Annotated in this window: 37 protein-coding genes (1 of these 37 only partly in view); 17 read left to right on the top strand and 20 right to left on the bottom strand. The window is 44.2% G+C overall.

Features of this window, described 5'->3' with window-relative positions:
- From DN53_RS12025 to DN53_RS12015, 3 genes are all read right to left on the bottom strand, one after another.
- On the bottom strand, positions 1 to 3,416 hold a 3,416-nt coding region (locus DN53_RS12025), incomplete at its 3' end, for an Ig-like domain-containing protein (protein WP_165357407.1).
- 11 nt (positions 3,417 to 3,427) lie between these two features.
- On the bottom strand, positions 3,428 to 3,976 hold the full coding sequence (locus tag DN53_RS12020; RefSeq protein WP_129654520.1) for a DUF4347 domain-containing protein: 549 nt from the start codon (positions 3,974 to 3,976) through the stop codon (positions 3,428 to 3,430).
- Positions 3,977 to 4,445: 469 nt separating this feature from the next.
- Positions 4,446 to 5,042 (bottom strand): Crp/Fnr family transcriptional regulator, encoded by a 597-nt coding sequence (locus tag DN53_RS12015; RefSeq protein ID WP_129654519.1) that lies wholly within the window; start codon positions 5,040 to 5,042, stop codon positions 4,446 to 4,448.
- A gap of 333 nt (positions 5,043 to 5,375) precedes the next feature.
- On the opposite strand from DN53_RS12015, the gene DN53_RS12010 reads away from it, so the two are divergent.
- From DN53_RS12010 to agaR, 7 genes are all read left to right on the top strand, one after another.
- Positions 5,376 to 6,512 (top strand): SIS domain-containing protein, encoded by a 1,137-nt coding sequence (locus tag DN53_RS12010; RefSeq protein WP_242502129.1) that lies wholly within the window; start codon positions 5,376 to 5,378, stop codon positions 6,510 to 6,512.
- A gap of 1 nt (position 6,513) precedes the next feature.
- The gene (locus DN53_RS12005) at positions 6,514 to 7,437 is read left to right on the top strand and encodes a 1-phosphofructokinase family hexose kinase (RefSeq protein WP_129654518.1); all 924 of its coding nucleotides are present in this window, start codon (positions 6,514 to 6,516) and stop codon (positions 7,435 to 7,437) included.
- The gene (locus DN53_RS12000; protein ID WP_129654517.1) at positions 7,430 to 8,380 is read left to right on the top strand and encodes a carbohydrate kinase family protein; all 951 of its coding nucleotides are present in this window, start codon (positions 7,430 to 7,432) and stop codon (positions 8,378 to 8,380) included. Before DN53_RS12005 ends, DN53_RS12000 begins: the two co-directional genes overlap by 8 nt.
- A gap of 1 nt (position 8,381) precedes the next feature.
- Positions 8,382 to 9,224: a class II fructose-bisphosphate aldolase gene (locus DN53_RS11995; RefSeq protein ID WP_129654516.1), complete on the top strand. Its 843-nt coding sequence runs from the start codon at positions 8,382 to 8,384 to the stop codon at positions 9,222 to 9,224.
- Positions 9,205 to 10,200: an amidohydrolase family protein gene (locus DN53_RS11990; RefSeq protein ID WP_129654515.1), complete on the top strand. Its 996-nt coding sequence runs from the start codon at positions 9,205 to 9,207 to the stop codon at positions 10,198 to 10,200. Before DN53_RS11995 ends, DN53_RS11990 begins: the two co-directional genes overlap by 20 nt.
- Positions 10,201 to 10,219: 19 nt before the next feature.
- Positions 10,220 to 11,665 carry a Gfo/Idh/MocA family protein gene (locus DN53_RS11985; RefSeq protein ID WP_129654514.1) on the top strand — a complete coding sequence of 482 codons (1,446 nt, stop codon included), beginning with the start codon at positions 10,220 to 10,222 and terminating at the stop codon, positions 11,663 to 11,665.
- Positions 11,666 to 11,760: 95 nt separating this feature from the next.
- Complete coding sequence (agaR, locus tag DN53_RS11980; RefSeq protein ID WP_129654513.1) at positions 11,761 to 12,519, top strand: transcriptional repressor AgaR; 759 nt, start codon at positions 11,761 to 11,763, stop codon at positions 12,517 to 12,519.
- A gap of 69 nt (positions 12,520 to 12,588) precedes the next feature.
- On the opposite strand, the gene DN53_RS11975 is transcribed toward agaR, so the two are convergent.
- The 5 genes from DN53_RS11975 to DN53_RS11955 all read right to left on the bottom strand — a co-directional run bounded on the left by DN53_RS11975 (position 12,589) and on the right by DN53_RS11955 (position 19,113).
- Positions 12,589 to 13,668 (bottom strand): serine hydrolase domain-containing protein, encoded by a 1,080-nt coding sequence (locus DN53_RS11975; protein ID WP_129654512.1) that lies wholly within the window; start codon positions 13,666 to 13,668, stop codon positions 12,589 to 12,591.
- Between the two features lie 6 nt (positions 13,669 to 13,674).
- Positions 13,675 to 15,309, bottom strand: coding sequence for a serine hydrolase domain-containing protein (locus DN53_RS11970; RefSeq protein WP_129654511.1), 1,635 nt, complete (start codon positions 15,307 to 15,309; stop codon positions 13,675 to 13,677).
- 4 nt (positions 15,310 to 15,313) lie between these two features.
- Entirely contained in the window at positions 15,314 to 16,612 is a 1,299-nt protein-coding gene (locus DN53_RS11965) for a M20/M25/M40 family metallo-hydrolase (RefSeq protein ID WP_129654510.1), read from the bottom strand.
- A 9-nt stretch (positions 16,613 to 16,621) separates the two neighbouring features.
- On the bottom strand, positions 16,622 to 18,172 hold the full coding sequence (locus tag DN53_RS11960) for an N-acyl-D-amino-acid deacylase family protein (protein ID WP_129654509.1): 1,551 nt from the start codon (positions 18,170 to 18,172) through the stop codon (positions 16,622 to 16,624).
- Between the two features lie 62 nt (positions 18,173 to 18,234).
- Positions 18,235 to 19,113: an aminotransferase class IV gene (locus DN53_RS11955; protein WP_129654508.1), complete on the bottom strand. Its 879-nt coding sequence runs from the start codon at positions 19,111 to 19,113 to the stop codon at positions 18,235 to 18,237.
- Positions 19,114 to 19,278: 165 nt separating this feature from the next.
- On the opposite strand from DN53_RS11955, the gene DN53_RS11950 reads away from it, so the two are divergent.
- Positions 19,279 to 20,415 carry a formylglycine-generating enzyme family protein gene (locus DN53_RS11950; RefSeq protein ID WP_242502128.1) on the top strand — a complete coding sequence of 379 codons (1,137 nt, stop codon included), beginning with the start codon at positions 19,279 to 19,281 and terminating at the stop codon, positions 20,413 to 20,415.
- Positions 20,416 to 20,440: 25 nt separating this feature from the next.
- On the opposite strand, the gene DN53_RS18180 is transcribed toward DN53_RS11950, so the two are convergent.
- The 4 genes from DN53_RS18180 to DN53_RS11930 all read right to left on the bottom strand — a co-directional run bounded on the left by DN53_RS18180 (position 20,441) and on the right by DN53_RS11930 (position 26,815).
- Entirely contained in the window at positions 20,441 to 22,387 is a 1,947-nt protein-coding gene (locus DN53_RS18180; protein WP_129654507.1) for an OmpA family protein, read from the bottom strand.
- An 11-nt stretch (positions 22,388 to 22,398) separates the two neighbouring features.
- Positions 22,399 to 23,322, bottom strand: a complete 924-nt coding sequence (locus tag DN53_RS11940) for a PorP/SprF family type IX secretion system membrane protein (protein ID WP_129654506.1) — start codon at positions 23,320 to 23,322, stop codon at positions 22,399 to 22,401.
- A gap of 33 nt (positions 23,323 to 23,355) precedes the next feature.
- The gene (locus DN53_RS11935) at positions 23,356 to 26,136 is read right to left on the bottom strand and encodes a T9SS type B sorting domain-containing protein (protein WP_129654505.1); all 2,781 of its coding nucleotides are present in this window, start codon (positions 26,134 to 26,136) and stop codon (positions 23,356 to 23,358) included.
- Between the two features lie 205 nt (positions 26,137 to 26,341).
- Entirely contained in the window at positions 26,342 to 26,815 is a 474-nt protein-coding gene (locus tag DN53_RS11930; protein WP_242502130.1) for a CAP domain-containing protein, read from the bottom strand.
- Positions 26,816 to 27,185: 370 nt separating this feature from the next.
- Here DN53_RS11930 and DN53_RS11925 point away from each other — a divergent pair, with 370 nt between their 5' ends.
- Genes DN53_RS11925 through DN53_RS11910 form a run of 4 tightly spaced genes read left to right on the top strand, consistent with a single transcriptional unit; the run spans position 27,186 to position 30,117 of the window.
- Entirely contained in the window at positions 27,186 to 27,707 is a 522-nt protein-coding gene (locus DN53_RS11925; protein WP_129654503.1) for a 5' nucleotidase, NT5C type, read from the top strand.
- Between the two features lie 8 nt (positions 27,708 to 27,715).
- On the top strand, positions 27,716 to 28,444 hold the full coding sequence (locus DN53_RS11920) for a carboxylesterase family protein (protein ID WP_129654502.1): 729 nt from the start codon (positions 27,716 to 27,718) through the stop codon (positions 28,442 to 28,444).
- Between the two features lie 5 nt (positions 28,445 to 28,449).
- On the top strand, positions 28,450 to 29,169 hold the full coding sequence (locus DN53_RS11915) for a M15 family metallopeptidase (RefSeq protein WP_129654501.1): 720 nt from the start codon (positions 28,450 to 28,452) through the stop codon (positions 29,167 to 29,169).
- Positions 29,170 to 29,184: 15 nt separating this feature from the next.
- Complete coding sequence (locus DN53_RS11910) at positions 29,185 to 30,117, top strand: alpha/beta hydrolase (protein WP_242502127.1); 933 nt, start codon at positions 29,185 to 29,187, stop codon at positions 30,115 to 30,117.
- Here the strand turns inward: DN53_RS11910 and DN53_RS11905 are convergent.
- The 3 genes from DN53_RS11905 to DN53_RS11895 all read right to left on the bottom strand — a co-directional run bounded on the left by DN53_RS11905 (position 30,114) and on the right by DN53_RS11895 (position 33,060).
- Positions 30,114 to 31,181, bottom strand: coding sequence for a THUMP-like domain-containing protein (locus DN53_RS11905; RefSeq protein WP_313790140.1), 1,068 nt, complete (start codon positions 31,179 to 31,181; stop codon positions 30,114 to 30,116). The two genes, DN53_RS11910 and DN53_RS11905, sit on opposite strands and share 4 nt — an antisense overlap.
- Positions 31,182 to 31,305: 124 nt before the next feature.
- A complete protein-coding gene (locus DN53_RS11900; protein WP_129654499.1) occupies positions 31,306 to 32,406 on the bottom strand; it encodes an AI-2E family transporter in 1,101 nt (366 codons plus the stop codon).
- Between the two features lie 3 nt (positions 32,407 to 32,409).
- Entirely contained in the window at positions 32,410 to 33,060 is a 651-nt protein-coding gene (locus tag DN53_RS11895) for a DUF4159 domain-containing protein (protein ID WP_129654498.1), read from the bottom strand.
- 39 nt (positions 33,061 to 33,099) lie between these two features.
- Here DN53_RS11895 and DN53_RS11890 point away from each other — a divergent pair, with 39 nt between their 5' ends.
- A complete protein-coding gene (locus DN53_RS11890) occupies positions 33,100 to 33,879 on the top strand; it encodes a DUF1223 domain-containing protein (protein WP_129654497.1) in 780 nt (259 codons plus the stop codon).
- Here the strand turns inward: DN53_RS11890 and DN53_RS11885 are convergent.
- The 3 genes from DN53_RS11885 to tsaD are packed head-to-tail and all read right to left on the bottom strand — an operon-like array spanning position 33,876 to position 35,995.
- On the bottom strand, positions 33,876 to 34,580 hold the full coding sequence (locus tag DN53_RS11885) for a 16S rRNA (uracil(1498)-N(3))-methyltransferase (RefSeq protein WP_129654496.1): 705 nt from the start codon (positions 34,578 to 34,580) through the stop codon (positions 33,876 to 33,878). The genes DN53_RS11890 and DN53_RS11885 overlap by 4 nt on opposite strands.
- Before the next feature lie 3 nt (positions 34,581 to 34,583).
- A complete protein-coding gene (locus DN53_RS11880) occupies positions 34,584 to 34,910 on the bottom strand; it encodes a TfoX/Sxy family protein (RefSeq protein ID WP_129654495.1) in 327 nt (108 codons plus the stop codon).
- A 56-nt stretch (positions 34,911 to 34,966) separates the two neighbouring features.
- A complete protein-coding gene (gene tsaD / locus DN53_RS11875; RefSeq protein WP_129654494.1) occupies positions 34,967 to 35,995 on the bottom strand; it encodes a tRNA (adenosine(37)-N6)-threonylcarbamoyltransferase complex transferase subunit TsaD in 1,029 nt (342 codons plus the stop codon).
- Positions 35,996 to 36,123: 128 nt separating this feature from the next.
- Here tsaD and DN53_RS11870 point away from each other — a divergent pair, with 128 nt between their 5' ends.
- The 4 genes from DN53_RS11870 to DN53_RS11855 all read left to right on the top strand — a co-directional run bounded on the left by DN53_RS11870 (position 36,124) and on the right by DN53_RS11855 (position 43,588).
- The gene (locus tag DN53_RS11870) at positions 36,124 to 40,518 is read left to right on the top strand and encodes a translocation/assembly module TamB domain-containing protein (RefSeq protein ID WP_165357411.1); all 4,395 of its coding nucleotides are present in this window, start codon (positions 36,124 to 36,126) and stop codon (positions 40,516 to 40,518) included.
- A gap of 131 nt (positions 40,519 to 40,649) precedes the next feature.
- Positions 40,650 to 41,636, top strand: coding sequence for a 6-phosphofructokinase (gene pfkA / locus DN53_RS11865; protein ID WP_129654492.1), 987 nt, complete (start codon positions 40,650 to 40,652; stop codon positions 41,634 to 41,636).
- Positions 41,637 to 41,659: 23 nt separating this feature from the next.
- Positions 41,660 to 42,661: a type I glyceraldehyde-3-phosphate dehydrogenase gene (gene gap / locus DN53_RS11860; protein ID WP_129654491.1), complete on the top strand. Its 1,002-nt coding sequence runs from the start codon at positions 41,660 to 41,662 to the stop codon at positions 42,659 to 42,661.
- Positions 42,662 to 42,736: 75 nt separating this feature from the next.
- Entirely contained in the window at positions 42,737 to 43,588 is an 852-nt protein-coding gene (locus DN53_RS11855) for an N-acetylglucosamine kinase (protein ID WP_129654490.1), read from the top strand.
- On the opposite strand, the gene DN53_RS11850 is transcribed toward DN53_RS11855, so the two are convergent.
- Positions 43,581 to 43,961 (bottom strand): RidA family protein, encoded by a 381-nt coding sequence (locus DN53_RS11850; protein WP_129654489.1) that lies wholly within the window; start codon positions 43,959 to 43,961, stop codon positions 43,581 to 43,583. The genes DN53_RS11855 and DN53_RS11850 overlap by 8 nt on opposite strands.
- Positions 43,962 to 44,004: 43 nt before the next feature.
- Positions 44,005 to 45,161, bottom strand: the 3' end of a protein-coding gene (locus DN53_RS11845; protein WP_129654488.1) for a putative LPS assembly protein LptD. The gene runs 1,546 nt beyond the window's last position; the window shows 1,157 of its 2,703 coding nt (coding positions 1,547–2,703); its start codon lies beyond the right edge, outside the window; its stop codon occupies positions 44,005 to 44,007.

The following is a 45,161-nucleotide window of genomic DNA, read 5'->3' as shown; positions in this document are numbered from 1 at the left end:
GTATCCTCGGTCGGGTCTTTCGGGAAATCGTCATTGATGTCCAAGGTACCATCACCGTCATCATCGTCATCGGTATCATCCGGGATTCCATCACCATCGGTATCTTGGGCGGCAGTTATGCTTGCACTATACGTTGTGGTGCTCACGGCATCATCCCCATCTTTCACCTTAAAGGAAAATGAAGCATAGTTTGCACCATATCCCCCATTTTCGGTGGTATATGTTAATAAGGTAATGTCATTGATCATGTCGTTGAGGGAGACCGGGTTTCCATTATATTCCAAAGTTCCATTGGCTGGAAGGGAAATGATTTGAATCCCATTGAAAGCATCACTTGGGTCATCATCCGTAAAAGTGAAATCGCTCACAGCAAAAGTATAGGCAATATCTTGAATCACATCCAAGGTAATATTGCCTCCCTCTGGAAGGTCATTCACATTGGTGATATTGAAGGTAACCGTTACAGTTGAAGAGAAAGAAACAGCATCTTCAAAATTGTAGGTAAAACTATCTGTGCCAGACTCATCACCATCATGTTCATAGGAGAAAGTACCATCGGCATTAAAAGTAAAGGAAGCTGCATGCGATGGACCTGAAATCAAATGGTACACCAAGTCATCGCCATCAACTTCCACATCGTTGGTGGAAACATCCTCGTTCAAGGTGGCGTTTTCATCCAAATTGAAGCTATCCGCATTTGCCACGGGTAAGTCGTCTTTCGGCAAAATGGAGAGTGTAATTTTGGCCGTTGCTTTCTGACCTTGATCATCCAATTCATAGGTAACGGTATCCGTACCATTTTCGTTGGCATTTGGGGTATAGACCACCTGATTGCTTCCGTTGACCACAGCTGTACCTTTGGTACCTTGTGTGGTAATGGTCACTGTTGGGGTTACACCTGTATCATATACGTCATTGTAGAGTATATCAATAGGGTCTGATGGGCTATCCTCGTCCAAAATGGCCAAGTCGTCATCCGCGCTTACTACAAGTGTGATATCGTAAGGACCAAAAGATGCAGTGCCTTCGTTGCCCGCATTATCTTTTACCTCAGCATGGATGTACCACCCAGAACCCCCACTGTTGAAGGAAGTCGTTTTTGACTGGCTGTTGCTCCAAGAAGTCCATGCAGCATTGTCCGTGGCTGGAGGGGTGGCACTTTGCACTTTGGCAAAACGTTGCACATCAAAACCACTACCGCCATTTTCATCTTGGAACACCAATAGAATGTCTGTGTCGGTATCCAAACTTCCACTTGCAGGGTTTGCCGTAATGGTTGGTACGGTATTATCGTCCACAATGGTAAGCGTTCTATAGAACGGCTCTGACCATACTCCTGTATCGGTCTGTGTTCGCATACTGATGATATAATCGGCCGATAGATTATTGTAGGCCGAGAAATCAGTCATTGGTGTCGAAGCATTATAAATCTCCGAATCTATCGGGTCCCCGTCGCCATCATAGGTGCGCTGGGTAACAATCCATTCTTGGGTTGACAATGTTCTACCATAAGGGTCAATGGAATTATCAACAATGGTTATGGTCATATTACCTGAATAGGTATTCAATACATCTGGTTGTATTGTAAACTGGGCAATTGGCAAATCTGAAGAACCACCAGATCCAGCTGTTTTTTCAACATAAATACTTGCAGGGCTACTCCAGGTACCTTGGTGATCCTGAACACGTAGCATCACCAAATATTCACCATCACTGACGGCGTTTTTGTCAAAGGCTCCAGTGTTCCAATCGTTGGTGGAGGCTGCATCTACGGATTTCCATTTCCATTCGGATTGGGCAATACCATTGTTGGCACCTCCATCCAAATCATAGGATGTATTATTGATAAAACCGGTATCTGCACTGTAGGTGAAACTTGCTACGGGTCTTCTGTGAAAATAAAGTATGGTAGGTGCCGTTGGAAAATCTTCAAAGGTGAAAGTATACTGGCCTACCTTATCGTAGGTTTCGGGCAAATCATCAAGATATATACCGGACCATGAGACTCTACCTTCGGAATTATCAAAATAGGTTTCGTCATGGGTGATGCGCCATCGACCATTGGGATAACTGGCATTGGCGGTATTGGTCTTCAATTCTGTGGGGGTTACGTCTATTTCCACAGATCGGTCCGTGAAGAAGACTTCCCCATCAGTAATGGTCCCAAACTGATACTTTTCATAAATGTATTGGGCCATTTCATCAATCCAAGTGGACCAACTGCCCGAATCCCTGTTGATAAAAGTACCTTGGTTATTGTTTTGGGTGATAAAGCGTTCAAACTGCGCCTCATTGGTGTTTGTTCCCCATCCAATATAGTGAATGTCCTCGTTGATGGTCCGCATCAAAATTTCGGCCAAGTCGGCATCATTGTCAAAATCGGCCACCTCAAGGTCGTCCAAGTTTACGTTAAAACGCAAGGCGCTGTTTCTCCATTGGGGTTCACGCAATACGTCTTTAAAGGCACGTAATTCCAATTTTTCAATGTTGATGTCCTTGAAATACGCTCCGGATTGTTCGTGCACGTAAAAACCATAGCTGCCTTGGGCATGGGTAGTGTCATCAAAATTAAAGGCTTCCACCCAATCGGTTCCGGCAGTGCCACCACCACCTCTTCGGGAGACTTTGATATTATTGCCATTTAAGTCAATTTTAAAGTCTATGGTCTGTCCATTGAAATATGCATCAAACATGTCCGCTCTAGTTCCGTTCCATCCATAAGTAGCGGAGCCGGAATTTCCACTATTGGTATTCAATGCCAATACGGTTATAGAGCCATTTTCTACTTTAATGATTGCTTCTGCAGGGTCACCATCGGTTCCATAACCGCTAATATTACCACAAGCTGAGTGGTTGTCTATAATGTAGGCATAAAAGTTCTGGTTGTCCACTTTTCTAAAGATGAAACCTACTTCACCATGCGCGTAAGGGGCTTCACTGAGTCCCCAAGTCGCTGAAATGGAACCGTCAGCGATATCCCCAGTGGGATCGTACATGGCAAACCCCCATCCGTAGGAAGTATATCTGCCCACAAAATCTGCAATGACCCGGTTGGTTCCAGAGTCAAAAGAGAAATAATCCCCAGTGTATGAGCTGTGTACGGGTGGTTCGGTTCCGTTGAAGTTCATTTTGTTCCAGCTGTTGAAAATGTCGCTGGCATCTGCTTGGTCAGAGGATATGGAGCTTCGTTGAAAAGCCTCTACCCTTAGTTTTCCCAAGGGAATTCCTTTTAAGTGCATGGCTTGTTCCAAATCATCCTCAAAAGTGGATAGATCTAGATTAGCCGATCCAACGGTCACCATTACGTCGACGTTGGGTCCTTGTTCTACCTTCATATCCACCGTTTGGGCCTTTACGGTCCCTGCCAGTAGAAATAGTACGAAAAGCGATAAAAAGCTTGTAAAAGTCTGTTTCATGGTCGGTTGATCTATTGAAATATTGAATTTTGTGTGGGTTGGTTCATAGTGGTATGGTCAAACGTAAGGTTGCTCCCGAAAACTGAGTTGCAGTTGGTGGGTACGGCAATGTTGAAGTACGATTTGTCACTGATTTTCTTGAGTAGGGCCAAACCTTCCGTATTGGACCCCAAGTTGCAGTCATAGACAATGAGCTGAATGTGGTCGCCTTGGTAGAGTCCTTCCAGCATGGACAGCTCAAATTCTTGATCCACACCATCGGAATCGTACGTGGTGTTTCCCAGTTCAAAAGCATTATAGCTTGCATTGGCAAACAGGTGTATCGCCAGTGTGGAACGATGATTTTCCAGGTACTCCCTAATGGATTTCCAGGGATTCCCATTTCCATCAATTTCCAATATCTCAGCATTGCTGGGCAAATTGTCCAGGACCTGTTGTTTCTGTGAATACTTGGCATCCAGGACTACAACACTGTTGGATTGTGCCATGGTTGCAGTCACTGCAAAAAGGAATAGGCAAAAAAAGGATTGCATAAATTTCATGTAGATTGAATCTCTCATTGATTTTTGGTTTAAGGTTGTGTCAATTGTTTTTTTTTGGTCTTTATTTCGGTTGAGTTAAGGCATAGGAAGGTCATGCCTGCAAAATCGAGGCAATTCACTTAGTGGTCCCAAAATCTATGGCACCGTCCTTAAATCAGGAAAATGTATGGGGTGGGTTCTAGTAAATCTCTTCCATAAAAGGGAACTGTTTTTAGTTGGTTTTTTAGGTTGTCGTGTTTGTTGTTTTCTTACAATCACAACATTGAGAACTGTACAATTTTTCTTATTCTTCACCTAAGAAACGGAGGTGGTATAGTCTTATTTTATGAAATCGTTCGGGGAATTGACAAATATCAATTTAGAATCATTTTCTTACAATAAATGAAGCAGAATAACCCACAAAGGCCCTGTTTCAGTAGTGTGGGCAAAGGGTAATTCTTACAAAATTATAAGTTTGGTGGAGGGTTTATAGCCTTGATACGGCCTTCTATAGAATTTCCTTCATAATGCGCGAAAGGGTTTCTGGTCTCATGGCCAAAAAAGAAGCTAGATGTTTTCTGGGGATTCTTCCTACAATATCGGGTCTAATGTTTTCCATAAAATAGAGAACCCGCTTTTTTGCATTGGGAATTCGAGCCAAATACACCCTATGCTCTGCCAAAATATAGTATTGTTCGAGCATGATGCGATTGATTTGGCGTATTTCCGGAAAATGATTGAGACAATACTTATAATCTTCATAGTCCAGATAGTCGCAATGGGTTTCCTCAAGACTCTGGATAAACTCCCTGCTCTTCTCATTTCTAAAGAAACCTGTTATAGAGGTAAAGATTTCATTTTCAGAGTCGATCCATGTGGTAATCTCTGTGGAATCAATTAAAAAATACCCCCGGACCATACCCTTTTTTATAAGGTAGAGTCTATTGCAGACTTCCCCGGCCCTGCTAATGATTTCATTTTTTCTGAAAAAGCAGCTTTTAATCTTGTTGGCCAGATAGGACTTAAGCTCTGAACTGAGTGGATAAATGGAATTAAGGTACAGGATAATGAAGAGATTCTTCTCTAAATTCTGGTTGGCATGCATTTGGAATGCTGGTTTTGGTATAAAGTATTGAACAATGCTTCAAAAACACCAAAATGGGGCGGGACAGGTATTTTTGGACCCGAAAGATACGGCTTGATACGTATATGAAGTAATGTTTTTGTTAAAAATAAACATTTGCACCACAGATATTGATATTTATCAATTCTTGCCTTTGGTTTAATGGGTCTTGAAATAAATACAAATACTTTGAAAATAAATTTATTTTAAATAAAAAGGAAACGAAAGCTTTTTTTTGTGAAACATTTTAGTTTATTTTGTTGATAGGTCAGCTACATCGTTGGCCATACCTAACCAATAAAGTAGAATATGACCATGGAAATGGTAGAAAAGAATAAAACCTATACAGAAATAGAAATTTTCCAGCAACCTGAAGTTTGGAAAAAAGTCTTCGAGGAAATTCAGGGACAACGGGATGGGATCGGCAAGTTCCTCTCCTCGCATTTGTCAAATGCCAACACAACTATATTGTTGACAGGTGCCGGCTCATCTGCCTTTGTTGGAGAATCGGTGGAACTTGTCATTGCGGAGGCTACGGGGCTCAATACCAGGGCCATTGCCACCACAGACTTGGTTACGCATCCAGAAGCAGTGGACCCCTTGTCCGACACTCCTGTTATTTTGATATCCTTTGCACGATCCGGTAACAGCCCCGAAAGCGTGGAAACGGTAAAGTTGTTGGAGGCCAGATTGGGAAAACTAAAACATCTGGTAATTACCTGTAACCCGGATGGAGCCCTCGCCAAAATGGCGGAGCGGGATTCCTCTACACATTATTGTATTGTATTGCCAGAGGAAACCAATGATAAGTCCTTGGCCATGACCAGTAGTTTTTCATCCATGCTGCTTTCCAGTTTACTGGTGTTCAACTTGGACAAGTTGGATGAAGCACAGGCTTGGGTGGAGCATGTTGGAAAGGAAACTTCCAAGATTTTTGATAACGTAGAATTTTTGAAGGACTTGGCCCGCTTGGATTTTGATCGGGCCATCTTTTTGGGGTCCGGTCCACTTTTGGGCATCGCCAATGAATGTCATCTGAAGTTACAGGAACTCACGGATGGTCAGGTAATTTGTAAACACGATTCCTGTTTGGGTTTCAGACATGGTCCCAGGGCAGTGGTCAAGGAAAATACCCTGTTGGTCTTCTTCCTGTCGCCGGATGCCCATGTGGCCAAATATGAGAATGATCTTGTTTCCAGCATAGTTCAAGGGGGCGGTTATCTTGATATGGTCTTGGTGGGACAAGAAAGCGAATCCATGGAATCAAACTATATGGTTCCAGTAAACAAGCACCCCAATGATGTTGCAGGTGTTTTTATCTTGCCCTATGTGGTCATAGGTCAGCTTTTGGGACTCTATAAATCGCAGGAGTTGGGACTGAACCCCGATAATCCTTCAGTTAACGGAGCCATTAGTAGAGTGGTGCAAGGAGTAACCATATACCAGAAGTGACATGATTCTTTGTATCTGTCCAAATCCATCCATTGACAGTTATGCCTATTTTAATGCGTTTGAAATAGGTTCGGTCAACCGTATGGAAAAAATAAAACCCTATCCTGGAGGCAAAGCGACCCATGTTGCCTTGGCTTTGGCCGAAATGGGAAAGAAAGTGACCCTCTTTGGGTTTTGGGGTGGGGCCACAGGGCAATGGATTAAGAAAGAATGTGAAAAAAGAGGGATACAGGTTGAAGGGGTAGAGCTGTCTGAAAACAACAGGCAATGTTATACCTTTCGTTCGGATGATGCTTCTGTGGCCAACACCGAGATTTTGGAACCTGGACCAACCATAAGCCCAGAAGACTGGGAATCCTTTACTATAAAGTTGCAGGAATTTGTGGAGCGATCGGAGATGGTGAACCTGTCGGGCTCTTGGCCCAAAGGAGTACCGGAAAATGCAAGTCAGGTTGTGGCCCAAAGCTGTAAGGGTTTGAACAAGAGATTGATGTTGGACGGAACTGGAATCCAACTAAAGAATGCCCTTCAGTCCGGGTTTTATGGACTGCATATCAATGAGCATGAGGCCAAAGACCTTTTTGGAACCGAGGACGCTGAAAAAGTACAGGGAGCTTTAAAGGATAACGTGCAACTTCTGGCGCTGACCAAGGGTAAAAAAGGACTTTACCTAGCGGATGGAACTGAAGTGGTACATGCCCTAAAACCTTTGGAAAAAGTAATCAGTACCGTGGGTAGCGGGGATTGCCTTACCGCAGGGATATTGTATGCCCTTTCGGAAAATAGGTCCTTGGAGGAAGTGGCTCGCTATGGAGCGGCCTTTGGGGCGGCCAATTGTGTCAATGACGATTTGGGCATGCTAAAACATAAAGATGTAATGGACTTTTTACCATCGACCGAAACAAAACTTTTGTGCCATGGCTAAAAACGATCTACTGGTAGTTGGGGAACTTAATGTGGACCTTATCCTTAATGGAATTCAAGGGTTTCCCCAAATAGGAAAGGAAATAGTGGCCAACGACCTAACACTTACTTTGGGAAGCTCTTCGGCCATTATGGCCGCCAATGCGGCGGCATTGGGTCTTTCTACCGGTTTCGCCGGAATGGTGGGCAATGATCAATTTGGGGATTATGTCCTGGAAACCTTGGAAGAGCGTAACGTAAGTACGGCTTTCGTGAGAAGGTCGGACAGCTATCAAACAGGGGTGACCGTAGTGATGAATTATGATGAGGACAGGGCGAATGTTACCTATTGTGGAGCTATGGAGGCCATGACCTCTTTGGATATCCCATGGTTTGAAATGTCTAACTATAGACACTTTCATTTATCCAATTTCTTTTTGCAGAAAGGACTCCATCAAGAGATTACGGCCATATTTAAAAAAGTGAAGAGCCTGGGGCTTACTACATCACTGGATTTACAATGGGATCCTGCTGATGTATGGAATTTTGACTACAAAGAATGTCTGCCCTATGTTGATGTATTTATGCCCAATGAAGCGGAAATTTTACGACTCACCCAAGAGGATAGCGTGGAAAGTGCGTTGAAACAGGTGGAACCCTTTGCTAATACCATAGCCCTCAAAATGGGCAGTAAAGGCAGCTTGGGAATCAAGAACGGGAATCGGATTCAAGTATCGGCCTTCAAGGCTGATGTTTATGTGGACTCCATCGGTGCAGGGGATTCATTCAATTCAGGATTTATTGCAAAATACCTGCAAGGGGCAGAACTTGGGGATTGTCTCTTGAATGGAAACTTGATGGGGGCCATCAACACCACAATGGCAGGAGGAACAGAGGCCTTCAAGGATAAAAAGGCCCTACAAACGAAAATAGAACAATTACAACATAGCAAAACAACATCCTAGTATGGAGCTTAAACAAACACTGAAAGAATTCACAAAACAGGGGCGAGGGCTTTTGGCGACAAACTACTACAATGTGGAAACCTTGCATGGCGTACTTAAGGCGGCATCGGATTTAAATGAACCCATTATTTTACAGCTGACCAAGAGTTCCATTGATTATATGGGACTTGAAACAGCGGTAAATTTAGGACGTTCCGGACTAAAACAGTTTGGCGTTACGGGTTGGATACACTTGGATCATGGAGGTTCCGTTGAGTTGGCCCATAGATGCCTGGATGCCGGATTTGATTCCGTGATGATTGATGGAAGTGAACTCCCATTTGAAGAAAATGTGGCCATGGCACAGGAAGTAGTGGAATTGGCCAAACAATACAAGGCCCATGTAGAGGCCGAACTCGGTTTTGTGGCCAAATTGGGTCAATCTACAGAAGGAGCAGGTTTCACACAACCCGGTGAAGCCAAGGATTTTGTGGAACAAACCGGGGTTGATGCCTTGGCCATTGCCATTGGAACGGCCCATGGGTTTTACAAGAGCGAGCCCAAGTTGCAGTTGGAGCTTTTAAAGGAAATTGCAGCGATTACCCCTTCAACCTTGGTGTTGCACGGTAGTTCGGGTGTACCCCATGATCAAGTGCAAAAGGCCATATCCTTGGGGATATGCAAGATAAACCTCGCTACGGAAATCAAGAATATCTTCATGAAAACCCTCCAAGAAAGATTAAGGAGCAATGAGGAAATAGACCTTAGAAAAGTTTTTCCTGTGGCAACCAATGCTGTCACGGAATTAGTGAAGACCAAACTATTGATGGTAAAGAACGAAAACCATGCTACGACCATTCTTTGATGCCCATGTGCATCTGAATACAGAAAGTGGGGAAAAGATGAAGATGGCCATAGGCCATGATGCCTATTTTTTGTCCATAAATACCAATGTCCCTTTCTTTCCTTCTTTAACAAAACAGGAAGATATGGTTCATTCCTTAAACGCAACTTTTGGAGATCGTGCTGTGTATATCTGTTCCTTTGATATGGAGCGATGGGGCAAGGAGGACTGGTTGACCGGTGTATTGAACCAAATCCAGAAGGGTATCGCCCGTGGGGCGAAGGGAGTAAAGATGTGGAAAAATATTGGCATGGATGCCGAACTCCGAGATGAGAATGGAGAATTTCTCATGCTGGACCATCCTGCATTCGATCCCATTTATGAATACATTCAGGCCAATGATTTGGTTCTTATCGGCCATCAAGGGGAACCCAAAAACTGCTGGCTGCCCTTGGATGAAATGACTGTGGATTCGGACCGCAACTATTTTAGTGCGCATCCGGAGTACCATATGTACCTTAACCCCGAGTATCCCTCTTATGAAGCCCAGATTGAGGCGAGGGACAATATACTTCGGCGTCACCCTAAATTAAAATTTGTGGGCTTGCACCTTTTTAGTCTGGAATGGAATCTGGATGAGGTGGCCAAACGGTTGGATGATTACCCAGAGACCATGACCGACTTGGCGGAGCGAATTTGCCATGTACAGTATCAAGCATTGGAAGACCGTGAAGGGGTGAGGGATTTTTTTATCAAATACCAAGACAGGGTCATTTATGGGACAGATGTGATTGACGATGGTTCCCTATCTGGTCAGGAAGTGGCGGATAGGTTGGAACACTTATGGAAATTCCACTGGGATTTCTTTGCAACGGACAATACCATGGAAGCACCGGAATTCAAGGGAGAATTTAAAGGCTTGGCCTTGCCCGATACGGTACTTGAAAAGATTTTTTATACAAACGCTGTCAAAACCTATGGGAAGCCAGGGAATTGATGGACTAAAACTCAATCTTATGAAAAACAACAGGAGAAATTTTATACGCTCAGTCTCCATAGCGGGAATTGGTGTTGTTGGTGCCAATGCACTGGTTTCTTGCAAGAATGAATCTTCATCATCAACTACCGGGGTGGGAACTGCTGCATCGGTCAAGGATTATGGGAAACAGATTTTTAATATGTCCGGATATGCGGCTCCAGCATTGGAGACCGTTCGGGTTGGATTTATAGGATTGGGAATGAGGGGTCCGGCTGCTGTTGGACGCATCAGACTTATTGAAGGCGTTGAAATAAAGGGTCTTTGCGATTTGGTTCCTGAAAAAGTGGAAAAGGCCAAAAAAATATTGGAAGATACCACGCATACCCCAGATACCTATTCCGGTAGTGAGGAGGTTTGGAAAGAGATGTGCGATCGTGATGATATCGACCTGATCTATATTGCCACCCCTTGGGCACTGCACACCCCTATGGCCGTATATGCCATGGAAGCAGGCAAACATGTTGCCGTTGAGGTTCCAGCGGCCAAGACCATAGACGAATGCTGGCAGTTGGTGGAAACCTCCGAAAAAACCAAGAAACATTGCATGATGTTGGAAAATTGTTGCTATGATTTCTTTGAACTATTGACCTTGAATATGGCCAGACAAGGATTCTTCGGAGATATTATCCATGGTGAAGGAGCATATATCCATGATTTGGTGGGCCTCAACTTCAATAAGGAAACCGGATATGAGGACATGTGGCGTTTAAAGGAGAATGCCACTCGTAATGGAAGTTTGTATCCTACCCACGGCTTGGGTCCCATCTGTCAGGTTATGAACATCAACCGGGGAGATAATATGGACTACCTTACCTCATTATCCACGAATGATTTCACCATGCATCAAAAAGCGATGGAACTGGCCAAGGAAGATTCTTTCTTCCAAGAATATACCGATGCTGCCTTTAGGGGTAATATGAACACCACCTTGGTCAAGACCAAAAAAGGAAAGAGCATCATGATCCAGCATGATGTAAGCTCACCCAGACCCTATTCCAGGATACATTTGGTGAGCGGTACCAAAGGCATTGCCCGTAAATGGCCCGAACCAGCTAGAGTGGCCACTGGGCATTCTTGGTTCACGGAGGAGGAAATGAAGGCTTTGGAAGAACAATACACTCCCAAGATTGTGAAGAAAGTGGGGGAAATGGCCAAAAAAGTAGGAGGCCATGGAGGAATGGACTTTATGATGGATTGGAGGCTTATCGACTGTTTAAGAAATGGACTTCCTTTGGATCAAGATGTGTATGATGCAGCACTTTGGAGCGCTGTTGCTCCTTTAAGCGAGCAATCCGTTGCCAATAGGTCGCAATCCATTGATGTTCCAGACTTTACCAGAGGTAGTTGGGAAAGCAATGCCCCAGTGGATATTTCTTTGGAGAAGGGAGCCACTACAGGGGTCAATATGAGCGTCTTAGGATAGCTTTTCAATCAGGATTAATGCCAACAGGCGGTTTTTTGGTTATAAGATTAAAGTTATATTTGCCTTTGTAGCTAACCATAGGCAATAGAATTTTGATGAAAAAAACTGCATACCGTAGGGCGAAAATCCTTGAGGAACTCGATAAGGATGGCCAAGTAAATGTCAATATGCTCAGCAAACTCTTTGGTGTCAGTGAAGTCACCATTAGGAATGATCTGGACAAATTAGAGAAGAACAATTTATTGGTCAGGGCCCATGGAGGGGCATTCAAATCCAACAACCTTATTCTAACCTTCAGTCAGAAGAAAAAACTGAATATGGAAGTGAAGACCCGGATTGGAAGAAAAGCCGCCTCACTTATAGAAGAAGGAGATACCATTCTCTTGGATTCTGGAACGACCACTTTTGAGATTTCAAGGTTTTTGCGCGACTTTCAAAAGCTTACCGTAATCACCAATGCGTTGGACATTGTGAACAACTTGGCCCAGCAAGACAATTTGGAAGTGTTCATGCCTGGAGGATATCTCAAGGAATTTTCAATGTCCTTGGTAGGGCCGTTGGCCGAACGTAACCTGAAACAATTGTCCTGTAACAAGCTGTTCTTGGGGGTGGATAGCATTAAACCTGATAAAGGAGTATTTACCCACCATATTGAAGAGGCCCAGTTGAACCAGCTAATGATCAATCTTACCGAAGAGGTGATTCTGGTTTCCGATAGCTCCAAATTTTCCAAATCGGGAATGGCATTTATCTGTGAATGCAATCACATCCATAAATTGATCACGGACAATGGTATTTCGGATGAGCACTTAAAAGCCTTGGAAAAACATAATGTGGAAGTGATAGTGGTATAAGCCCTACAACAACATAATACAAAAGCCCCATTAATGGGGCTTTTTACTTTTTTGATATTTATTACGGAATCATTTGAGGGTGTCGTCAAAAATTTCGGCGGCCTTTTGGGCTACTTTTAAACGCACACTGGAGGAGTTCCTCCGGCCATAAATGGCTTTCGTCTTGAAGGCCAAGACCGTTTCTATAGCAGGATATACCGTTATGTTCTGGCCCATGGCCCCTTTGGCGGAATAAGCGCCCTCAAAACGAGGGTCATCCACAGCTTGCCATAGCCACCACATATATCCGTAGCCATAATTGATGCCTGTTCCTTGGAAAACGGGAACATTGCGGTTGAGTTCTTCATGTGAGGTGCGGGATTTCAACATTTCATTTACCCAAGATTCGCTGAGTACTTGGACATCTTTCCATTTGCCCTTGTTGAGCATCAGCAAGCCCAAACGGGCCATGTCACGGGTGGAAAACCACATGGGATAGGCCAGATATTTTGAAATGGAAGTATTGCCTTCCTTTTGTTGTACGGAGCGGTCCCAATCCTGCATATGCAATGGGTTGGCCAGTTGGCGTTCCACTTCGTCGTAGATGTTGCGGCCGGTTTCTTTTTCAAAAATGTAGCCCGCTACATTAAAGTCCCAATTGCTGTACAGCCAATAACTCCCAGGTTTTACCGAACCTCGCTTTGGGGCATATTCCTGCATGCCACCGGGATATCCTTCAGGATGATACACTCCTGATCGCGCAGAGATAATATCTTGGACGGTAGCGGTCTGTTCAATAGGGAGGATGCCTTCCACATCATCTATTCCAAGCTCCTTAATGGTTTTGTTCAGGCGGATGGTACCGTCTTCTACATATGGCCCATAAAGCATGGACAGCACACTTTTACGACAAGAGGCAATATAACTGAGTTCCTCCAAATCGCCATATTCAAAAATCACCTTGCCCTTGTGAACAATCATGAGTCCGGTAATTTTGGTGCTATCGATAAGGTATTCTTGAAAAGCCTGTGCCTTTGGATTTTGCCAAGCCTTGGCTTCTTCTGGACTGGCCCTGTGCCATACGCGGTCCGGGAACTCTTGTGCCTCAAGAGCAAAGCATGCGAGTATAAAGAAAGCCGTGAAGACTTTGTTGAGGTTAGCTGTTTTCATATTGAATCATTCTGTTTTCTTGAACCAAAGGTTCCGAGCCCTACCATTGGATGCCCGCATACCTTTTATGGTCCCAGTATCGTCCCTGATAAATTTTAGTACACTCAACGGATAGTTGCCCTCGAAGAGGTCTTTTTGTTTTTGATGGAGTTCTAATTTCCCGTGCCGGATATGGTGAGCGTACAGTTGTCCATCTGAAAAATGGAGGGTATAGGCCGTTTGGATTTCAGGGGCGTAATATGTACCGACATACTCCTCTGCATTTTTTGGGTCCAACGCCACAGGGGAATATTTTTTAAAGACCAGGGGAGCGCCGCTATTGCGTTGCAAGGTCATTGTATTTCCATCAAAGGTGAGCACGGTTTTGTTTTCAGGGTCAATGGCCTCGAACCTATCGGTGTCCATGGGGATGAATTTTGGACTTCCCCCAATCAAAAGTAGGGTATCCCCATTTACCTCAATTTTCTGCTCTTGAAGGGTAACATCATCCCAATATAAGCCTGCATAAGATTGCATTTTGGCTTTTGAGACTCTTTTTAGAGACTTAGGTGCTGGTGAGTGGGACGGCTCTAAAATAACTTCTGCAATTTTTGAAACCTTCGAAGCGGGCGACGCGCTGGAAAAATTGGTGAGAACTACAATACTGAGTGCCTTTTCAGGGAAGACGGCAACATTGGAACGGAATCCGCCAATGGCCCCTCCGTGGGTAATCCGTTTTTCACCGAAAAGTTCATCCACGTTCACTCCAAAGGCATATTGATTGGGACTGCCGTCATTCAAGGGGTCCAAGGTTAACATGAGTTCGAAAGCCTTTTCCCAACCTGGAAGTGGGTCATAGAAGTTTTTCAAATACCCTAAAAGATTATCGGTGGTGGTGTGCATGTTCCCGGAGCCTACATACCCCCAATATTCCACGGCACGTTCAAAACCATCAACGGTGGGGATGTATGAAGTGGCATTATTGGGCACAACCCGGTTGTATTGGTCTTCCACGTAGGTATTTTCCATTCCCAAGGGAATAAATACATCTTCCCGCATATAATCCACAAAGGATTTGCCCGTGACTTTTTCAATAATGTTCGCCAAGAACATATAACCGGTGTTGCAGTACAGGTATTCCGCCCCAGGGTCAAAATTCAATTCTTGCTGATCTACAATGATCCGATCCAGGTCTGCATTGGTCTTGGCATCATCACCCCGCCATCCCGCCAGGGCAAAAAGGGCATGGAGGCTTCGTAGTCCACTGGTGTGGTGCAGCATATGCCGTATGGTGATCTTTTGTCCAAGGTCAGGCAATCCATCAATATAACGGTCAATGGTATCGTCCACAGATAGTTTGCCTTGCAGATGCAACAGAACGATTCCCAAGGCACTGAACTGTTTGGAAACCGATGCCACATTGAACTGGGTTCCCGGGGAATTGGGCACCAAATATTCCAAACTGGCCAAACCATACGCTTTGGAAAAAACCGTTTTATCTCCAAGCATTACGGCAATGGCACCTCCGGGGTGGTTGGGGCGGTTCCAGTCGAGGAACAGACTGTTAATTTGAGCTGTTTTATCCTCGGATAACTGGGCGAAAGCCATTCCATAAAAGAGAAAAGTGACGAGGAGCAATGGAATGTAAAATGAACGTTTCATGGTATTACTTTTTGAGTCCTGCTTCGGCCAAAGCGATCAATAGGGCCAGTTTAATGGATTCAGGCCCTGTTTCATCATTCAGGTACCATTCGTGAAGGGAGTGTGCCCCTCCACCTTTACCGCCCCTGCCAATACATACGGAAGGAATTCCTTTGGACACGGGGATGTTGATGTTGGTTGAACCACGACCCAATTTGGGTTCCACACCAAAGTATTCCGTGGCGGCCATTGCTCTTTGAATCAAGGGTAGGGAAGTGGGAAGCTCCCCGGAAGGACGGTCTCCAATTTGGACCAATTCATAAGTAACCTTACCTCTTATACCACTAGAATTATATTCGGAGATGGCCTCTTCCACGGAGTTTTTGAACAAACGTTCAATTTCATCCAGATTCTTGGGGTCTATCGCACGCATATCAACTTCCATCCAAGATTCAAAGGGAATGGAGTTTACTGAGGTTCCCCCACCCATTCGGCCCACGTTGAAACTGGTTTTCGGGATATTTCCCGAAGTATAGGCCCATGCATCGGATGAAAAGGTGGAAATGATCCTACCGAGGGCATGGTGTGGATTGGCGAGGCCAAAATCGCCCCACGAATGCCCGCCCTGACCTTTAACAATTACTTTGTAGCGTTTGGATCCCAATCCGGCATTGCTGATTCGGCCTATATCACCACCATCAATGGCAATCCAAGAGTCGATATCCAACCCAGATTCGTTGAACAGATACTTCATGCCCCGAAGGTCTCCCAGCCCTTCTTCACCTACGGTTCCAACAATAAGCAGATCTTTTTGGGTCTGGATTTTGGATTGATTCATGGCTTTTAATAGACTGATGAGCATGGCAAGGCCACGGGTGTCATCCCCAATACCGGGAGCTTTAAGGGTATCGCCCACTTGGGTAACCGTTGCATCGGTGCCTTCCGGGAAAACCACATCCAAATGGGCATCCACTCCCACAAAACCGGATTCCCCTGAGGTTCCCTTCCGTAACCCGATGACGTTACCTACCTTATCGGTCCACAGACTGTCCACTCCAGCCGCAAGTAACATTTGGCCAAAAGCTTTGCCTCTTTCCTCTTCTTTGAATGGTGGGGCCAAGATTTCAGTCAGGGTCACGAGATCTTTTGCGGTTTGATCTTCTTGTGAATCGATATGTCCAAAGGCAGCCTGCACCTTTTTGGACTTGGCCAACTTGGCAATTTCTTTGGTATACTCCTTTTCGGTTTTGACACTCTGCTGTGCCGAAACACAGGCAGATAGCAGAGCAATGGCTATGAACGGAGCTTTTAAGTATGATTTCATAGGTCTTTTCTATTGTTTTCGTAATATTTTACCGGAACGGGCATCTACAAAAGTGCCATTGTCCACGGTTAAATTTCCATTTACAATGACAAAGGGGATGCCTTCCGGATATTGGTGCGGTTTTTCAAAAGTAGCTTTGTCAATAACGGTTTCAGGATTGAAGATGACCATATCTGCCTTCATGTTTTCCTTGATTTGTCCTCTGTCCGTTAGTCCTAGGGTCTGTGCGGGCAAAAAGGTCATTTTACGAATGGCTTCTTGAAGTGACAAGGTCTTTTTCTCCCGTACATAATGCCCGAGTACCCGTGGGAAGGTACCGTACCAACGGGGATGTGGGTGGCCCATGCCGGGTTCCACCAAGCGCCCATCCGAACCTATCATGGTCTGTGGGTGCTGCATGATCCGTGTTACATCTTCCTCGGCCATGGCATGAAAGACACAGGCAGCCCCACCATTCAATTGGGCCTCAATGACCAGTTCCGCACCGTTTTCCACGGTGGGTTCCAATCCCTTTTGTTCTACCCAATATTTTAATGTTTTCCCTTCCAGTTCGGGTTGCCATTCCACTTTTGCAAATTGAATACGGTTCAGGTCGGAACCTCCTCTATCATTTAAAATGTTGAAGACAATGCCATTTCGGATGCTGTCCCTGAGTATGGGGTCCGAAACCCTTTTTTCAAAAGCTTCCAGTCCTCCAGCCATGGACCAACTGGGAATGATGACGGATATTCCAGTATAGCTGGCCGTATACGGATACTGGTCCATTTTAATGTCCAACCCCCTTGCTCGGGCAGAATCGACCATGGCCAGCGTACGGGAACTTTTTCCCCACATGGGTTTTCCTATGGCCTTGTGGTGGGTGAGTACCACGGGAATATCGGCCTGCTCGGAAATTTGAATGGCTTCGGCAACGGCATCAAAAAGCCCCAGACCTTCTTCCCGAAGGTGGGATGTATAGATTCCGCCATATTTTGAAGCTACCTTGGATAGGGCAATGACCTCTTCCACATTGGAAAAAGTACCGGGCAAATATTTAAGTCCAGTGGAGATCCCATAGGCTCCCGCCTGCATGGCACTGTCCACTTGGGCTTCCATCGCTTTTTGTTCTGCTGTAGTGGGTGTCCGGTTTTCCAACCCCATGATGTTTCTACGGATGGTATTATGTCCAACCAAGTAGGCAACATTCATTCCGATGCCTTTGGCTTCAAGGCTGTCCATAAAAGACCCCAAAGGCCATGGAGAGCCTCCGTCAGGTCCGCCCAGTGCCGTGGTGACCCCTTGCCTTACATGGCTTTCGCAGGAAGAAAGCTCCATAATGGGTTCCAAATGGGTGTGCATGTCAATAAAACCGGGAGCAACGGCAAGACCTTCGGCATCTATGATTTGGGTGGCGGTGGCATCGTCCAAATTCCCGATCATCACAATTATTGAATCCTTTATGGCAATATCGGCCATGGTCGGGGTGTTGCCAGATCCGTCATAAACGGTTCCGTTTAAAATCAGAAGATCATAATTCTTGGTGCCCCCACATGAAAAAATGAATAGTAGGCATATTCCCATACCAATTTTTTTGAAGGAATCAAGGTAAGGGCGGGTATTGGTTTTTCTAAGATTGTGCATGGTTATACTATCGATGTTGAGGAATCCAATTGCTTGAGTTCTGCAAAGGCTTCCTGTAGTTTTAAGGTTGTTTTTCCAATGGCGTCCGGAACATGGAAACGGTGTTCGCCCAGCTGTGCGATGGAGGCAATTTGAGTGGTGGTACCGGTCAGGAAAGCTTCATCCATTGAAGAAATGGCATTGGCGGCGATGGGCTCTTCTACCACGGGAATCTCCAGATCCCGGCACAATTCCAGCACAATTTTCCGGGTGACACCATTTAAGATGTGTTCATTGGCCGGATGGGTGTACACTTTTTCATCCTTTATAAAAAAGATATTGGTATGGGAACCTTCAGTGATCAGTCCATCCCGGACCAGTACAGCTTCATCCGCATTTTGGCTCATGGCCATTTCATTGGTCATGACATTGCCCAGTAAGGAAATGGACTTGATGTCACACCGGTGCCAACGAAAATCAGGCTCAAGAATGGCCGTTATATTTTTTGAGTTGATATGGGGAAGTGAAAAAGGCAGGGCATACATCATGGTCGTAGCTGGGTAACCCTTCGGATAGGCATGCTTTCTCGGGGCCACGCCACGGGTCACTTGCATATAGATCAGGCAGGATTTTTCCTCGAGGGAAGCAGCGTGCAACAGAGGAGCAATTTGGGTCTCTAATTGATCAACATCATAAGCAATGTTGATTTTATCCAAATTCTCTTGCAAGCGGTCCAGATGGGCCTTTTTATAAAATATGCCATGGTCCAATTGTACCATGACCTCGTAAATGCCATCGCCAAAAAGAAACCCGCGATCAAATACCGATATCTGGGCAGCATCAGAGGGATAAATGGTCCCGTTCAGGAAAACCTTTTCAGGAAAATTACCTTTTGGAAGCATAGTTGGTGGTCGGTTTTAAATGGTATTGCTTGTGAAGGTAACGGTTATTTTCCTAAATAAAAACTCGATTTTGACAGGGCTGGGGGAATCTTTTACGGCTTAGATTTAATACCTTGCAAGGACAACAGAATTAAGTCATAATAAAATATTAGGAAGATATATCGGATGAAAGGAAAGCTAAGGGGTGTGTATAGTGTGAGTGGATTGTTAATGGTATTGATTACCCTGTCGTTATTAAGTTGCGGGGAAAAGGAAAAGAAGCAAGAGGAAGATGACAAGGAACCCCAAGTAGCGGAGAAGTTGGACCTTTCCTCTTTGGTTACGGTACCTCCAGTGGATGCTCCAGAAGGGATGGTTTGGATTCCCGGAGGGGTATTTATGCAAGGAGCCGTTTCATCCGATAAAATGGCCATGCCCCATGAGAGTCCTGCCCATGAAGTTGCGGTAAACGGTTTTTACATGGATGCGCATGAGGTCACCAATGCCCAATTTGCTGAATTTGTGAAACAAACGGGGTATATCACTGTAGCGGAACGCGAGATTGAATGGGAGGAAATGAAGAAGCAACTCCCCGAAGGAACACCCAAACCCCATGATTCCATTTTACAGTCCGGTTCGTTGCTGTTCAAAAAGACAAAATCCAGTGTCCCCAATCTCTATGATTATTCCCAGTGGTGGAAGTGGGGTATCGGCACCAATTGGAAGCATCCTGATGGACCGGAAAGTTCCCTTGAAGGAAGAGAGAACCATCCCGTGGTACACATTGCTTATGAAGATGCCATTGCGTATTGCAATTGGGCGGGAAGGCGCTTGCCCACCGAAGCGGAATGGGAATATGCTGCCCGTGGCGGTAAGGAAGACGCCATTTTTTTCTGGGGCAATGATTTGGAACAGCTCAGTTCAAATGCCAATACCTGGGAGGGTGAGTTCCCGGTGGAAAACCTGAAGGCAGATGGGTATGAGAAGCGTGCCCCGGTAATGTCCTATCCCCAAAACGGGTATGGTCTCTATGATATGGCCGGTAATGTATGGGAATGGACCAATGATTGGTACAATACCCAATATTATGGACAGCTCCAAGCCGAACAGCAAGTGGCTTTGAACCCGCAAGGAGCCTCAACACCCTATAATGCCACTAACCCCTATGCCCGCGAAAAGGTCATCAAGGGAGGGTCTTTTTTATGTAGTGCCTCCTATTGTGCCAGCTATCGCATTTCGGCACGGATGGCTACCAGTCTGGATTCCTCTTTGGAGCATTTAGGGTTTAGGACTGTTCTAGATCCGAGCATGATCAAAGAGTAACTTGCTTGGGAACAGTCCTATGGCACTATTTTCTGGCGTTTTGGTCTCCCAAATCCTTTTCCACAATGATGAAATCGGATCGGCGGTTGACCAGATGTTCCTGTTCACTGCACCTGACTCCGTTGGAGCAGTGGTTCTTGAGTTGATACTCCCCATAGCCTCTTGCGCTTTCAATTCTGTTGGAATCAATGCCTTTGGCAATGAGGTAACGCATGGTAGACTTGGCGCGGTCATCGGACAATTTTAAATTGTATTGATCGGAGCCCCTGGAATCAGTGTGCGATTCAATCTTGATTTTGATACCTGGAAATTCACGCATGGCAAAAAGGACCTTTTCCAACTCAATTTCTGCCCGTGGGGTAATGTCAGACTTATCGTATTCAAAATAGATGGGATTCACTTTGATTTTTTCGATGTCTCCATCCTTAACGACCAAGCTTTCGAAGGGGGTTAGATAAATCATGTTGTTCATGGAGGCCTTTTGAGGATTTTCACCAGTGGGCACAAAAATTTCCTTTTTCACGTATTTTGGTTTGATGAACACCAGTTTATTTTCCTTGTTGCAAGGCAATACGAAACGGAAGAATCCGGTTTCATCGGTTTTCATGGCATCCAAAAGTCCCAAGTTCACATCGTAGAGTTCAATACTGGCCAGAGGAATGGGTTCGCCGGTTTTTTCATCCAGTACATATCCGGAATATTCAAGACAATCAATAGGCTTGGCCTTTTTTAAATAGTAGATGTCGTCGTCCCCGGCACCACCAAATCGGTTGGATGCAAAATAACCATCCCCTGAACTGTGGTTGATCACCAATGAAAAGTCATCCATATTGCTATTGATGGGCTTTCCAAGGTTTTGGGGCAGGCCATAACTGGTTTTGGACTTGATTGTTGAGGTGAAAATATCCAACCCACCCAGACCATAATGGCTATCCGAAGAGAAATATAGGGTATTGTCATCCACAAAAGGGAACATCTCCCTGCCTCGGGTGTTGATGGTCTCCCCCAAGTTCATAGGCGGGGTAAGCACATCGCCGTTCAAGCCAAGTTCAACCACGTATAGATCGCTTTCTCCATGCCCACCGGGCATATTGGAAGTAAAATACAGATACTTGCCATCTGGGCTCAAAGCTGGATGTCCACACGAGTATTCTTTACTGTTGAAGGAAAGGGAAGTAACATTGATAAGGGTATTGGCATAAATCGTTCCTTTTAGGATCTGCATATTGGAGAGTCCTTCACTATTGGCATTTAGTTTGTCTTTTTTGATAAAATTCCTGGTAAAATAGATGGTGTTGGACCTTGGGTCAAAGGCCACATTGGAATCGTGAAAAGAGGATTCCAGGTTTTCCAGAAACTTTTCAGGAACAAATTGCGACATGTGGGGGTTGGTGAGGTAGAGGTCCAGGTACGGTTGGTTGTTCCACGGATACAATTTTCCATTGGATTTTAGGGTGTCCCTGGCCGATGCAAATACCAGCATATCATCATAGATTGAAGGGGAAAAGTCTGATTTATCACTATTGAATTCTAAATTTTGAACTTCGTATTTGGGGTTTTTCAGCAAAAGACTATCGAGGTTCCTTTTTTGTGCCATGATCATATCCAATCGGTTTTGATCGGAGTAAAAATCACGAAGAAGCTTATCAGCTTGATCGGCTTGCATGCTGGCCTTTAGACATTGAACCAGTTTGATGATATTGTTTTCACCCATTCTATTGCCCTCAATGGCGTAGAGTTTCTGATACCAATCCTTGGCTTTTTGATATTCATTCCGGTTAAAATGACTATCGGCCAATCTTTGGATCACATGGATGGAAGGCCTATTTTTTCGCATGGCCAAATCTTGATAGAGTACAATGGCCTTTTCAAATTTGAAATCGTTGAACAGTTCATCGGCCTTTTCCAATTTGCTTTGTGGAAAAACACTGGTAAAGACAGATAGTGTTAGGAAGAGTATTATTTTTTTCATCATGGTGCTTTTTAAAAGAATCTGGGGGACAAAGCCCTTTTGTTGGCATTAAAAACGGTGTATTTCAAAATAATCTCGTGAGAGCCGTCATTGTAGTTGTCCAATCCAGAGGTGGAATAATCATAGGCATAGCCTATAAAGAATTTTTTAGCCAAGTGGAACCCGGCCAATGCGCTGATGGCTTCATCGTAGCGATAGGCGAGTCCAAAGCTTACTTTTTCTTGGAATAGGAAATTTGCCGAGACATCCACGGTCAAAGGGGCTCCCGAAACATGCTTGGTCAATAAGGCAGGCTTGAGCATAATGGAGCTGGAAACATCAATAACATAACCTCCCATAAGGTAATATTGGGTTTTCCTATCGGTCACGGTAACCTCATTGTCATTATATATTTGCGAATTCATGAGGTTGTCACTGGACAATCCCACATACCAGTTGGTACTGTAAAAGAAGGCGCCAACCCCAAATACGGGTCTGGTTTTATTCAGGTTTTCCGCAAATATGGGGTCTTGGTCATCCACGTAATTTCCCTTGGACCAATCTATGGATAGGATGTCCAGTCCAGCATTCAGGCCAAGGGAGAGTTTGGTCTCTAGCCCTGTTGGGATCTCATAGGAGAAATGTCCGTTGATCTTTACATCGTTGGATGCCCCAATTTTATCATTGATGGCCGTTAGGCCAAGACCGATTCGTTTACCGGTTCTCCCTTGCACGGTGAACGATTGGGTTTCTGGTGCACCATCTAAACCAACCCATTGTGTACGGAAGAGCACATTGGCCTCAAAATTACCGGAGGTCCCCGTATATCCTGGGTTGAGTACAGTGGTATTGTACATGTATTGGGTGTATTGCGGGGCTTGCTGCGCCTGTAGTTTGGTTAGGGATAGGACCACCAGACCTGTGAGTATGCCGAGATTCTTTATGTTGCTATTCATAATTATTGGATTTATAGGTTTGGGATTTGGATTTTATCGTGCCAGTTGTAGCCAACCCACAAGATTTCTGTTGAGCTCGGGAATATTTACCACATAATAGTAGGTGCCTGAAGGGAGGTGTTGCCCTTTGCCCATAATACCATTTACATTGGCTATTCCATCCCAATTGTTCTGATAATCCATGGCTTCGAAGACTTTATTGCCATTACGATTGAAAATCTGGAGCGTGTTGGAATAGTTTTCTATGCATTCTATTTCAAAGAAATCGTTGTAACCATCATTGTTTGGGGTGAACTCGTTGTAGACCTGTAAACAGAACTCTTCCCCCAATACTTCCCCGCAGTCTTCAACTTCCACTTGTAGTTCTGTGGCTTCGGTCGGGGTACAACTGGTGCTGTCCTCATATAGAACACTGATTGAAGTGTTTTGAAGTTCGGTCCATATGACCGTGGCACTGGAGTCGGTTGTACCTCCACCATCGACTATGGTTCCTCCTGTAACAGTCCAGGTGTAGTTTTGTTTTCCACTTTCCGTGGAGTAAGTGTATTGTTCTTCTTCCAGACAGGCTTCACTTGTTTGCCCCGTCAAGTTTATGGGTTGGTCCTCCAAGAGGGTAACAGTAATCCCAATCCGCGTCAAGACAGATATAGGAATATCCAAAATACCTGCAAAGTATACAGAGCCATCGACCAAAGGGGTATTGAGGTCAAGGGCTACCGAGGCGTCCAAACTATCAAAGAACACGATGTCGTTTCCTGCCACTTGCAAATCCAATAAAGTGGGATTGTCGGATGCACAGAAAATCTGAAGAAGATCATCTACGATAAGTTCGGGAAGATCCACCGTGATATCTCCGGTCAGGGTACAAAGTGCCCCTTCCAAGAATACCTCAATGAGGCCATCAACATCCAAAGCCATGTCGGTACCATCAACTGCAATATCAAAAGCCAAATTGGCATCCAAGACCCCGGTATAGATTTGTCCATTGATGAAAAGGGAGACGGTATCCCCAACATTGGCATCACCGTTTACTGATCCTGTTACATTATAGGAGGGAGCCCCTTGAAAAAAGTCAATCAGATTTGAAAGGCTGATGACAGGGGTTGAGTCAATGGTAATGCTATTGGTAGAGTCAATAATGTCTACCGTGGCTTGGGCCAAATCCCCAGTGGCATTCTCACAACCGGCGGAAGCTTCGGTAATACGCACATAGAAGTTGTAGGGTCCACCGGCTTCATCCAGACCGGTTATGACAAGGGTCCCATTTGAAGTAATGGAATAGGTAACGGGGCCTTGGACAAGTCCATTGGTAATTTCATTGGTGGCATTGGCATCAAAATACCACGTATAGGTTCCGTTGATTGTGCTTGAGGGAACAAGGGTAACTTCGCTGGATGAGCATATGGGGCTTTCATCCCCGGTAATGTTGATATCACCTGCCGTAGGGATGTCAACCACGGTAACGGTAACAGGCACCCTTGGAGATTCCTCGGGACAACCTGGCTCGGCTGCTGCCACATAATAGATAGAGGTGGTGTTCAACACAGGAGTTGTATAAGCTTCTCCTGAATTTACGGTGTCCAACAGATTTCCACCCGTTTCGGCATCATACCATCTTAGTTCGTTGCCCCCGGTAGTTGTGGCGATCAGGTCAACAGAGTTTCCGGTGCAAATGCTCACATTTTCCGAATTGGTATCCAGTATAGGAAGGGCTGGAGCCCGATAAATATCAAAAATCTGCAGTTGCTGTTCCAGTGCAACATTTAACAACGATGACAGACGGACTGTGATTCGGGTTGCTTCATCACCAGGTGTAACCGCTATGGTTGCTTTTTGACCATCTTGGAGCAATCCCAAGAGATCTAAGGTCAGTATATTGTTCAGGCTCTCTGTGTAAAAGGGAGACTCAGCACCATTTTGGGCAATTACATCAATGGAATTGGCCACCCCGGCTTGAAGCAGAGAAGGATTTATGGCCAGGGTGATATAATAATTATCATCAGAGTTGGAGGGTGTATCAAAATAGGCTGTCTGTTCTATACTTGCAGCGACACCCAATATGCCGAGACTTAGTTCTGAAAACGTATTTAGATCATCGTCCAGAACCAGATGGGGATCGGTGACACCAGCCCCGCCCAAGTCCAGTAGGTCCAAAGTGAGCCCAGTACCTGTAAAGGAAGTATAGGTAGGGAGACCACATGAGGCCAATCCTTGATTGTGGAAAGCCCCAAAAACATCCAAGGTCTTGGTATTGTTGAGTCCAAGCAATGCCCCTATCTGATTGGTCATCCGTATGCGGTTGTATTGGGCATTTGGAGTAATGGCCATAAAATAGTCATTATCCACATTGGTCACCACTTTCAGTTGATCGGTGGCAAAAGCATTTGAACCACTGGATGCTTCCTCCAAAACGGTGATACTTCCATTTTTTGAGGTCACTGTAAATTCTTGGTTCCCTATAAGGACAGCACCTGCAATATCCGATAAGAGTCCTCCAAGGCTTCCCCCCAATAGATAGGGAAGAAGTTCATCTTCCGTTTCCAGTTTAACATATGATGTAGTATTGGGGTTCAAAGCTGATGGAAATTCCATTTCCAAATGTCCTGAGTAGGCCCCAACACCCAATAGGATACCGGTGCTGGCCCTTATTCCCGCATTAGTGGTTAAACTACCGTCCACAGCATTTGCGGAGAGATCTACTTCGTCTTCACTTACAATGGTTGTTGCAAAGGTTTGTCCTGCAATATTAAACGAAATTAAAAAAGATAAAATGAGAAATATGTAATAATATTTCTTAAGTATTGATTGATCCATATCTAAAGCACTTTATTTTTGTATATAACAGAAAAAAATGTTAAATATTTTGAATCGAAGGAAAATACTTACTAAAAAAGAAGGAAATATGAATAAATAATTGATTTACAGTATATTGATTATTTTCACTCTTTAAAAGGGTTTAGAGTGAAATTTAGTTATGCTAACAAGAAAAGTATCTAGTGGCAGGTCATCAAAAAAGATGTTATCTGTAAAATAGTTGCGTAAAATACAGTACCCCTTCAGGGTCAGATTTAATACTTACTGCAGTAAAATCATAGTTCCCTTCCATGACTTTTTGGTGGGTTGGACTTTTGGACCATGCATCAACCAAAGCTTCGGCAGAGATATATCTACGTCCAAGATTCTCGGCCACATGACTCGCATTGGTCTCCATGGCCAATTCAGACGAGCGTTTTTCAAAGTCCTTATGGCTTATTTCTCCATCCTTGACCATGGTATTGGTATGGGCTGTGGCATATGCGTAAGCGGTGACATTAAACTCTAAGGCAGTGAGGTTTTTAGAAAGGCGATATTCATTCACAAGGTGCAAAACTTCCATTTCCATATCAGTGGCCGTGCTGGCCACAAAGAAAGCTTCTTCCTCATCTGTGGAGGAGGTGCTACATGAGACGAAAAATACAGACAAAAACAGTAAGCGAACAACGGCGAATTTCATTCTTTTCACAGCGAATTTTTTTAAAATCGTGTGCAAAAGTAGCTTGCTGTTCCAGTTAAAAAACCATCAAAGTGAGTACTTTATATAAACGGTGGATAAAAGGCGATGAAGTGCGTGCTTTTCAAGTTTCACCCTGTGGTATGGCCAATAAAAATAACCCTTTATCGATAAAATACAGCCCGCCTTACAACAGGGGTTTGGTTACTATCCCATGAGAAAAAATCATGGAATGAAATCAATCTAAAGAAGAATGTCAGTGAAGGTTTTATTTTATTGTCAAATCAAACAAAACAAGGCCCAATGATTATCATTCTGTAAATTTCTTTTGTTTGTTTTGGATTTTGCCGTACTTCATCAAAAAATATAGAATATGATCATTTTTGTGGACATGGATGAGGTGATTGCGGATACCTACGGAGCGCATTTGGAATTGTACAACTCGGAATTCAATGCTCAAATAAGGCTTGAAGATTGCCATGGAAAAGGAATAAAGCAATGTGTTGCCGAAGAACATCTGGAAATGGTAAAGGGATATACGGCCCGGGATGGGTTTTTTAGAAACTTGGAGGTATTTCCAGACAGTCAGGAGGTTCTTCGTGAGCTTGCCAAGGAGCATGAGATCTACATTGCCTCCGCCGCCATGGAGTATCCAAACTCATTACGTGAAAAATCGGATTGGTTGGATGAGCATTTTCCGTTCATCCCATGGCAGCATCGCATTCTATGTGGTCATAAATATATTTTGAAAGGAGATTTGCTGATTGATGATCATTCCCGTAACCTTAAGCCTTTTGAAGGTAGAAAAATCATGTTTACTTCTCCCCACAACATGAGTGATACAGAGTTTGAACGCGCTGATAACTGGAAGGAAATCGCAGCCAAACTTTTGTAGATTTGTGAATGCGATTATTTCTTAGGGTACCCCATACATTGCTTTTAGGCACTTTTTTATTGTTTCAAGCCTGTGCCGCCCAATCCAATCTCATTGAAGGGGAACAAGTGACCGTAACCAAGGAAACCCTACAGTATTATCTGTACTATCCTGAAGATTACCTATCCAACCCTTCACAAACCTATGGTTTGTTGCTCTTTTTGCACGGTGGAGGGGAATCTGGGGAATCCCAAGAGGAATTCAAAATGAATGAGCCCCCCAAACTTTTAGAAGAAGGAAAACAATTTCCATTTTTAATATTGGCGCCGCACAACCCCCATGAAAGAAAATGGTGGAATACGGCAGCCGTTATGCAACTTTTGGATTCCATTGTTGCCGAGAACAGGGTCGATATAAACAGAATATACCTAACAGGGATAAGTAGGGGAGGTAATGCCGTATGGGAAATGGCTACCCAATACCCGGATAGGTTTGCTGCCCTGGCCGTAGTATGTGGTATGGCGCCCTTACCATATGCCCATTGGATTGACAGGGAAATGCCCATTTGGGTGTTCCATGGCGAATTGGATGAAACCATCCCGGTTGAGGAGTCCGATGCCATGGTGGAAAAGCTTAAATCAATGAATTACAATATCCAGTATACAAGATATAAAGGGGTAGGCCATAATGCTTGGGACAGGGCCTATACCACAGATTCTTTGTATACTTGGTTTGCGAAACAAAAACGGATAAATTGAATGTTATGAGATATTGCATCATGTTCCTGGGGTTGATGTCTATTTTCTCCAGTTGCCATGAAAAACCCAAGGAAGCCAAAACGGAGGAACCGGTTGAAATGACGTCCATAGAGATGGTAGACTCCATCGTGGTCCAAGAATCTCAAAAAGAATTAAGAACTTTTGAAGGGCTGGCGGACACGACTTTCGTGCGTTTGGCGGATTTTAGCGACGACTTTGCCTATGACCTGAGATACGCCACGGAAAATAATTTCCTAAAGGCAAAGGTATACGACTGCGCAGAGTGTTACACCCGGGTAAAAACAGCCAAAGCGCTTATCAAGGCCAATGCCGATTTTAAAGAGAAGGGGGTAAGAATAAAGTTTTTTGATTGTTACCGACCCAATTCCGTTCAATATAAAATGTGGGCCATTGTACCTAACCCCCAATACGTGGCCAATCCGGAGAAGGGGTCCATCCATAATAAAGGTGGTGCGGTGGATATTACTTTGGAAGATTTGGAGGGAAACGAATTGGATATGGGGACAGACTTCGATTTTTTTGGGAAAAGGGCCTATCATGACAACCTGGACCTACCAAAAGAAATCCTGGAGAATAGAAAACTCCTGAAGGAAACCATGGAGTCCCATGGGTTTTGGTCCATCAGGACGGAGTGGTGGCATTATAATCTTTCGGCAGGGTCCAATGATAAAGTGGCCAACTTTAAATGGGACTGTCCTGAGTAAAAAATTAATCAAGATATGATGAAAACAATTAAAAAGTTAGCTCTAGTACTTGTATTCATTTCTGTAAGCGCATCAGCACAAGATGCTATTGTGCCGCTTTGGCCCAATGTGGTACCCAACCAAAACATGGATACCGATGAAAAGGAGCAAGTAGAGTATAGGGAGTCAGGTATAATTTGGGTCACCAATGTTCAAAAGCCAACCTTGGAGGTGTATCTTCCTGCAAAGGGAAACGCCAATGGAAAAGCAGTGGTTATTTTCCCTGGTGGTGGATATTCCGGATTGGCATACGATTGGGAAGGTAGGGATATCGCCAAGGCCCTAAATGGAAACGGTGTTGCTGGAATAGTGGCAAAGTATCGATTGCCACGTTCCAAATCGATTGTGGCAGACCAACAACTAGTTCCCCTGCAAGATGCCCAACGGGCCATCAGGATAGTGCGCAGCAAAGCCAAAGAGTGGAATTTGGCGGAAAATGAAATTGGTATCATGGGGTTCTCCGCAGGAGGACATCTGGCTTCTACCTTGGGCACACATTTTGAAGACGTGGTATACCCAGCACAGGATGTCATTGATGGGATTTCTGCCCGTCCGGATTTTATGGCGTTGATCTATCCCGTCATCACGCTTATGGAGCCTGCCGTGAATATGGGGTCAAGGGAGTCCTTGGTGGGGAAGGAGCCTACCATGGAACAATTGAATTATTTGTCCAACGAAAAACAAGTGAAGGACAATACACCCCCAACTTTTTTACTTCATGCAGCGGATGATAATCCAGTGCCCGTGGAGAACAGTCTTATGTTTTTTGAAGCTTTAAAGGTTCATAACATTCCGACTACCATGCACATTTACCCTTCGGGTGGACATGGTTTTTCTTTAGGGCATAAGAACAAGGGATTAAAAAATTGGCTTGATCTTTTTGTTGCTTGGCTTGATAATTTAGATTAATCCAGTACTTTGGAACAGTCAAGAACCAACAAGGAATCGTCATGGTTTTTGGTAAAGAATAGATAGCGATCTCCTCCGTCCTTAATTTTATGTTTTTTTCGTATTTCGGCCACAGATAGTGGAAAGTTTCGGGTGGTGATGTTGGCCTTGGTCTGTGAAAAGCTTCGTAATGTCTTTTTTGAATAGGGGAGAACCTGTACTATGGAAAACCTTCTCCCTGGGAATTCCACCAGTGTTTCGGACGTGTACAAGTGGGAGTGCTGGTGTAACTTGTCCAATCCATATTTCTCCCCCACGATTTTAAATCCACCGGATTTTAAAATGGCGGCATTGGGTTCATAAAGGAACTTTTGGGGGCTCCCCAATTTCGTGGAACTTACTTTTTCTTCATTAAGGACAAAGTCGAATACAACCTCTCTCCCATGGGTGAAATTGATGGTCTTGATCACGACATCCCCAGTGTAATCCTTTTCCAATAGGTAGAGCAATTCCTTTACCTCGTTATTGATGGCCACCACATGGACTTCCTTTACAAAATTAAGTTCTTCCAAGCCTTGGGTGAGGTCCAAAATAGGTGAAACTTTTATCAAGACTTTTTGGGTGTGGCTAAAAAGAAGGGGTAGCTGTTCAGGAATATTGGGAAGGCAATCCTTGAGCAAAAAAACCTTTCCGATGTTCTCATTTCTTCGTGATGGATCTACAAAAATCCAGTCGTATTTCTGAGAGTTGTTTTGTAAATAATGAATGCCATCCTCAGGAATGCAAGTGACATTTTCCTGTCCTAAAACCCCAAAATTATAGGTGGCAATTTCACTGAGTTCCTTATTGATTTCACAATGAAATACCTTCTCTATTTTTTTGGAAAAAAAGTAGGTGTCCACTCCAAATCCTCCGGTAAGATCTAACAGGTTTTTTCCGTCTACCAAGCCAGCCTTATAACGAGCTGTTTGCTCGGAACTGGTCTGTTCAATATTCAGCTTATTGGGGTAATATATGTGTGGGGTAGTGAACCAGGTTGGAAGCTTGTCCTTGCATTTCTTCTTGGCTTCAAGCTGCTCTACCAACTCTTTTTGGGAAATCCCGTCAAAAAGGGGTTTTTGGAGTAAAACTGACAGCGTGTCAGTATTCCAATTTTTATCTATAAATAATTGTACACCAGTATGTAATATCAATTTATTCAAACTGACACTATAAGTTCTTGGTCAATTTCTTCACAAAGGAATATTCCGCCAAAAATTCCTTTAAAATCACCTTTATGGCGGTATATCCGGGTACGGCAACCACCATCCCGACCACTCCAAAAAGTAGTCCAGCGATAATGATCACCAAGAAAATTTCAAGGGGATGTGACTTTACGCTGGTCGAAAAAATAAAGGGTTGTGAAAAGAAATTATCCACCAATTGACCAATGGTCAAACCGATTAAAACATACATGGCTTTGGGCAGGATAACGGTGCTAAAATCCGCTCCCAAAAAACTGGTCATGGTGAGGGTCACCATGATCACTCCGCCAATGATCGGACCAATGTATGGGATAATGTTGAACAGGGCGCAGAGGAAGGCAATCACAATTGCATTTTCCACCCCAACAATCAACAGTGCAATGGTGTAAATCACAAAGAGGATAAAAAGCTGAAGAAGGATGCCCGCAAAATATCTTGAGAGCAATCCGTTGATTTTATCAATGGATTTTACGAGGTTACTTTCCTTGTCATCGGGAACGAAAGTAAGGATGCCATTTTGGAACAGTTTGCTGTCCTTTAAAAAGAAAAAGGAGATGAAAAGAACGGAGAACAAACCTATGCTGAAATTACTCAGTACGTTCATAAATGAATTCAGAAAATTGGGAATGAACCCCAAGTCAAGACCTTTTAGAAAACTTTCCTCTAAATGGGTTTCTTCCACCAAACGCTCCACGTTTCCGGAAGAGGCTCCAAAATATTCCAAAATCTGAAAATACAGTTTGTTGATGTCACCTTTCAACGCTTCAATATCCAACAGGGAAAGGTTTTTGCTCTGTTCCGATATCAAGGGCACAAAAAGTGCCAAGATGCCCATAAAAATACCAAGCATAAAAATCATGGTGGCTATTACGGCGAGTGTATTGGGGAACTTTAGCTTTCTTCGTAAAAAGAGAACAACAGGTCTTCCTAAAAGTGCAATTACGGAGGCAATGGCCAAATAGGTAATTACGGATTGAATTTTGTACAGAAAGTAGCCCAAAAGAACCACACCCACAATAATGGCAACGGCCCTTAGAATTCCATTGGCAATGGTCTTTGAGGTCATAGATTAGCTTTTAAAGGCATATTCAACAATATTTGAACCCATTTGCAGTGCCTTCAACCGTACCTCTTCGGGGTCGTTGTGCACAGACGGGTCTTCCCAGCCATCCCCTAGATCACATTCAAAGGTAAAGAGCAAGAGTAGCCTGCCCTTGTCAAAAATACCGAGCGCTTGAGGCCTTTTTCCATCGTGCTCGTGTATTTTGGGAAGTCCGTTGGGGAACTTGAATTTTTGATCAAAAATGGGGTGGTCCGAGCCCAGTTCTTCCAATTGTTTATCAGGAAATACCTTGAGAAGTTCCCTTCTCAGGTAGGGTTCCATTCCATAATTGTCATCAATATGTAAAAAACCACCGGAAAGGAGGTAGGTCCTCAGATTTTGGGCCTCTTCGTCTGTGAAAAAGACGTTGCCATGCCCGGTCATATGTAGAAAGGGATATTTAAAGAGGGTAACGCTTCCTGTTTCTACCGTTTCTGGTTCCGGATTGATTTTGGTGCCGATGGCATTGTTGCAAAACGCAATGAGGTTGGGCAATGCCGTAGGGTTGGAATACCAGTCCCCACCTCCTCCATACTTGAGGATGGCAATCTCTTGGGCGCCCACTGTGCCCATCATAAAAAAAGTTAAAATGCAACCTAGTCTGGTAAGTTGTCCCATGGATTTGCGATTAACCAACTACTCAAAAGTACGGTATTCATGATTAAAAAAGCCATAATTGCCTCATTTGCCTTTTTTGCGATGTCCTTGATGGCGCTCTACACGGCACGGACCAAGGAGGTTTCAAGTTTCATACCGGCAATGGAGACCCAAGAAGCGCCTGTGGTGGTCTTGGAGCTCTTTACTTCCCAAGGGTGTTCCAGTTGTCCACCGGCCGATATTCTTTTGGATAAGGTGAAAAGGGAATTTCCCAATGAGGTTTTTGCGCTGTCCTATCATGTGGATTATTGGGATTATATTGGATGGAAGGATCCTTTTGCCCAACCGGGCCATAGCCTTAAGCAGCGTGAATACAATAAAAAGTTGGGTTACGATGGCAACTATACCCCGGAGATGGTGCTCAATGGGAGTCTTCATTTTGTAGGATCCAACAAGGTCAAACTCCATGAAGAAATCAATTCCCATCTGAAAGAGAAGGCCCAAAACGGTGTTCAGCTACGAAATGTTGTTGCTGGTATCAATGCCGTTTCGTTTGAATATGCCGCTACGGGGGATTTGGGCCATAAACTGTTGCGGGCCATTTTGGTGATCGATGAACGAACCACCGAAGTGAAACGAGGAGAGAATAAGAATAGGACCTTGCAGAACAGCAATATTGTGGTGCAGGAAGCTTATTTGGATTTGGAGGCTTCGGCGGGAAAAGCTAGTATAGAGATTCCCCAATTGGTTTTGGAATCTGACAGTCTAACCCTTGTCTTGTTGGTCGAAACCGAACATCTGGACATCACGGCTGCAGCCAAGGCCCAAGTAAAGCGCTAACTGTTAATGATGGCCACGGTGGTACAGGCCACAATGGCTGCGGTTTCAGTACGTAATCGGGTATTGCCCAAAGAAATGGGGATGAACCCCTTTTTGCGGGCCATGTCAATTTCTTCTTTGGAAAAATCTCCTTCGGGACCGATAAGGATCGTAAGGTCCATATCGGAAATGACCTTTCGTTTAAGCTCCATCTTTTCGCCATCATCACAATGCGCAATGAACTTGAGGCCAGTTTGTTCCTGTTCCAAAAAGTCCCTGAGAGGTATCGCAGGATTCAGTTTGGGCAATACGGTCTGTAAGGATTGCTTCATGGCCGATTGCAGTACGCGTTCCATCCGGTCGTGCTTCACCACTTTTCGTTCGGAATGATCGCAAATGATCGGGGTAATCTCATCCACACCTATTTCGGTGGCTTTTTCCAGAAACCATTCATACCGATCGTTCATTTTGGTGGGGGCCACAACCATGTGTAGCGCATACCTTTTGGGGATGGTCTTGTGTTTTGACACAATCGTTGCCCTACATCGCTTTGGGTCGGAAACAATGATTTCCGCTTCGTATCGGTATCCCTTTCCATTGGTGATATGAACAATATCCCCTTCTTTTTTCCGAAGGACTTTGGCAATGTGTTTGCTTTCTTCGGGAGGAAAGGTGAATTGGGTAACGCTGTTGTCCAACAAAGGGTTGTAGAAAAGTTGCATAGGCTATAGTTTGTTTTTGGCGTGTTCCAGACCCAGTTCTATCCATTGGTGCAATTGTTCCTCAGTGACAAAGCCTTTTTGGGAGACAAAGACAAATTCTTTCATGGGTTTCCCGGTAAAATCCATGGGTCGTACACATTCCTGCTGCAAGATACGGTCCATTTTTTCTGCGATCACACGGACCATCAATTCGTCTTTTACCACACCCACGGTCATTTTGCCTTTATATAGAAAAGCAATGCCCCCGAACATTTTCTTTTCGGTAAACTCTTCTGGGAAGAGACCCAATAGATATTGGACCCTACGGGCTATTTCTTCATTGTAGGCCATGTGCCGGTGTTCTACTAGGCTCAAATATCCGAAAAATCCGTAAATCCAGGGAGGGTTTAGGTCCCAATCGCATACCGGGCTTTGGCGGCAACACTTTGGTCGGTAAAATCCCCTTCTAGAAATTTTAGGTACCCCACAATCCCTATCATAGCGGCATTGTCCGTACAATAGGCAAACTTGGGGATATAGGTTTTCCATCCCAGTTTTTCCTCGGCTTCCTTGAGTCGGGCACGTATGCCGGAGTTGGCGGCCACACCGCCTCCAATGGCAATCTCTTGGATTCCGGTTTGCTCCACGGCCAAGGTCAGTTTATCCATCAAGATCTCCAAAATGGTATGCTGTACCGATGCGCAGATATCGTTAATGTTTTCCGAAACAAAATCAGGGTTCTTTTGGGTTTCCCGTTGGAGGAAATACAGGATACTGGTCTTTAAGCCACTAAAACTGAAATTGAGCCCATCCACTTTGGGTTTTGGAAATTCAAAAGCATGTGGATTCCCTTCCCGGGCATATTTATCTACCAATGGGCCACCGGGATAGGGTAGTCCCATAAGCTTGGCGCTTTTGTCAAAAGCCTCGCCCACGGCATCATCCAGGGTCTCTCCAAGGACTTCCATATCAAAATGGTCACAAACTTTTACAATCTGTGTATGTCCCCCGCTAATGGTCATGCCCAAAAATGGAAACTTCGGAGGGGTATTGTCACCATCTTCAATAAAGTGGGCCAAAATATGGGCTTCCATATGATTTACTTCGATTAAAGGAATGTCGAGCCCCAAAGCCAAAGACTTGGCAAAGGAGGTGCCCACGAGCAGCGAACCCATAAGTCCGGGGCCACGCGTAAATGCTATGGCAGATAGTTGTTTTTTATCGATATTTGCCTTGGCCAAGGCCTGATGAACCACTGGTACAATGTTTTGCTGATGGGCCCGTGAAGCCAACTCTGGGACAACACCACCATATTGCTTGTGTATTTCTTGTGTGGCCACCACATTGCTCAGTACCTTTGTATGGCACAAAACGGCGGCAGAGGTGTCGTCACAAGAAGATTCAATGGCCAGAATATATTTTTTTGGATTTGTCACTGGTTTTGGAACAAAAATTGGTCATCAAAGGTAAAACATAAAGCCCTATCAAAAAACTTCGTAAAATACTAATACGATTCTTTTTGGCCCTAGTACTGCTTATGGTATTGGGGTCTTTGGTGTTGTCCATGCCGGTGGTGCAGACCAAAATTGCGAAGTACGCCACCAATTCCATCAATACGGAGTTCGGGACCAACATACAGATCGATCGTGTTAGCCTTTCACTTTTTACACTCAATGCAGGTATCAAGGGAATTTATATCGAGGATTATCAGAAAGATACCCTGGCTTATATCCATAAGCTGAGCACTTCTATATTGAACATTAGGAACATGGCCAATGGAACGTTGGAGTTTGGCGACATGGAAGTGGACGGTATCCTTTTTAACCTGAAGACCTATGAAGGGGAGCGGGACACCAATCTGGACGTATTCGTTGCCAAGTTGGATGACGGAAAGCCACGTCCGCCCGGAACACCTCCCTTTTTTATGTCCACCGATGAAATCCAGATCAACAGTGGTAGGTTCCGGTTGATCGATGAAAACTTGGAGGCGCAAGAGGTCCTGAATTTTTCGGAGTTGAAGATATTGGCCAAGGACTTCCAGATCTTGGGGCCGGAAGTGACCTTGCAGATTGAAGACCTTTCCACCTTGGCCAAGCGGGGCATTCGACTTAAGAAATTGACCACAAATTTTAAGTATACCAAAGAACAGATGCGGTTTGATTCCCTTCTCGTTGACACCGAGGAATCCGAGATCAAAGGGAACTTGGTCTTTAATTATAATCGGGAAGATTTTGCAGAGTTTTTGGACAAGGTGAACATCGAGGCACAATTTGATGAATCCAGTGTGGCCTTGAACGAAGTGAATGCATTTTACAATGAGTTTGGAAAGGACAGGATAGTGACTTTTTCCGGACAGATGGGAGGAGTGCTCAATCAACTGGAAGTGGATGATCTTTATGTGCATATGGAAAATACCGGGATCCATGGCGATTTTGTATTCTCCAATATTTTTTCTGATGAGGCCCCCTTTGTCATGCGGGCCGATTTGGACAACCTTACCTCCAGCTACTATCAATTGAGGGCCATTTTGCCGAATATTTTGGGGGAAAACATTCCTGAAACTGTGCAAAAGCTAGGGCAATTTACGGTTAGAGGCGATGCAGAAGTGACGGAGACGTCCTTAGATGTAAAAATCAACCTCAATACAGCGGTGGGTAGCAGCTATATGGATGTGCAAATGACCAATCTCCAAGCAAAAAATGATGCTTCCTACATTGGATTTATATCCCTTATTGATTTTGACTTAGGAGATTTTATCGAAGATGATGAATTGGGGCTGACCTCCTTGGATTTCAATGTGGAAGGAAAAGGATTTGCCGCTGAAAATTTGAATACTGAGGTTATTGGTGATGTTTATAAACTGCAGTTCAATAATTACGAATACAATAATATTAAGGTTTCAGGAATCTTAAAGGATCAGTTGTTTGATGGCTCCCTGCTTTGCAATGATGAAAATTTCCGATTCGATTTTAAAGGTTTGGCGGACTTTGGCGGTACCGAGAACAAATTCAACTTTATTGCTGCCGTGGATTACGCCGATCTTAAGGAACTCAATTTTATTGATGATAGCATTTCCATATTCAAGGGTCATATAAATATGGATATTGAAGGAAGGACTTTGGATGATATGGTGGGTCAGATGCGTTTTTCCAACACCACCTATCAAAATATAAACACGACCTATTATTTTGAGGATTTTGCTGTTTTTTCCTCATTTGATCGGGATACGGTCCGTACCATTGAGATCAATTCGCCGGATATCATCACAGGGTATGTCAAGGGAAAATTCAAAGTCAATGAAGTGGGAAAATTGGTGCAGAACTCCGTGGGAAGCATTTATACCAATTATAAGCCCTTTGAAATTTCGGAGGGACAACATGTGGACTTCAACTTTAAGATTTACAATAAAATTGTGGACGTTTTCTTTCCAGAAGTGGTCTTTGGTCCCAATACCTTTATGAGGGGTAGTATTATATCGGATGAAGGGGATTTTAAAATGACGTTTAAATCACCAAGTATAGAAGCTTTTGACAATACATTTGAAAATGTAGAACTGAAAATCGACAATAAGAACCCTCTTTTTAACACCTTCGTTTCGGTGGAAGATATGTCCACGGTCTATTATGACATTAAAGATTTCAGTCTTATCAATACCACATTGAAGGACACGCTTTTCTTTAGAACGGAGTTCAAGGGGGGAAGCGAATACAACGATAGCTACAACCTCAATTTCTATCATACCTTCAACGAGAACAACCGATCGGTCATTGGCCTTAAAAAATCGGATATCAGCTTTAAGGGGAACACCTGGGTGCTGAACAAAGATGGGAACAGTAAAAACAAGGTTATCATCAACAAGACCTTGGATAGCATAATCATTGAGGATGTGGTGATGGACAATAACAACAAGGAGCAGATCAGGCTCCGAGGCGAGTTGGCCGATTCCACCTACAAAGATCTGGACCTACAGTTTAAGATTGTGTCCCTCAGCAAGATTACCCCTGCCATAGACAGCCTTAAGATGAACGGATCTGTGGATGGTTTTCTCAACATCCTTCAAAAAGATGGGAAGTATCTCCCCACATCCAGTCTAAATGTGAAAGACTTTAGCGTGAATGGCATGCGTTTGGGAGATTTGGAAGTAGGTATTTTTGGGAACAACAATCTTACCCAATTTGGGGTGAGTACTTGGCTCGTTGACAATGGCAAGGAGAAGATGAGTATCAACGGGAAGGTGACCAATATCAACAACAAACAACAGGTGGACCTTGCGGCCAATTTCACCGATTTTAGTTTGGAACCCTTCAGCCCATTGGGCGATGGGGTTATTTCCAACATACGGGGCAGTGTCATAGGAAGTGCCAAGATTACCGGAGATTTATACAACCCGTCCATTAATGGAACCTTAAGTCTCAACAATGCAGGAATCGGTATTCCCTACCTCAATGTGGATTATAATTTTGCGCCCTATTCCCGTGTCCGCCTTTTTGACCAAACCTTTTATTTTGAGAATGTAGGGCTGTCCGATGTGGCGGAAGGTACCAAGGCCACTCTGGACGGAACCATAAGCCATACCGGGTTTTCCGACTGGTACCTTGGGTTGGATGTGGACACCAAGAACAATAGGTTCATGATTCTTAATACGGATTATGATGAAGAATCCCTTTACTATGGAAAAGGCTTTATCAACGGTACAGGAAGTATTTATGGGCCAACCGACGCCTTGACCATTGCTGTGGATGCGACCACGGCGAGGGGCACTTCCCTAAAAATTCCGTTGAGTGATGTTACCAGTATTGGGGACTATTCGTTTATCAATTTCATTGAAAAGGGAGAATCCAATTCCTTTGAACAAGAACGGGTGTTACAAGAGTATCAAGGTCTGGAAATGGCCTTTGACCTCGCGGTGACCCCAGAGGCCGAAGTAGAGATCGTTGTGGATCAGAGTACAGGAAGTTCCCTTAAGGGAACCGGGGAAGGAATTCTGTTGATAGAGATCAATACCAATGGAAAATTCAATATGTATGGGGAGTTTGTTGCCGTGACGGGAGAGTACAATTTTAAATATGGTGGGGTGATTGATAAAAAATTCAAGGTGCGCCCGGGTGGCACCATTCTTTGGGAACGGGATCCCCTGGCCGCCCAGTTGAACCTCGAAGCCGTGTATGCCCTGAATGCCAATCCAGCCCCATTGTTGGACAATTCCGGTTTTGCGGGAAGGATTCCCACAGAGGTAATCGTTCGTTTGGATGGGGAGTTGGAAAGCCCCAATATCAATTTCGATATTGACTTCCCCGGAACCAGTTCCGTGGTACAGTCCGAGCTCCAATACCGATTGCAGGATCCCACCGTAAAGGAGCGAAATGCCTTTTTTCTTTTGGCACAGGGAACATTTGTGGATTCTCAGTCGGGAATCAACCAACAGGCTGTTACCGGAAACCTTATACAAACTGCCTCAGGGCTCTTGAACCAAATCTTGGGGGGTGACAATGACAAGTTCAATCTGGGAGTATCCTACGAACAAGGTCTTTTGGATCCCAATGCCAGTACACGGACCGAGAATAGGATAGGGGTCACGGTTTCCACACAGATATCGGATAGGATTTTGGTCAACGGAAGGGTAGGAGTGCCCGTGGGAGGAGTTTCCGAAACTGTAGTGGCCGGCGACGTGGAAGTACAGGTACTATTGAATGAGCAAGGGACCCTAAGCGCAAAGATCTTTAACCGGGAGAACCAAATCCAACGATTTTTGGCCGAACGGCAGGGGTATACCCAAGGGGTTGGTCTGTCCTACCAAGTGGATTTCAATAGTTTTAAGGAACTCATGCAGAAGGTCTTCAAAAAGAAAGAAAAGGCACAGGAGCCCCCAAGGCAAAAAGAGGCAACGGAAGTCATGGGACAGGATAGTCTGATCCGGTTTATGCCCAAGAAAGATTCTCCCGCCAAAACAGGGCAATAGGCTTGTTATTTTTCACGCTTTTTGAGGAATTCTTTACGAAAACGTTTGAAAAAATCAATGAAGGTAAATAAATTATTAAGCCATTCATATTTTGGATAAAGTTTCCTAGTTTTGACCCTTTAAAATTTTGAATGGCTTCAGAAATAAAGAAAATAGGAGTTTTTACCTCTGGAGGAGACTCCCCGGGAATGAATGCAGCGATTCGTTCTGTAGTCCGAACTTGTGCTTACTTAAAAATTGAATGTATTGGTATCTATCGTGGATACCAAGGTATGATAGAGGGTGATTTCAAGACCCTTGATGCACGGAGTGTAAACAATATCATCAATAAAGGCGGTACCATCCTTAAATCTGCCCGTTGTGAGGAATTCAGGACAAAGCAAGGAAGACAAAAAGCATACGACCAATTGGTCAAGGAAGGCATAGATGCCTTTGTGGTGATTGGTGGGAATGGTAGCTTTAACGGTGCCATGCTCTTCAACCAAGAGTTTGGTTTTCCAGTTATGGGTATTCCGGGCACCATTGACAATGATATTTTGGGATCTTCCTATACCATTGGTTTTGATACCGCGATCAATACAGTGGTGGAAGCAGTGGATAAGATCAGGGATACCGCCAGTTCCCATAACCGTTTGTTCTTTGTGGAGGTCATGGGAAGGGATGTAGGCCATATTGCCTTGAACGCGGGTGTGGGTGCTGGTGCCGAAGAAATTTTGATTCCCGAATTGAACTTGGGTCTCGAACGTTTGGTAGAGTCCTTGAAACGAAGTAAAAAATCAGGCAAGTCTTCCAGTATCGTAATTGTTGCCGAAGGCGATAAGATTGGGAAGAATGTCTTCGAATTGAAAGAGTATGTGGAGGAACATTTGCCCATCTACGATGTAAGGGTATCCGTTCTGGGGCACATGCAACGTGGTGGGAACCCAACCTGTTTTGACCGGGTTTTGGCCAGTAGAATGGGTGTGAAGGCCGTGGAGAGCCTATTGGAGGGCAAATCCAACTTCATGGTGGGGATAAAGGATACCAAATTGGTGCTTACCCCGATTGCAGAGGCCATAAAGGCACATACGGAAATAGACCAAGAACTCATTAGAGTTTCTGATATAATGACAACATAATTTAAAACCAAAAAGGAGAGAAAATGTCAAAATTGAAAATAGGAATCAACGGATTCGGTAGAATTGGAAGGTTGGTGTTTCGTGCAACCGTAAAAAGGGACAATGTGGACGTAGTGGCCATTAACGATTTGCTGGATGTAGAGCACTTGGCCTATTTGTTGGAGTATGACTCTGTGCATGGAAGATTCGATGGAACCATCGAAATTAAGGATGGAAATCTTATTGTAGATGGAAAAACCATCAGGATCACCGCAGAACGTGACCCTAAAAACTTGAAATGGGATGAGGTTGGTGCCGATGTTGTTGCCGAATGTACCGGTATCTTCACTACTTTGGAAACTGCTCAATACCATATTGATGGTGGCGCCAAGAAAGTAGTTATCTCTGCTCCGTCCAAGGATGCCCCAATGTTTGTTATGGGTGTAAACCACCAAGATGTCAAGGCATCTGACACCATTATTTCCAACGCATCCTGTACCACCAACTGTTTGGCACCAATCGCAAAAGTTCTTAACGATGCCTTCGGTATCGAGGAGGCTTTGATGACCACGGTACACGCCACAACTGCAACCCAGTTGACGGTTGATGGTCCATCCAGAAAAGATTACAGAGGTGGTAGAAGTGCCCTTTTGAACATTATTCCAGCGGCTACAGGTGCTGCAAAAGCGGTGACCAAGGTAATTCCATCTTTGGAAGGTAAACTTACCGGTATGGCCTTTAGGGTACCAACTGCCGATGTTTCAGTAGTGGATTTGACCGTTAAATTGGAAAAAGAGACATCATACGAAGGAATCAAAGCTGCCATGAAAGCTGCTTCAGAAGGTGAATTGGCCGGAATTTTGGGTTATACCGAAGAATTGGTAGTGTCCCAAGATTTTGTAGGTGATGTTAGAACTTCCATCTTTGATGCCGATGCGGGAATTGAGCTGAACTCCAAATTTTTCAAGGTGGTATCTTGGTACGACAACGAAACCGGATATTCAAACAAGTTGGTAGATTTGGCCGAGCACGCTGCGAGCCTTTAATAATAGTATCTTGCATATAAATCCAGAAGAGGGTGTAAAGCCCTCTTTTGGATTCAACCAAAAACTTTGACGCATATGATTTTGATTGTGGATAGTGGAGCCACTAAATCCGATTGGATTGCATTGGATGACAAGGGGAAGCAATTGTTCCTTACCCAAACCCTTGGGTTAAGTCCAGAGGTGCTCACACGTGAGGTGATTGAGGACAGGTTGGCCAATAATTTTGAGCTTTCCAAGAACAGAGAAATCGTTAGTCAATTGTATTTCTACGGTGCCGGTTGTGGCACGGATAGAATGAAGAATTTCCTAAAGGTAATTTTCAAGGATTTTTTCCCCAATGCCAAGGCAGAGGTTCGGGAAGACACCTATGCGGCCATATATGCCACGACCAAGATTGGACGTCAAGGAATTGTCTGCATATTGGGCACAGGATCCAATTGCAGCTATTATGATGGTCATCAATTGATGCAAAAGGTAACCTCGTTGGGCTATATCCTAATGGATGATGGCAGCGGTAACTTCTTTGGAAGAAAGTTGTTGCGTGATTATTACTTCCATAAGATGCCGCAGGATTTGGGAATCAAATTTGCCAAGGAGTATAATCTGGAGGCAGATGTCATCAAAGAAAACTTATACAAACAGCCCAATCCCAATACGTATTTGGCCACGTTTGCCCGTTTCATCATCGAAAACAAGGAACATCCATATTGCAAAGGGGTCATAGAAAAAGGATTGCAACAGTTTGTGAACAACTACATTATGCAGTTTGAACTGGCCACCAAGGTACCTATCAACTTTGTGGGCAGTATAGCGCACTTTCTGCAGGACGAACTAAAAGCTTGTTTGGAAAGGAACGATCTTATTCTTGGGGTAATCCGCAGAAGACCTATAGAAGGTCTGGTAGAGTTTCACCAAGAAACTATTTGACCGCGATCATAGAAATTTCAACATTCACAAATTTTGGAAGATTGGCTACTTCCACGGTTTCCCTGGCTGGGGCCGTATCTGCATTGAAATAAGTACCATATACCTCGTTTATTTCCGAAAATTGGTGCATATCCTTGATGAAAATGGAGGTTTTTACCACATGATCAAAGGTTAGGCCGGCTTCTTCCAGAATGGCCTTGAGGTTTTCCATGGACTGCTTCGTCTCCTTTTTAATATCACCTTCCACCAATTTGCCCGTAGTGGGATCTATTGGAATTTGTCCGGAAATGTATAGGGTGTCCTTAATCAATACGGCTTGATTGTAGGGACCAATAGGGGCAGGTGCCTTTGGAGTGTTTATGATTTTCTTCATGGAAGTTTATGCTTTTGTTTAGAGACTTGAAGATATTCAAAAATTATCTTCTACCGCTAAAAGGCTGGCTTCTATTTTCCCACTTCAAGTCACTCAGGATCGAACTCTTTATACCAATAAAGAAATACCATCGCTCATAACGGCCAAAGGGCGTCCAGTCAAAACTGAGCCTAAAACTGTTCAAATCCCTGTTAAAATTGAACCTTGTATCGGCAAATCCCTTGTTTTTAAGATCATATCCAGAGTTAAAGCCCACTTCCCATTTAGGGGAAAGTTGAACATTTCCAGAAAACATCAAAGAGTGGTTGGTGATTTGTTTTTCCCGATTTCGGTTGCTGTATGTGGCCACATAAGTGAGCCGTACGTCCCATGGAATCTGGGTGTTGTATGTTGGGTTGTCCACTTCACCATCGGAAGAATCATCTTTGTTCCCAAAGTGTGATTCGCCATTCCTGGTGCCCTTTAACTCAAATGGATTTGCCCCATAGTCCGGTTCTTCCTGTTTCTCTTTGTCCTCCTTGTTTTTTGCTCCTTTCTTAAACATGTCACTGTCCAAGGTAAAGCCTGTATTCAATCGTGCGGATGTCAGTCGAGCCAATCCTCCTCCATTTTTGATGTTAAGGGTATTGATTCTTCTACCATTGTTATCTATGGCATACGGGTCAAAAGAGGCCGAAAAGTTAATGGGCACCTTCTTGATGATCTCTGTGGAACCTGAAAGATTGATAGGGCTTAATTTTAAGGAATCCGCCTCAAAATTATAACTGGTGGAAAGGGTAAGATTACTTAGGATACTGATTTTTTTCGGTTCTGTGGCCGTGGAGTCCTTGTCCCTCACCTTGGCTTCCAAGGTGTTCTGCAATGAAAAATTCAGGGAGCTTCCCTTGCTCAGCGAAGGCCTTCCGTAAACACTGGTCTCAAAGGGAGTGTACTGCACCTCATCGCCATCACCATCAGTATAGGTATCATAAAATTGTTCAAAGGACGGGGTGTAACTGTATCCAATGGAGGGTCGCATAACATGGCGTATGGCCTGAATCTTTTTGTCCTCACCAAAATTAAAGGTACCATAGATCACGGTACCTATACTGGCACCCAGGTTGTAGCGGTTAAAGCGGTCAAACCCAGCCACGGTGTCGGTAACAACCGCTTGTTCCTCCTCTACATATCTGCGACGTATGGTCTCCAAGGTCCATACAT

This window comes from Flagellimonas olearia (assembly GCF_004150225.1).
In the GTDB taxonomy this organism is placed as follows: Bacteria; Bacteroidota; Bacteroidia; order Flavobacteriales; family Flavobacteriaceae; genus Flagellimonas; species Flagellimonas olearia.
Note: the sequence above shows the minus strand (reverse complement) of the source record. Positions and strands in the feature narration are given on the sequence as shown.

What these genes read in the sequence shown, in the direction of transcription:
- DN53_RS11890 (WP_129654497.1), top strand. Translation starts at nt 33,100, where the DNA reads ATGATTAAAAAAGCCATAATTGCCTCATTTGCCTTTTTTGCGATGTCC.
- DN53_RS11855 (WP_129654490.1), top strand. Translation starts at nt 42,737, where the DNA reads ATGATTTTGATTGTGGATAGTGGAGCCACTAAATCCGATTGGATTGCA.
- DN53_RS11850 (WP_129654489.1), bottom strand. Translation starts at nt 43,961, where the DNA reads ATGAAGAAAATCATAAACACTCCAAAGGCACCTGCCCCTATTGGTCCC.
- DN53_RS12015 (WP_129654519.1), bottom strand. Translation starts at nt 5,042, where the DNA reads ATGCATGCCAACCAGAATTTAGAGAAGAATCTCTTCATTATCCTGTAC.
- DN53_RS11900 (WP_129654499.1), bottom strand. Translation starts at nt 32,406, where the DNA reads ATGACCTCAAAGACCATTGCCAATGGAATTCTAAGGGCCGTTGCCATT.
- DN53_RS11895 (WP_129654498.1), bottom strand. Translation starts at nt 33,060, where the DNA reads ATGGGACAACTTACCAGACTAGGTTGCATTTTAACTTTTTTTATGATG.
- DN53_RS11880 (WP_129654495.1), bottom strand. Translation starts at nt 34,910, where the DNA reads ATGGCCTACAATGAAGAAATAGCCCGTAGGGTCCAATATCTATTGGGT.
- DN53_RS11930 (WP_242502130.1), bottom strand. Translation starts at nt 26,815, where the DNA reads ATGAAATTCGCCGTTGTTCGCTTACTGTTTTTGTCTGTATTTTTCGTC.
- DN53_RS12020 (WP_129654520.1), bottom strand. Translation starts at nt 3,976, where the DNA reads ATGAGAGATTCAATCTACATGAAATTTATGCAATCCTTTTTTTGCCTA.
- gap (WP_129654491.1), top strand. Translation starts at nt 41,660, where the DNA reads ATGTCAAAATTGAAAATAGGAATCAACGGATTCGGTAGAATTGGAAGG.
- DN53_RS11975 (WP_129654512.1), bottom strand. Translation starts at nt 13,668, where the DNA reads ATGAAAACAGCTAACCTCAACAAAGTCTTCACGGCTTTCTTTATACTC.
- DN53_RS18180 (WP_129654507.1), bottom strand. Translation starts at nt 22,387, where the DNA reads ATGAAAAAAATAATACTCTTCCTAACACTATCTGTCTTTACCAGTGTT.
- DN53_RS11990 (WP_129654515.1), top strand. Translation starts at nt 9,205, where the DNA reads ATGCTACGACCATTCTTTGATGCCCATGTGCATCTGAATACAGAAAGT.
- DN53_RS11950 (WP_242502128.1), top strand. Translation starts at nt 19,279, where the DNA reads ATGAAAGGAAAGCTAAGGGGTGTGTATAGTGTGAGTGGATTGTTAATG.
- DN53_RS12005 (WP_129654518.1), top strand. Translation starts at nt 6,514, where the DNA reads ATGATTCTTTGTATCTGTCCAAATCCATCCATTGACAGTTATGCCTAT.
- DN53_RS11940 (WP_129654506.1), bottom strand. Translation starts at nt 23,322, where the DNA reads ATGAATAGCAACATAAAGAATCTCGGCATACTCACAGGTCTGGTGGTC.
- DN53_RS11955 (WP_129654508.1), bottom strand. Translation starts at nt 19,113, where the DNA reads ATGCTTCCAAAAGGTAATTTTCCTGAAAAGGTTTTCCTGAACGGGACC.
- DN53_RS11925 (WP_129654503.1), top strand. Translation starts at nt 27,186, where the DNA reads ATGATCATTTTTGTGGACATGGATGAGGTGATTGCGGATACCTACGGA.
- DN53_RS11885 (WP_129654496.1), bottom strand. Translation starts at nt 34,580, where the DNA reads ATGCAACTTTTCTACAACCCTTTGTTGGACAACAGCGTTACCCAATTC.
- DN53_RS11935 (WP_129654505.1), bottom strand. Translation starts at nt 26,136, where the DNA reads ATGGATCAATCAATACTTAAGAAATATTATTACATATTTCTCATTTTA.
- DN53_RS11965 (WP_129654510.1), bottom strand. Translation starts at nt 16,612, where the DNA reads ATGAAATCATACTTAAAAGCTCCGTTCATAGCCATTGCTCTGCTATCT.
- pfkA (WP_129654492.1), top strand. Translation starts at nt 40,650, where the DNA reads ATGGCTTCAGAAATAAAGAAAATAGGAGTTTTTACCTCTGGAGGAGAC.
- DN53_RS11995 (WP_129654516.1), top strand. Translation starts at nt 8,382, where the DNA reads ATGGAGCTTAAACAAACACTGAAAGAATTCACAAAACAGGGGCGAGGG.
- DN53_RS11920 (WP_129654502.1), top strand. Translation starts at nt 27,716, where the DNA reads ATGCGATTATTTCTTAGGGTACCCCATACATTGCTTTTAGGCACTTTT.
- agaR (WP_129654513.1), top strand. Translation starts at nt 11,761, where the DNA reads ATGAAAAAAACTGCATACCGTAGGGCGAAAATCCTTGAGGAACTCGAT.
- DN53_RS11970 (WP_129654511.1), bottom strand. Translation starts at nt 15,309, where the DNA reads ATGAAACGTTCATTTTACATTCCATTGCTCCTCGTCACTTTTCTCTTT.
- DN53_RS12000 (WP_129654517.1), top strand. Translation starts at nt 7,430, where the DNA reads ATGGCTAAAAACGATCTACTGGTAGTTGGGGAACTTAATGTGGACCTT.
- DN53_RS11910 (WP_242502127.1), top strand. Translation starts at nt 29,185, where the DNA reads ATGATGAAAACAATTAAAAAGTTAGCTCTAGTACTTGTATTCATTTCT.
- DN53_RS12010 (WP_242502129.1), top strand. Translation starts at nt 5,376, where the DNA reads ATGGAAATGGTAGAAAAGAATAAAACCTATACAGAAATAGAAATTTTC.
- DN53_RS11870 (WP_165357411.1), top strand. Translation starts at nt 36,124, where the DNA reads ATGCCGGTGGTGCAGACCAAAATTGCGAAGTACGCCACCAATTCCATC.
- DN53_RS11915 (WP_129654501.1), top strand. Translation starts at nt 28,450, where the DNA reads ATGAGATATTGCATCATGTTCCTGGGGTTGATGTCTATTTTCTCCAGT.
- DN53_RS11985 (WP_129654514.1), top strand. Translation starts at nt 10,220, where the DNA reads ATGAAAAACAACAGGAGAAATTTTATACGCTCAGTCTCCATAGCGGGA.
- DN53_RS11960 (WP_129654509.1), bottom strand. Translation starts at nt 18,172, where the DNA reads ATGGGAATATGCCTACTATTCATTTTTTCATGTGGGGGCACCAAGAAT.